Genomic DNA, 57,671 nt, shown 5'->3' with positions numbered 1-57,671 from the left:
CAGATCCGGCTGGGCGCCCAGGAAATCGGCCAGGCCTGCCGGGTCGAACCCGTCGGTGGTGGTGATCGCCGCCATCACCGCGTCGCCCACCTCCGCCCGCACCGCGTAGACCGCGGCCTCGCGGACGTGCGGGTGGCGCAGCAGGATTCGCTCGATCGGCGCCGTGCCCAGGTTCTCGCCGTCCACCCGCAGCCAGTCGCCCGACCGACCCGCGAAGTAGCAGAAGCCGTCGGCGTCCAGGTAGCCCAGATCCCCGCTCCAGTACATGCCGTCGCGCATCCGCTGCGCGTCGGCCTCCGGTGCGCCGTAGTAGCCGGCGAACCAGCCCGGGCCGGTGGTGTTGACCAGCTCGCCGATCGCCGCGTCGCCGTTGAGCAACCGGCCGGACTCGTCGAACTCCGCGGCGGGACAGGGCTTCCCGGTGTCCGGGTCGAGGACCGCGACGCCGTCGGTGGCCCTGCCGAGCGCGCCCGGCGGCGTGTCCGGCGTGCGCGTGACCGCGATCCCGCCCTCCGACGAACCGAACCCGTCCACCACGTGGCAGCCGAAGCGCTCGGCGAAGCGGGCGATGTCGCGCTGGTTGCCCTCGTTGCCGTAGACCACCCGCAGCGGGTTGTCGGCGTCGTCCGGCCGCTCGGGCGTGGCCAGCACGTAGGACAGCGGGGTGCCGACGTAGTTGGCGAAGGTCGCGCCGAAGCGGCGCACGTCCGGCAGGAAACCGGACGCGGAGAACCTCGGCCGCAGCGCCAGCGCGGCACCCGCGGCCAGGCCCACCGACCAGCCGGCCATCAGGGCGTTGGAGTGGAACATCGGCATCGAGATGTAGGTGACGTCCTCGCCGCCGAGGCCGAAGCGCTCGGCCAGCATCCGGCCCGGGAAGGCGATCTTGGCGTGCGTGCAGCGCACCGCCTTCGGATCGCCGCCGGTGCCCGAGGTGAACACCAGCGCCAGCAGGTCCTCGCCGCTCGCGGGCACCGGGTCGAGCGCGGCACCGGCGTGGCGGGTGAGCTCCTGCCGCCAGGAATCCAGCGCGAACACCCGGATCCCGTCCAGGTCCAGGCCGTCGAGCAGGGCAGCGTAGCGGCTGTCGGCGAGCACGATCCGGCAGTCGGCCAGCCGGATGTCGCGCTCCAGCGCGGCACCCCGCCGGGTCGGGTTGAGCCCGACCACCACCGACCCCGACAGCGCCGCGCCGCCCAGCAGGAACGAGAACTCCGGGACGTTGTCGAGCAGCACGCCGACGTGCGGCGGCGCGTCGCCGGGCAGGAGTTCGCGCAGCAGCGCGGCGTGCTCGGCGCTGTGCCGGACGTGCTCGGCCCAGGTCCACTCGCGGTCCTCGGTGCGCAGGCCCGGCGAGGTGTCGTCGGCGCGGGCCAGCAGCAGCTCGGTGACCGTCGGCATCACCTCGGGCCGCTGCAGCGGGGAGCTCATCGCGCCGCCAGGCTCGCGCCGATCCGGCGCAGCTGCGCCGTCGCGCCGCCCAGCGCGAACTCGCCGCGCTTGGCCGCCACGAAGTAGCGGTGCAGCTCGTGGTCGAGGTCGATGCCGACGCCGCCGTGCACGTGAACGGCGGTGTGCGCCAGGCGGTGCCCGGCCTCGGCGGCCCAGAACTTCGCGGTGGCGGCCTCGTCGGCGCAGGGCAGTCCCTCGGTGGCCCGCCACGCGGCCTGCCAGAGGGTCAGCTTCGCGGCCTCGACGTCGATGAAGCCGTCGGCCATCCGCTGCGCCACGGCCTGGAAGCTGCCGATCGGGCGGCCGAACTGGACCCGCTCGCCCGCGTAGGCGCTGGTGCGCTCCAGCGCGCCGGTGAGCACGCCGACCTGGTGCGCGCACACGCCGATGGTGGCGCGCACGATCAGCCGCCGCAGCGCGTCGGCGTCGAGGACGTCGGCGTCGGCCACGCGGGCGTTCGCGAGCTCCAGCCAGCCCTCGGCGTCGCCGTCGACGATCTCCTGGCGCTGCATCTCGGCCCCCGGTCGACCCGGCCGGACGAGGAAGAGCCGGGGGCCGTCGGGGGTGCTCGCCGGGACGAGCACGAGGTCGGCGACCGGTCCGGCGGGGATGTTCACCTTGGTGCCGGTGAGCAGCCAGTCCTGCCCGTCGCGCTCGGCGCGGGTGGCGGGGGAGTCGGGCTCGGCGCCGCCGTCCTCGGCCAGCGCGGCCGTGAGCACGACCTCGCCGCGCGCGGCGGGTTCGACCCAGGCGCGGCGGTGCTCGTCGGTGCCGGATTCGGCGAGCGCGGTGGCGCCCATCGTGATCGAGGGCAGGTAGGGCACCGGGGCCACGGCGCGGCCGATCTCGATGAGCACGCTGCACTGCTCCAACAGCCCGAAACCGCCCTCGGGCAGCGCGGCGGTGAGCACGTCGGCCTTGGCCAGCTCGGCCCACAGGTCGCGGTCGAAGCGGTCGTCCTGCCGGTCGATCTCGCGCAGTCGTTCGTTGGTGACCTTGTCACCGAGGATCCGCCCGACGAGCCCGGCCAGGTCCTCCTGGGCCTCGGTCGAGGTGAAGTCCATGTCGCCTCCTGGAGGTGGTGGGGAGCGGGGCAGTTTTTGCCACAACTGTCCGGACAAAAAGGACATTGATCATGGACGGTTATGGCTAAAACTGTCCCCGGGGTCAGCGCTTCGCGGGCGGGAGGCCGAGTCCGACGGCGGCGATGATGTCGCGCTGCACCTCGTTCGTGCCGCCGCCGAAGGTGAGGATCAGCGCCGAGCGGTGCATCCGCTCGATCCGTCCCGCCAGGGCCGCGCCCTTCGAACCGGAGCGGACGTAGGCCGCGGTGCCGAGCACCTCCATGAGCAACCGGTAGGCCTCGGTGGCGAACTCGGTGCCGAAGACCTTCGTCGCCGAGGCCGCGGCCGGCGTCGGGTGCTTCTCGGCCGTGGTGGCGATCTTCCAGTTCATCAGCTTGAGGAATTCCGCGCCGGTGTGCACCCGCGCGAGGTGTTGCTGCACCCACTCCTGGTCGATGACCCGGCGGCCGTCGGACAACCGCGTCTGCGCCGCCCACTCCCGGACCTCCGACAGCGCCAGCTGCAGCGGTGCGGCGGAGGTGAGCGCCACGCGCTCGTGGTTGAGCTGGTTGGTCACCAGCGGCCAGCCCTCGTTCTCGGTGCCCACCAGCGCCGAGGTCGGAACCCGCACGTCGGAGTAGTAGGTGGCGCTGGTCGTCGGCCCGGACACGGTGTGCACCGGGGTCCAGGAGAAGCCGGGGGAGGAGGTGGGCACGACGAGCACGCTCAGGCCGCGGTGCTTGCGCGCCTCCGGGTCGGTGCGGCAGGCCAGCCAGACGTAGTCGGCGTACTGGATCAGGCTCGTCCACATCTTCTGGCCGTTGATCACGTAGTCGTCGCCGTCGCGGACCGCGGTGGTGCGCAGCGAGGCCAGGTCGGTGCCGGCCTCGGGCTCGGAGTAGCCGATCGAGAAGTGGATCTCCCCGGCCGCGATCTTGGGCAGGAAGTGGGACTTCTGCTCGTCGGTGCCGAACCGCATGATGGTCGGCGCGACGCTGTTGAGCGTCAGGAACGGCACCGGGGCGCCGGCGATGGCCGCCTCGTCGGTGAAGATCAGCTGCTCGAGCATGGAGCGGTTCTGCCCGCCGTACTCCTCGGGCCAGCCCAGCGCCAGCCAGCCGTCGGCCCCCATCTGCCGGACCAGCTGCTTGTAGGCGCGGCCGTCGCCGTAGTCTCCCTGCGACAGCTCCTCGCGCAGCTCGGGTGTCATCAGGTCGGCGAAGTAGGCGCGCAGCTCCTCCCGCAGCTTCTCGTGCTCGGGCGTGTAGGCGATGCGCATGCATCCTCCCGGGGTCGGACGCCGTGTGAAACACGTTTCTAAAATCATAGACCGCCGGGCGCGATGAGGTCGAGACCGAGCGGTCACCGTAGATCCATCGAATGTGCAACGTGTTCTAGATTCGCGGACGGTGCGTCCGAATGGAGCAGTACCCGGCGCGGGTCCCGGATCGTTGAGCGAGCAGAGTCACCAGGCGGCGGACGACGTGACCGAAAGGTGACCGAAACGTCCGCATAAGTAGAACGCGTTTTTGTACGCATTCGTGACCTGTTCTTGCTGGGTGCGCTGCGCACTCGCCGGTTCTGAACGCGGCACTTGATACTGAGCGAGAACACATTCTACTGTGTGGTGGCTAACACCTCCCCGCGACGTGGCGGGGCTGACCACGACCCGAGGTGAGGCGCACGTGTCGAGTGTGGACGGAAAGGTCGCGATCGTCACCGGAGCCGGTGCCGGGCTGGGGCGAGCCGAGGCGCTCGCGCTGGCACGAGCCGGGGCGAACGTGGTGGTCAACGACGTGACCGACGCGGCGCACGCCGTGGTCGCCGAGATCGAGGAGATCGGCACCAAGGCGGTCGCGGTCGTCGGCGACGTCTCCGACTCCGAGGTCTCCGGCCGGATGATGGCCGCCGCGACCGAGCAGCTCGGTGGGCTGCACGTGGTGGTCAACAACGCGGGCCTGCTGCGCGACCGGATGCTGTTCAAGATGTCCGACCAGGAGTGGGACGACGTGCTGCGGGTGCACCTGCGCGGGCACTTCCTGCTCTCCCGCAACGCCACCGCGCACTGGCGCCAGGAGTACAAGGACTCCGGCGCCACCTACGGCAGCATCATCAACACCGCCTCCGAGGCGTTCCTGCTCGGCTCGGCCGGGCAGCCCAACTACGCCGCGGCCAAGGGCGGCATCGCCTCGCTGACCGTCTCCACCGCTCGCGCGATGTCGCGAATGGGCGTGCGCGCCAACGCGATCTGCCCGCGCGCCCGCACCGCGATGACCGCCGAGACCTTCGGCGACGCCCCGAGCGACGGCGTGGACCCGATGTCGGTCGAGCACGTGGCCCCGCTGGTGACCTACCTCGCCGGCCCGTCCGCCCAGGCCATCAGCGGTCAGGTGTTCGTGGTCCACAGCGGAACCGTGGCGCTGCTGGCGCCGCCCACCATCGAGCGCAAGTTCGCCGCGTCGGGCGAGCTCTGGACGCAGGACGAGCTGGAATCCGGTCTCGGCGCCTACTTCGCCGACCGCGACCCGGAGAAGTCCTTCGCCGCCAACGGAGTTCTCGACATCCCGTAGCCGATCGCGCGGGTACGCACCACTTCTCACGTCAACGAGGCCGGGAGGAAGCATGGGTATCGAGGAGTGGCGGGCATGAGCGCGCCGGTCGCCGGAGTCTCGACGGCCCTCGGCCACGTGGGCAAGATCGCCACGCTGGCCTGGGAGGTCGTGCGCTACACGCCGCGCAGGCCCTTCGCGGTCCGCGAGTGGATCCAGCAGGCGTGGTTCTTCGCCAGCGTCACGATCCTGCCGACCGCGATGGTCGCCATCCCGTTCGGCGCCGTGATCGCCATGCAGCTCGGCTCGCTGACCCAGCAGATCGGCGCCCAGTCGTTCACCGGCGCGGCCAGCGCCCTGGCGATCCTGCAGCAGGCCAGCCCGCTGATCACCGCGCTGCTGGTCGCCGGAGCCGGGGGATCGGCGGTGTGCGCCGACATCGGCGCGCGCTCCATCCGCGAGGAGATCGACGCGATGGAGGTGCTGGGCATCTCGCCCATCCACCGGCTGATCGTGCCCCGGGTGCTCGGCGCGGTGCTCATCTCGCTGCTGCTCAACGGCCTGGTCAGCGTGGTCGGCGTGCTCGGCGGCTACTTCTTCAACGTGGTGCTGCAGGGCGGCACGCCCGGCGCCTACCTGGCCAGCTTCAACGCGCTGGCGTCGCTGCCCGACATCTGGGTCAGCGAGATCAAGGCGGCCATCTACGGCTTCGTCGCCGGTGTGGTCGCCGCCTACCGCGGCCTGAACCCGTCCGGCGGCCCGAAGGGCGTGGGCGACGCGGTCAACCAGGCGGTGGTGATCACGTTCCTGCTGCTGTTCATGATCAACCTCCTGGTCACCGGCATCTACCTGCAACTCGTGCCGCCGAAGGGGTTGTGAGATGGCAGTCCTGGAGACGGCGCCCCCGCCGACGCCCACCCCGATGCAGCGACGCATCGCCAAGGCCGCGTCCCGGCCCGGCGACGTGCTGGCCAACCTCGGCTGGCAGCTGTCGTTCTACGTGCGCGCGCTGGCCCTGGTGCCGGTCACGCTCACCAAGTACCGCAAGGAAACCCTGCGGCTGCTCACCGAAGTCGTCTTCGGCAGCGGCGCGCTGGCCATCATCGGCGGCACCCTCGGCGTGATGGTCGGCATGACCATGGCCACCGGCGCGGTCGTCGGCCTGCAGGGCTACTCCTCGCTGAACCAGCTCGGCACCGCCGCGCTGACCGGCTTCATCGCCGCCTACTTCGACACCCGCGAGGTCGCGCCGCTGTCGGCGGGCCTGGCGCTGTCGGCCACCGTCGGCTGCGGGTTCACCGCGCAGCTGGGCGCCATGCGCATCTCCGACGAGATCGACGCGCTGGAGGTGATGGGGGTGCGCAGCGTGCCGTACCTGGTGACCAGCCGGGTGCTGGCCGGGGTCGCGGCCGTCATCCCGCTCTACGTCGTCGGGCTGCTCGGGTCCTACCTGGCCTCGCGGCAGATCACGGTGTGGGTCTACGGCCAGTCGGCCGGCACCTACGACCACTACTTCCACCTGTTCCTGCCGCCCGAGGACGTGCTGTGGTCCTTCGGGAAGGTGATGGTGTTCAGCATCGCGGTGATCCTCACCCACTGCTACTACGGCTACACCGCCAGCGGCGGCCCGGCCGGGGTGGGCGTGGCCGTCGGGCGCGCGGTGCGCACCTCGATCGTGCTGGTCACCGTCCTCGACTTCTTCTGCAGCCTGGCGATCTGGGGATCGACCACGACCGTGCGGATCGCAGGATGATCGAATCGCGCAGCAGACGCCGCTACCAAGCGATGGGCATCGCGTTCCTGGTCGTCGCCGGGCTGTTCCTGGCGGGCACGATCGGGATGTACAACAAGGTCTTCACCCGCTTCGTGCCGGTGACCGTGCGCGCCGACACGGCGGGCAACCAGATGATGCCGGGCGCCGACGTCAAGGTGCGCGGCGTGGTCGTCGGCGAGGTCCGCTCGATCGACGCGGGCAACGGGCACGCCGACCTGAGACTGGCGCTGCAGCCCGACAAGGCCGGGATGATCCCGGCCGACGCCTCGGCCCGGCTGCTGCCCAAGACCCTCTTCGGCGAGCGCTACGTCGCGCTGGACATCCCGAAGAAGTCCACATCGGACACGTTGCGCTCCGGCGACGTCATCCCGCAGGACCGCAGCGCCTCGGCGCTGGAGGTCGAGAAGGTCCTGTCCGACCTGATGCCGGTGCTGCAGGCGGTGCAGCCGCAGCAGGTCGCCACCACCCTCAACGCCGTCTCCCAGGCCCTGCAGGGCCGCGGCGACCAGCTCGGCCAGACGCTGGTGCAGCTGGACCGCTACCTGGAGGACTTCGACCCGTCGCTGCCGAAGATGGAGTCGGTGATCAGCCGCGTCGACGACGTCGCCCACAACTACGCCGACGCCGCGCCCGACCTGATGCAGGCGGTCAACGACCTGACGACCACCAGCCGCACCATCGTCGAGCAGCGCACCCAGCTGCAGCAGATGACCAGCACGGTGACCAGCGCCAGCGGTGAGATGGACCGGTTCCTGTCGGCCAACAGCTCCAACTTCATCCGGCTCGCGGGCACCTCGCGGTCCACGCTGGAGCTGCTGGCGCAGTACTCGCCCGAATACCCCTGCATGCTGCAGCAGTTCCAGGCAGGCACCAAGAACGCCGATCTCACCTTCGGCAAGGGCACCGACACCCCGAACATGGCGCGGATGACGCTGGAGATCACCGCCAGCCGCGGCAAGTACCTGCCGGGCGTGGACACCCCGAAGAACCTGGAGCAGCGCGGTCCTCGCTGCTACCCGTTCGTCGAGGCGCCCGACACCTTCCCGCAGTACCCGCCGGGCGGTCCGCTCGACGACGGCTCCACCAAGCCCGAACCGCCGCTGGACCGCGACGCGCTGTTCCCCTGGAAGAAGTCCACCGGCAGCGCCCCGGCGAGCACCTCGCCGCAGTCGGCGAGCTCCTCGGTCGCCAACTCCCGGCCCGAGCGCGACCTGCTGGCCGCGCTGCTGGCGCCGAAGTTGCAGGTCCAGCCCCGGTCCGTGCCCGACTGGACGAGCGTGCTGGTCGGACCGCTGTTCCGGAACGCGGAGGTGACCGTGCGATGAGGTCCATCACCGCACCGCTGATCAAGCTGATCGCCTTCGTGGCGGTCACGCTGACCCTGACCGGCATCCTGGTGTCCACAATCGCCGCGAACTCCTCCGGCGACGCCCGGGAGTACACCGCGCGCTTCGCCGACGCCTCCGGGCTCGGCGAGGGCGACGACGTGCGCATCGCCGGGGTCAAGGTCGGCCGGGTCACCGAGCTGGAGGTCGACGACGACCAGCACGCGCTGGTGCACTTCGACGTCGAGTCCGCCCGCTCGCTGCCGCGCGACGCGCAGGCCACCGTGAAGTTCCGCAACATCGCCGGCCAGCGCTACCTCTCGCTGGACGCGGCGCTGCGCGATCCGAAGGACGTGCTGCCGCCCGGTGGTGAGATCCCGCTGGAGCGCACCCACCCGGCGCTGAACCTCACCGCGCTGTTCAACGGCTTCCAGCCGCTGTTCCAGGCGCTCAACCCCGAGGACGTCAACCAGCTGTCCGGGGAACTCGTACAGGTGCTGCAGGGCGAAGGCGGCACCGTCGACAGCCTGCTGGCCCACACCGCCTCGCTCACCGGCACGCTCGCGCAGAAGGACGAGGTCATCGGTCAGGTCATCGACAACCTCAACGCGGTGCTGGGCAACGTCAACCAGCGCGGGCCGCAGCTGGCCGAGCTCATCGACGCGCTGCAGCGGCTCAGCAGCGGGCTCGCCGAGCAGCGCAAACCCGTCGGCGAGGCGATCGGCGCGCTCGACGAGCTCACCAACACCACCGCCGGGCTCGTCGAGCAGGCCAGACCGCCGCTGCAGCAGGACATCTCGGCGCTGCGGGACGTGACCGGGCTGCTCAACAACGACCTTCCGCTGCTGGACCACACCCTGCAGACGATGCCGCACCGGCTGGAGCGGCTCACCCGCACCGTCAGCTACGGCGGCTGGTTCAACTACTACTCGTGCCAGGTCACCGGCAACATCCGCATCGACCAGCTCAAGATCAACGTCCCGATCCTGCCCGTCCCGACGACCCAGTTGCCGGAGAGGTGCCGATGAAACCGCTGCGGGCGCGAAACCAGGTCGTGGTCGGCCTGGTCACGATCGCGCTGCTGGTGCTGGGAACGCTCACGGCGTTCTCGGCCAAGGACCTGCCGCTGATCGGCTCCGGCAACACCTACTCGGCCTACTTCGCCGAATCCGCCGGGCTGGAACCGGGGAACGAGGTGCAGATCGCCGGGGTCAAGGTCGGCGAGGTCGACGACGTCGCCCTCGACGGCAACCGCGTGCTGGTGAAGTTCACAGTGGACGGACGCGAGATCGGGGACCGCACCCGCGCCGACATCCAGATCAAGACGCTGCTCGGCGAGAAGTTCCTCGGCCTGCAACCGGCCGGGAACGAGGAGCTGTCCGAACCGATCCCGGTGCGCAGCACGACTTCTCCGTTCGACATCCCCGACGCCATCGACCAGCTGACCCGCACCACCGGGCAGCTCGACAGCGCCAAGCTCGCCGAGAGCTTCCGGGTCATGTCCGACACCATGCGCGGCGCCCCGCAGCACATGGACCAGGCGGTCAACGGTCTCTCGCAGCTGTCGCAGACCATCGCCTCCCGCGACCAGCAGCTCGCGGACCTGCTGCACAACGCCAGCAACGTCTCCGGCATCGTCGCCGATCGCGACCAGCAGGTCAGCAAGCTCGTCGGCGACGGCAACCGGCTGCTGTCCGAGGTCCAGGCGCGCAAGCAGGCCATCAGCGGGCTGCTGGTGGGAACCGAGAACCTGTCGAACCAGCTGCGCGGCCTGGTCGCCGACAACCAGCAGCAGATGAAGCCGGCCCTCGACCAGCTCGACCAGCTCACCGCGATGCTCAAGCGCAACCAGGACAACCTCGACCACGCCCTCGGCGCGCTGGCGCCCTACGTGCGCGGGTTCAACAACACCATCGGCAACGGCCGCTGGTTCGAGGGCTACTTCTGCGGCCTGCTGCCCCCGCCGATCCACGCCGGGCCGATCCAGACCAACACCCCCGAGTGCGACATCCCGGTTCCCGAAGGAGGTGGCCGATGAGCAGGATCGCCCGGATGATCGCCGTGCTGTGCGCGCTGGCGCTGGTCACCGCCGGAGCGCTGTGGTGGACGCTGTCCTCCAGCGGCACCACCATCACCGCCTACTTCGACAAGGCCGTCGGGCTCTACGCCGGATCCAGCGTGCGGGTGCTGGGCGTGAAGGTCGGCCAGATCGACACCGTCACGCCCGAAGGACCCGTGGTGCGGGTGGACATGCACGTCGACGGCGGGGTGCGCATCCCCGCCGACGCCAACGCCGTGGTCGTCGCGCCCAGCCTGGTCAGCGACCGGTACGTGCAGCTCACCCCCGCCTACACGCGCGGCGAGGTGATGGCCTCCGGTGCCGTGCTGGACCGCGAGCGCACCGCCACCCCGGCCGAGCTCGACGAGCTCTACAAGAGCGTCAACGCCCTGTCGACCGCGCTCGGGCCCGACGGGGCCAACCGCGACGGGGCGCTCAACGACGTCCTCAACACCACCGCGGCCACCCTCGACGGCAACGGCCAGGACCTCAACACCACGATCAAGCGCCTCGGCGAGCTGTCGGCGACCCTCTCGGAGAACCAGGACGACCTGTTCGCCACCGTGGACAACCTCAACCGGTTCACCGCCACGCTCGCCCAGAGCGACCAGCAGATCCGCGAGCTCTACGGCCGGATGGCCGACACCACCGGCTACCTGGCCTCCGAGCGCGAGCAGCTGGGCACCTCGCTGCACTCGCTGGCCCTCGCGCTCGACGACGTGCAGCGGTTCGTCCACGACAACCGCGACCACATGTCCTCCAACATCCGCAACCTCACCGGCGTCACCCAGGCGCTGGTCGACCAGCGGCAGGCGCTGGCCGAGGTGCTGGACCTGATGCCGCTGGCGTCCACGAACTTCATCAACGCCTACGACTCGGCGTCGGGCACCGTGGCCTCGCGGTGGAACCCGCAGGAGCTCGCGCAGCCGCCGATCCTGATGGTGTGCAGGCTGATCGCCAACGTCTCGCCGCTGCCCGAACCCATCCCGCAATCGCTGCGCGACACCTGCGAGAAGCTCAACCCGGTGGTCCAGGGCGTCGCGCCGCTGCCGTCGGTCGGCGACCTGCTCGGCAAGATCCAGACCGGGGCGGGCGACGTCACCGACCAGATCGGGAAGGGCCCCAACCCGGTTCCGCTGCCGCTGGTGGACGCGATGAGACGAGGGGCGGGGACGCCATGACCGCCAAGCGCTGCGCGCTGCTGGCCGGATCGCTGTCGGTGCTGCTGGTGTCCGGTTGCGGCACAGCGGGTTTCACCGGCCTCTACAACACGCCGCTGCCCGGCGGTGCCGAGCTCGGCGAGCACCCGTACTCGGTGACCGTGCACTTCCGCGACGTGCTCGACCTGGTCCCGCAGGCCAGCGTCAAGGTCAACGACGTCGCCGTCGGGCGCATCGACCGCATCGAGCTCAGCCCCGACAACAGCACCGCGCTGGTGGTGCTGCGGGTCAACGGCGACGTGCGGCTGCCCGCCAACGCCTACGCGCGACTGCGCCAGTCCAGCCTGCTGGGGGAGAAGTTCGTCGAGCTCACCCCGCCGCCGGAGAACGCCACCGGGCGGCTGGCCGACGGGGCGGTGATCCCCATCGAGCGCACCAACCGCAACCCGCAGATCGAGGAGGTCCTCGGCGCGGTGTCGCTGCTGCTCAACGGCGGTGGCATCGAGCAGCTGCAGACCATCGTGCAGGAGCTCAACAAGGCCTTCACCGGCAACGAGGAGGAGATCCGCTCGCTGCTGGGCAACGTCAACGACGTCGTCACCCGGCTGGACCGGCAGCGCGGCGAGATCACCAAGGCCCTCGACGGGCTCAACCGGCTGTCGGCGAACCTGCGCGAGCAGACCGGCAACATCAACACCGCGCTCGACGGGCTCTCGCCCGGGCTGCGCGAGATCGAGGCCCAGCGCGGGCAGCTCGTCGGCATGCTGCAGGCGCTGGACAAGCTCTCCGGCACCGCCACCCACACCGTCCAGGCCAGCCGCGAAGACCTGGTCGCCGACCTGGAGGCGCTGGCGCCGACGCTGCAGCAGCTGGCCAAGACCGGCACCGATCTGCCCAAGGCGATGGCGTTCCTGTCGACCTACCCGTTCCCGGAGTACGCGATGGTCCCGCTCAAGGGCGACTTCGTGAACACCAACGTGATGATCGACCTGGACCTGTCCGGGCTCTACGAGAACTTCGCGCGCTCCTCGGGCCCGCCGATCCCGATCCCGGGGCTGTCGGACACGGGCCAGTCGGGCGCCAACATCCCGCAGCCGCCCGGCACACCACCGCTGCCGCCGCTGCCGATCCCCGGGACGCAGCCGGACGGCGGGCTGCTGCCGGGACTGTCCGGAGGAGGCTCGTAGATGGTCGCCCGCAAGGTGAAGGTGCAACTGGCGCTGTTCCTGGTCATCGCCGTGGTCGGGGTCGGCTTCGTCGGCGGCCGCTACGCCGGGCTGGACCGGTTCTTCGGCTCCAACGGCTACCCGGTGACCGTGCAGCTGGCGGAGTCCGGCGGGTTGTTCACCAACTCCGAGGTCAGCTACCGCGGCGTGGCAATCGGCCGGGTCACCGCGCTGCGGCTGACCCACGACGGCATCAACGCCGAGCTGCACATCAACGACGACGCGCCGGAGATCCCCGCCGACGCGCGCGCCGTGGTCGCCAACCGCTCCGCGGTCGGCGAGCAGTACGTCGACCTGCAGCCGCAGCGCCGCGGCGAGCCCTACCTGCGCGCCGGTTCGGTCATCCCGGTCGAGCGCACCGCGATCCCGCCGGCGCCCGAATCGCTGCTGGTCAACGTCGACCGGCTGGTCGCAGGGGTGCCCACCGACCAGCTGCGCACCGTCGTCACCGAGGTCGGCACCGCCTTCGACGGCACCGGTCCGCACCTGCAGAAGCTGCTCGACACCACCAGCTCGTTCACCGCCGCCGCGCAGCAGAACCTCCCGCAGACCACCGGGCTGCTCGACCACAGCGACGTCGTGCTGCGCACCCAGCAGGAGCAGGCGCAGAACCTCACCGAGTTCAGCACCGGGCTGCGCCAGATCTCCGAGCAGCTCAAGCAGTCCGACCCCGACCTGCGCAAGGCCATCCAGGAGGCGCCGGGCGCGGCCACCGAGGCGCAGGAGCTGACGAAGTCGATGGGCACCGACTTCGGGATCGTGGCCGCCAACCTGCTCACCACGATGCAGCTGACCAGCGTCCGTCAACCCGCGCTGGAGCAGACGCTGGTGGCGCTGCCGATGATCTCGGCGTTCACCCACACCCTGTCGCCGGACGGCACGGGACGGCTCGGGCTGGTGCTCAACGTGTTCAACCCGCCCTCCTGCACGAAGGGCTACGAGGGCACGCCGCGCAAGTACGGCTCGGACACCTCCGAGGGCCCGACCAACAGCGATCTCCGCTGCGACGAGCCCGCGGGCAGTCCGACGGGCGTCCGCGGCTCGCAGAACGCGATCCGCTACCCGGTTCCCGCCCCAGTCGCCCCACCCGCACCGTGATGGATGTTCGCGTTTTGCGAGCCGCCGGGTCCGGCGAGGAAACTTGATGTCCACCGATCGTATGACCCGATCAAGGTGTGTCGTGCTTGCAGTCGACTGCGGGTAGTTGCTAAATGAGTTCGCCCGGCTTCAATCCACACGATGGAGCGTTCCTCGCGGTTCCGCGGCCCCGCGCTGGTCAACGGCGCTCCGGGAAATCCCCACGTCGTCGCGCTTGATCGTGTTGAGAACCCCGCTCGGCGCCCGGAGAGTTACTGACTACCAACGAGACGGTGCAGGGTTTGTGGGGAGGCCGGTATGCGGGGGGTTGTTGCGTGCCAACTAGCCATCGCGAGTCTGGTCGCGTGCGCGGTGACGGCGTGCGGCGGACCGGATCCATCCGAGGCGTCGGTGACGACCTCGATCCCGGACAAGACGGCGCAGCTGGCGCCCAGTGACCCGCTGGTGCTCACCGCGCACCGCGGAGTTCTGACCTCGGTCAACGTGACCGCCAACGGCGCCCCGGTGCCCGGCGAGATCGACCGCAGCGGGCACAAGTGGCAGATCAACGAGCCGCTGGCCTTCGGCACGACCTACCACGTGCAGGCCGTCGCCCACGATCAGGAGGGCCGCCCGTCGATCCCGCTGAACTCGACGTTCACCACCGCCACCCCGACCGACATCGTCAACGTCGACCGGACCCGCCCCAGCGACGGAGACACCGTCGGCATCGCGATGCCCGTCTCCATCTACTTCGACAAGCCCGTCCAGGACAAGGCCGCCGTCGAGCGCCGCCTGCAGATCGAGACCTCCGTGCCCACCGAGGGCTCGTTCAACTGGTACTCCGACGACCAGGTCAACTGGCGGCCCAAGGAGTACTGGAAGGCCGGCACCCAGGTGAAGGTCAAGGCCAACCTCTACGGCATCGACACCGGCGGCGGCGTCATGGGCGACAAGAACTTCGAGTCGAACTTCACCATCGGACGCGATCAGCGCTCCGTCGGCGACATCGACAACCACACCTTCACCGTCTACCAGGACGGCCAGGAGATCCGGAAGATGGACGCCTCCTACGGGCAGTCCGCCTACCCGACGCAGTACGGCATCCACGTCGCCACCGAGCGGCACGACTCGGTGCGGATGAACTCCTGGAGCTGGGGCGGCCCGGCCCGCGGCGCGCCCGGCTCCTACGACGAGGTGCTGCCCAACGCCGTGCGCATCTCCAACAACGGCGAGTACGTGCACACCAACACCGCGAGCACCGGCGCGCAGGGCAACAGCAACGTCACCCACGGCTGCGTCAACCTCTCCAGCACCGACGGCAGGTGGTTCCTGGAGTTCACCCAGATCGGAGACCCGGTGGAGATCATCGGCACCGAGAAGCCGCTGACCAAGGCCGACGGAGACATCTGGGACTGGACCGTGCCGTGGGAGGAGTACGTCAAGGGCAGCGCCCTGTACCACGCTCCCTGACACGCGGAAGTCCGCGAGGGCCCGGAACGCGCGCGGCGTTCCGGGCCCTCGCGCGTTCGGACCCTGTGCTTGGATCGGCGGTGTGGACCTGCTGCGCCATCTCCGGTTCTTCGTCGCGGTCGCCGAGGAAGGTCACTTCGGGCACGCCGCCGACCGGCTCGGCATGACCCAGCCGCCGCTGTCCCAAGGTGTCCAGCGGCTCGAGAACCGGCTCGGCGTCACCCTGCTCACCCGAGGTTCGCGCGGCGTGCGGCTCACCACCGCCGGAGCCGACCTGCTGCCGCGAGCGCGGGCGCTGCTGGACCAGGCCGAGGAGTTCACCGAGGCCGCGGCGCGGCAGCGGGAGAACAGGGGAGCGGTGCGCATCGGCGTCATCGCCGCCCTCGGGGACCGCCAGGTCGCCGGCCTGGTCGCGGCGCTGCGCGCACCCGATCCCCAGGCTCGCACCGTCATCGTCAGCACCACCGCCACCGTCGACCTCGTCGACGCCGTGGCCGGCGGACGGCTCGACTGCGCCGTCGTGCACCACCCGGCGCTGCTGGGCGAGCTCGAGGCCTCCCCGGTGATCAAGATCCCGCGCCGGTTGCTGGTACCCGCCGATCACCCCGCGGCGACCAAGCACGGCATCCGGGCGCTGCGCGGCCTGGCCTGCGCCACCGCCCCGCGCGCCCACGGCACCGCCGCCTTCGACCTGCTGGTGGACACGCTCCGGGAGCGCGGGCTCGATCCCGAGTTCCTGCCCGCGCCGGGCGACCGCGACGCGCTCGGCGCCGTCGCGGCCGGACGCGCCTTCGCGCTCAGCACCGACCCCGACCTGCGCGCACCGGGCGTGGTCGCCGTGCCCGCCGGGGACGAGTTCGCGCTGCGGGTGAGGGTGGTGTGGCCGGACCCGTCGCCGCAGTCCGCGGTGTGCGAGGCGCTCGAAACGGCGCTGCGGGAGCTGTCGTGAGCACCGAGCAGCGCATCCGGGAGGTGCTCGCCGATGCCGGTGCACAGGGCTGGGTGCACGCGGTGCGGCTCGGCGGTGGTGGGCACGAGCTCGGTTCCGGGGCGGACGACCTGGTGGTCACCGCCTCGGTCTACAAGCTGCCGCTGCTGGTCGCGCTCGCCCGCGCCTTCGACGCCGGAACCCTCGACCCGCGCGAGACGATCCGGCTGGACCCCACCGCGTGCACACCCGGACCGACGGGGGTGGCGATCTTCCAGGACCCGGTCCGGTTGTCCTGGCGCGACCTGGCGGCGTCGATGGTGTCGGTGTCCGACAACGCCGCCGCCGACGTCATCCTGGGCGCGATCGGCCTGGACGCGGTCACTGAGACGCTGGCCGACCTGGGGCTGGAGCGGACTCGGGTGGTCGGGGGCACCGCCGACGCGAACGCCGCGCTGGTCCGCGAGATGGGTGCGAGCAGCGCGGCCGAGGCGTTCGCGCTGCTCGCCGACAACGACGCGGCCCGCACCGTCCGCGCCTACGACCCGTCCTACGCCAGCGCCACCACGCCCCGCGAGATGACCCGGTTGATGGAGCTGATCTGGGCCGACGCGGTGGCCTCACCGCAGCAGTGCGCGTTCGTCCGCCGGTTGCTCGGGCAGCAGGCGTGGATGCACCGGGTGCGCGCGGGGTTCCCGTTCCGCGGGGTGCAGGTCTCGGGCAAGACCGGGACGATCGGCGCGGTCCGCAACGAGGTCTCGGTGGTGGAGTTCGACGGCGAGGCCCCGGTGGCGGTGGCGGTGTTCACCCTCGCCGCCCGGGCGGACCCGGCCCTGCCCCGCGTGGACGAGGCCATCGCCGAGTGCGCCCGCCTCGCGGTCACGGATCTGCGTTCCGGGCGGCTGTGACCTCACCAGGGGACAGTTTTTCCTCGAATCACCCATGATCAATGCCTGAAATGTCGGGACAATTTGGACTAAAACTGTCCCCCTCCCGGAACCCGACGTCCCGGAACGGAGCCTCCGGAGGAGTTTTTTCGTGAGGGGAGTCGGGCTGGGGCGCGGTGCGGAGCTGGGGTGATAGGGAACGGATATCAGGAGTGGGGTGCGTTCTTATTGGTGCTATCGGAGCGGGGGTGGTTGGTTGGGGGCGTTGGCACTACTGGAGGGAAAGCAGTTGCAGCACACTGAATTTCGCTTGGCGCGTCGTGCGGTTCTGGGGGCGCTGCTGGCCGCGCCGATCGCCGCGTGCGCGCCGCGGACACCCGCGGCTCCCGCGCCCGCCCAGGGGCCGGACCCGGCGCTGGTGGAGCTGGAGCGGCGCTACGACGCGCGCCTCGGGTTGTTCGCGCGCAACGCCGCCACCGGGCGCACCCTCGCCCACCGGGCCGACGAGCGGGCCGCGCTGTGCTCGACGTTCAAGGTCTACGCCTCGGCCGCGCTGCTGCGAGCCCACGGCCTGGCCGGCGGCTACTTCGATCGCGTCATCCGCTACGACGCCGGGCAGCTCGTCGAGTACTCCCCGATCACCGAGACGCGCGTGGGCACCGGCATGACCGTCGGCGAGCTGTGCGCGGCGGCGCTGCAGCACTCCGACAACACCGCCGGCAACCTGCTGCTGCGCGAGCTCGGCGGTCCGCGGGCCATCACCGACTTCGCCCGCTCCATCGGCGACCCGGTGACCCGGCTGGACCGCTGGGAGACCGAGCTCAACACCGCCGTCCCCGGCGACGAGCGCGACACCTCCAGCCCGAAGGCGCTGGCCGACGGGCTGCAGGCGCTCCTGCTCGGCGACGTGCTCGGCGCCCCGGAGCGGGACCTGCTGACCCGCTGGATGCTCGGCAACACCACCGGCGACGCCCGGATCCGCGCCGGGGTGCCCGGCGACTGGCGCACGGCCGACAAGACCGGCGGCGGCAGCGCCTACGGCGTCGCCAACGACTTCGCCGTGACCTGGACCGGCACCGGAACGCCGATCGTCATCTCGCTGCTGACCGGCCGTCCCCGGGCGGAGGACGCGGCGAACAACGCGCTGCTGGCCGAGGCCACCCGCCTCGTGGTCGAGCGGGTGGCCTGATTCGCCCAGCACGAACCGGGAGCGCTCCGCGCTGGGCGGAACGCTCCCGGTTCGTGGCCGGTGAGGCCGGCGCTATCGGTCGAAGCGACCCGTCTTGATCGCTCTGACGAAGTAGTGCCACTGCGCCGAGTTGGCCGTTAAGTGGCCCCCGGCGCGGTCCTTGGTGTCGCGCACGGCGGCACCTCCGATGACGCGGCCGACCTCGACGCAGTTGGTCTCCTGGCTGCTCCGGCTGGACTTGCGCCAACCGACCGGCGACTGCAGCAACGTCACGGTGTTGTCTCCTCTCGGTGGATGATCTCGTCGACGAGGCGAACCGAGTCGTCGCTGCTCATCGCGAATTGCCCCAGGTCCTTCCCGGCCTTGACGAATGCCGTCACGTCGCCGGGATCCCGCAGGAATGCGCTGGACCGGTGGTGTTCGAGGTGCACGACGGGCGAGGCCTTGGCGAACTCCAGGAGCACGAAGGGCCCGGCGTGCGCGGGCGTCCACCCCGCCGACAGCGGGATGATGCGGATGTCGATGTTGTCCCGGTTGCTCATCTCGCGGACGTGGCGCAGCTGGTCGAGCAGCACGGCGCGCCCGCCGATGGGCTGGTGCAACACGGATTCGAGCAGGAAAGCCGTGTAGCGCACGGGTTCCTGGCTGCGCGTGATCACCTCACGCCGGCCGAGCCGGACCGCCACCCGCGTGGCGACCTCGTGCTCCGGGATTCCGGTGCCCATGATCGCGCGCGCGTAGTCGGTGGTCTGCAACAAGCCGGGGATGAGGATGGGGGAGACGTCGGTGATCGCCGTGGCGATCCGCTCGAACTCCAGCAGCGCGGTGAGCTGATCGGCTTCGCCGACCGATCCCACCGACACCGAGTTGGGAGGCTCGGCCTGCGCCTCGCGGGTGAGTCGCAGCAGCCGGTCGCGAGCCGGGCTGGATAAGCCCAGCACGGCGCACACGGCGGACACGGACTCGGTGGAGGGCACCCGTTCGCCGCGTTCCCAGCGGACCACGACGGAGTGCGACACGTCGAGACGTCCTGCCAATTGGCGCAGCCCGAGACCGGTGCGCGATCGCGCATCCCGGATTTCCGCACCGAGAACGTATGCCCGCGGCGCCGGAGTGGTCTCGCTCATGCACCACAGCTTATTTCAGGTGCGCAGTGGACCAGAACAGTGGGTCAAGAAGTGGGAAAGCGGGCGATCACGCACAGATGTGCCCGCCGAATGGCGTCATCCGTTCGGGGAATTGCCGCAGTGGTCCCGAGACCATGACCATTGGTCCCGGTTTGATCGAGACCGCGACCGGTTCGGGAGGGATCCGGCCGCGGTCCTCGGTCCGGGGTGCGACCGCGCGCCCCGGGCACGACAAGAGGGGGCTGTGGATCGCGATGTATCCGTTTCACTGGGTGCCGGCGGATGGACGGCGGCACGCGAGTCTCGACAAGCGCCCGTGGGGCAACGCCTACCCGAGCGGCATGCTCGTCAGCACCCTGTGCAGCCAGGAGGTCGTCGCCGACGCGACCCAGGAGGCCTGGCTGTGGCGGACGTGCGACGACTGCCACTCCGAGGCCCGCAGGGTCGCCGAAGCGGTGCTCAAGGTGCCGCGCATGTCGGTCTAGCGAAATCAGGTGCAAGGCAGGGGTTCTCGGTCAGTCGCGCTTCGCTCTGCTGGGTGCCACCCGGGGCGGCTCGTTGGGCTGCTTCGGGTACACCGGCGGCCACGGCGCGTCCTGCATCCCGCCCTCGATGTCCCGGTCGTAGCGTTCCAGCAGCGGCACGATCGTCTGCGGCCGGGCATCGGCCCACGGGTCGCCGCGCTCGGCGAGCCTGCCGGGCACGGTGGCGATGGTGAGCTGATCGGGGGCGACGTCGTCCAGCTCGTCCCAGCCGATCGGCGTCGAAACCTGCCCGCCCACCTTCGGCCGCGCGCACCAGGCGCCGAAAACCGTCTTGTGCGGGGCGTTCTGGTTGAAGTCGACGAACACCCGCCTGCCGCGCTGCTCCTTCCACCACTGCGCGGTGATGAGATCGGGGTGGCGGCGTTCGAGCTCGCGCGCCAGCGCCACGGCCGCGGCCCGCACCCGGTAGCTGTCCCACTCCGGGGCCAGCGCGACGTAGAGGTGCAGGCCGCGCGAACCGGAGGTCTTGACCCGCACGTCGATGCCGTCCTCGGCCAGGAACTCGCGGGTCCGCGCGGCGGCCTCGCGGACCTCGGCGTACCCGACGCCCGGTGAGGGGTCGAGGTCGATGCGCAGCTCGTCGATGATCTCGGGGTGCCCGGCCTGGTAGGGCCACACGTGGAAGCCCAGGCAGCCCATGTTCACCGCCCACACGACGTGCGCGAGATCGGCGGCGACCAGGGCGTGGCTCGTGGTCCCGTTGGGCGTCTCGACCACGGTCGTGCGCAGCCACTCCGGCGCCGAGGCGGGCACCCGCTTCTGGAAGAAGGACTTGCCGCTCGCCCCGTCGGGGTGGCGCTCCATCAGCAGCGGACGGCCGCCGAGCGTGCGCAGCAGCGGCTCGGCCACCGCCTGGTAGTAGCGCACGAGATCCAGCTTGGTCTCGCCGCGCGCCGGGAAGAACACCTTGTCCGGGTGCGACACCGGCACCGCGGTGCCCCCGACGTCCAACGTCACGGCCTCGCCCACGACGACCTCCGGTGCTCGCCCTCCGAAGGCCAGACTAGGCCCGCCCCCCGACCCCCGCAGCCACGCCACCACACGCCTCCTACACCCACTTACCGCAGAAGTGGAAGTAATCTCCGGACGCACGCCCCAAATCGCAAGGGGATTTGTGGAGACCGACGCCGTTCGCGAGATCGCAGACCTCGATCTCCTGCTGCCGACGTCGATCGTCGCGCTAGTCATCGAGGCAGCCTCCGAGATTGCCCGATTCGACGGGGAGGCGGGCCTGGGGATCGTCCCGTTCGAGGCCGTGCTGCCACGCATCGAAGCTGCGGCCTCGGTGAAGCTCGAAGAGCTCAGCGCAGTGGCGAAGAGCGCGGCGCCGGCCGAGGTCAACGACGGCGGTAAGCGGAACCCCACCGGGAACGCCCGGGCCATGAACGCTGCGATCGAAGACCTGGTCAGGTTCATGGACCGCGACGACGTTCCGGTGCTGTGCCACGCGGCCGTCGCGCACGCGCAGTTCGAGACCATCCACCCGTTCGGCGACGGCAACGGGCGCACGGGCCGGGCGCTGGTCCACGCGATGCTGCGGGGGAAAGGGCTGACCAAGAACATCACCGTTCCGGTCTCGGCGGGGCTGCTGACGCACCCGGACCGGTACTTCGAGGCGCTGACCGCCTACCGCGCCGGCGACATCGAGCCCATCGCGCGTTCGTTCGCCGAGTCGTCGTTCCGGGCGATCGCCAACGGGCGCGAACTGGTCGAGGAGCTGCGCGCGATCCGCGCCGAGTGGCAGGAGAAGCTGCGGCTCCGCCGTGACTCGGCGGGGCACCGCATCCTCGACGTGCTCGCCAGGCAGCCGGTCATGGACGCCGCCTTCGCCCAGCGCGAGTTGGACATCAGCGCGTCGGCGGCGCGGCGGGCGTTCGCCGAGTTGGAGGGGGTGGGGATCGTGACCGAGTTCAGCGGGATGAAGCGGAACCGGTGCTGGCGCAGCGATGAGGTGCTGCTGGCGTTGGACTCGTTCGCGGGGAAGGCGGGGCGCCGGGGGCGGCCGGCCTGATCGGCTCGGCCGCCCCGCGCCGGGTCACCAGCCTCGTTCGCGCCATTCCGGGAGCTTGGGGCGCTCGGCGCCGAGGGTGGAGTCGTCGCCGTGGCCCGGGTAGAACCAGGTGTCGTCGGGCAGCTCGGCGAAGATCCGGTTCTCGACGTCGTCGACCAGCGACCGGAAGTCCTCCGGGGAGGTCGTGCGGCCGACGCCGCCCGGGAACAGCGAGTCGCCGGTGAACAGGTGCGGGTGGCCCGCCGGGTCGCGGTAGACCAGGGCGATCGAGCCCGGGGTGTGCCCGCGCAGGTGGATCACCGACAGCTCCGAGTCGCCGACCGCAACGGTGTCGCCGTGCTCCACCAGGCGGTCCGGGGGCACCGGCAGCTCCTCGGCGTCGGCCGGGTGCGCGACGGTGAAGCAGCCGGTCGCGCCGGCCACCGCGCCCAGCGCCTGCCAGTGGTCGCCGTGCTGGTGGGTGGTGACGATGGTGCGCAGCCGCGGCCTGCGCTCGTCGTGACCGAGCAGGTCGCTCAGCCGGTCGGGGTCGTTGGCCGCGTCGATCAGCAGCGCGTCGCCGGTGCTCTTGCACACCAGCAGGTAGGCGTTGTTGTCCATCGGGCCGACGGAGATCTTGGTGATCGTCAGCGCGTCCAGCTCCCGGCGGGCGGCCGCGCCGCCGGGCTCCACGTGTCCGGTGTACTCAGCTTGAAGCTCCACGCGGCCGAGCCTACGAGGAGGCCCCCACTACATCCAGGGCGGGAGCTCCGGTGCGTCGCCGCTGAGCTCGTCGGGGCCGGTGCGGCCGAGCAGCCAGCCCAGCACCGCGGCCGGTTCGCCCTCGATCCTGGCCGGTTCCGAAGTGGTGCCGCGCAGGTCCCAGGACCGGCGGTGGGTGCCGAAGTCGACCTCCAGCGACACCGCCGGGACGTCGGCGCGGCCGCCGAAGAACTGGACCACGTCCTCCAGCAGGCGCTCGAGGTCGTCGCGCGGGATGTCGTCGAAGTCGACGTCGTGGTCCAGGTCGACCAGGTGCACCCACAGCTCCAGCAGCCGCATCCGCAGCACGTGCGCCGCCGGGATGACGTCGCCGCCGGACAGCGACACCTCGGCGGTCCAGTCCGAGTCGGGCATGGCGCGGGTCGCCGCGCGGAACCGGTCGCCGGAGGCCGTCAGGTCCTCCAGCAGCAGCTGGTGGCTGCGCGAGGCGCCCTGGTGGATGGCCTGGTCCCGGTCGTCGCGGCTGGCGTACATCGGGTGCTCGATGCCGGTGCGCGCCCACAGCAGCAGGTTCGAGCAGGCGTCGGCGTTGCGCGCCAGGTGGGTGAGCACGTGCGCGCGGCTCCAGCCGGGCAGCAGGCTGGGCTGCCGGACCGAGAGCTCGTCGAGGCCGGACGCCGAGCGCGCCAGGATCTCGCTCGCGTGGTCGATGGCGGCCAGGTGGTCGGCGACCTCGTCGGTCAGGGCGGCTGCGGACCACCGGCCGGTGCCGAGAGCGCTGTCAGCCATGGCTCTACCTCGCGTGGGGAGAAGGGGAGCGATTTCGCCGAACGTGAAGCTCCGAGCGTAAACGCGCAGGCCATGCCGGGGACAGTGCTCGATCCGGGGGACATTGCGTATCGTCGTGAGGGGGCAGCCACCTCTGGACCGCGCCGCATCTCACACGTTGGGGTGACACGCCGCGCCGGGAACCGGCCGCGGACGCCACCGGTCCGGGACTGTCGGACCCCCGGAATAGCATGGACGTCGCAACGTCGCGACCCGATGCCGCGCCGGCGGTCCCGCTGCCCGCAGCGGGCGGCCGCTCGCAGCCGGCGCGTTCGCGCAACACCAGAACTTTTTCCGAAGGGATCACCGTGGCTGACCGCCTCGTCGTTCGCGGCGCCCGTGAGCACAACCTGCGCGGGATCGACCTCGACCTGCCCCGCGACAGCCTGATCGTGTTCACCGGGCTCTCCGGCTCGGGCAAGTCGAGCCTGGCCTTCGACACCATCTTCGCGGAGGGGCAGCGCCGCTACGTCGAGTCGCTGTCCGCCTACGCACGGCAGTTCCTCGGCCAGATGGACAAGCCCGACGTGGACTTCATCGAAGGCCTGTCCCCGGCGGTGTCGATCGACCAGAAGTCCACCAGCCGCAACCCGCGGTCCACGGTCGGCACCATCACCGAGGTCTACGACTACCTGCGTCTGCTCTACGCCCGCGCGGGCAAGCCGCACTGCCCCACCTGCGGCGAGGCGATCAGCAAGCAGACCCCGCAGCAGATCGTCGACCAGGTGCTGGAGATGCCCGAGCGGGCCAAGTTCCAGGTCCTGGCCCCGGTCGTGCGCGGCCGCAAGGGCGAGTACGTCGACCTGTTCGAGCAGCTGCGCTCCTCGGGCTACGCGCGCGCCCGCGTCGACGGCGTCGTGCACTCGCTCGACGACCCGCCCAAGCTCAAGAAGCAGGAGAAGCACGACATCGCGGTCGTCGTCGACCGGCTCACCGTCAAGTCCGGCGCCAAGCAGCGGCTCACCGACTCGGTGGAGACCGCGCTGCGGCTGGCCGACGGGCTGGTGCTGGTCGAGTTCATCGACCTGGAGGAGTCCGACCCGGGCCGCGAGCGCAAGTTCTCCGAGAACCTGGCCTGCCCGAACGGGCACCCGCTGGGCGTCGACGAGCTCGAACCCCGCTCGTTCTCGTTCAACTCGCCCTACGGCGCCTGCCCGGAGTGCGCGGGCCTGGGCATCCGCAAGGAGGTCGACCCCGAGCTGGTCGTGCCCGACGAGGACCTGTCGCTGGGCGACGGCGCCATCGCGCCCTGGGCCGGGGGACACACCGCCGAGTACTTCACCCGGCTGCTGACCTCGCTGTCGGAGGCCATCGGGTTCCGGATGGACACCCCGTGGCGGCAGCTGCCCACCAAGGTCAAGAAGGCGGTGCTGCACGGCACCGACGACCAGGTGCACGTGCGCTACCGCAACCGCTACGGCCGCACCCGCTCCTACTACGCCAGCTACGAGGGCGTCATCCCGTTCCTGGAGCGGCGCCTGGAGCAGACCGAGTCGGACTACGCGCGCGAGAAGTACGAGGGCTACATGCGCGACGTGCCGTGCCCGGCCTGCGACGGCACCCGCCTCAAGCCCGAGATCCTCGCCGTGACCATGGAGAACGAGGACGACGAGCTGTCCATCGCCGAGGTCAGCGCGCTGAGCGTGCGGGAGTGCGCCGAGTTCCTCAACGCCCTGGTCCTGGGCCCGCGCGAGCAGATGATCGCCGGTGCGGTGCTCAAGGAGATCCAGGCCCGGCTGGGCTTCCTGCTCGACGTCGGCCTCGACTACCTGTCGCTGGACCGCGCCGCGGGCACGCTCTCCGGTGGCGAGGCGCAGCGCATCCGGCTGGCCACCCAGATCGGCTCCGGCCTGGTCGGCGTGCTCTACGTGCTCGACGAGCCCTCGATCGGGCTGCACCAGCGCGACAACCACCGGCTGCTGGAGACGCTGAGCCGGCTGCGCGACCTGGGCAACACGCTGATCGTCGTCGAGCACGACGAGGACACCGTGCGCGCCGCCGACTGGGTCGTCGACATCGGCCCCGGCGCCGGCGAGCACGGCGGTGAGGTCGTGCACAGCGGCCCGTACAAGGAGCTGCTGAAGAACAAGCAGTCGCTGACCGGCGCGTACCTGGCGCGGCGCAAGGAGATCCCGGTGCCCACCGAGCGCCGGGTGCCCGACCGCAAGCGGCAGCTGACCGTGGTCGGCGCGCGCGAGCACAACCTCCGCAAGATTGACGTGTCGTTCCCGCTGGGCCTGCTCACGGCGGTCACCGGCGTGTCCGGCTCGGGCAAGTCGACGCTGGTCAACGACATCCTCGCGTCGGTGCTGGCGAACAAGCTCAACGGCGCCCGCCAGGTGCCCGGGCGGCACACCCGGGTCAAGGGCCTGGAGCACGTCGACAAGCTGGTGCAGGTCGACCAGTCGCCGATCGGCCGCACGCCGCGGTCCAACCCGGCCACCTACACCGGCGTGTTCGACCACATCCGCAAGCTGTTCGCGGCCACCACCGAGGCGAAGGTGCGCGGCTACCAGCCGGGCCGGTTCTCGTTCAACATCAAGGGCGGCCGGTGCGAGGCGTGCGCCGGTGACGGCACGCTGAAGATCGAGATGAACTTCCTGCCCGACGTCTACGTCCCGTGCGAGGTGTGCAAGGGCGCCCGGTACAACCGGGAGACCCTGGAGGTGCACTACAAGGGCAAGACGATCGCCGAGGTCCTCGACATGCCGATCGAGGAGGCCGCCGAGTTCTTCGAGCCGATCAACGCGATCCACCGGCACCTCAAGACCCTGGTGGACGTCGGCCTCGGCTACGTGCGGCTCGGCCAGCCAGCCCCGACGCTGTCCGGTGGTGAGGCGCAGCGGGTGAAGCTGGCCAGCGAACTGCAGAAGCGCTCCACCGGCAAGACCGTCTACATCCTCGACGAGCCGACCACGGGCCTGCACTTCGAGGACATCCGCAAGCTGCTCGGCGTGATCAACGGCCTGGTCGACAAGGGCAACACGGTGATCGTCATCGAGCACAACCTCGACGTCATCAAGACCGCCGACTGGATCCTGGACCTGGGTCCGGAAGGCGGCAACGGTGGGGGTCTGCTGCTCGCGGAGGGCATGCCGGAGGACATCGCCGAGGTCGAGGAGAGCCACACCGGCCGCTTCCTCGCCGAAGTGCTGGACTGATCGGGAGAGATCGGAAACCCCGGTCAGATGGGAAATTCTGGGTCGAAACGGAGCAACGACCCGAACCGCGACGATGGTCCGAACGCCATTCCGGCACCCCCTGACCGGTTGTTTTCACCCCGTTTGTAGCCTTTCCGCCGATGCGCGGGCCGCCACCACCTCTGGCGGCCCGCGCTGAGTACGTACGCGGTGAAGTCACCGGGCGTCGCACCTGCGCTGCCCGGTGACCGAGATTCCCCGCGCCACATGCGGAAAGGGAGTGCCGGTGGAAGCGCTCAACGACGCGATCGTCGCGTTGAACGACACGTTCTGGCTGTACCTGATCATCCCCGTGCTCGCCGTGCTGAGCCTGTACTTCACGGTGCGGTCGAAAGCCGTGCAGATCCGGATGATCCCGGAGATGGTCCGCGCGATGGTCGGCAAGGCCGAGGTCGCCGAGGACGGCGGGAAGGCGATCTCGTCGTTCCAGGCGTTCGCGATCTCCGCCGCCGCCCGCATCGGCACCGGCAACATCGCCGGCGTGGCCACGGCCATCGCGCTCGGCGGTCCGGGCGCGGTGTTCTGGATGTGGACGATGGGCCTGGTCGTGGGTGCGGCCAGCTTCGTCGAGTCGACGCTGGCGCAGCTGTACAAGGTGCGCGACAAGGCGGGATTCCGCGGCGGTCCGGCCTACTACATGCTGCACGGCCTGCGGGCGCGCTGGATGGGCGTGCTGTTCGCCGTGGTCATCACCGTGACCTTCGGCTTCGTGTTCACCGCGGTGCAGGCCAACACGATCGTCGACGCGATCGTCACCTCCGCCGAGGCCACCGGGGTCAGCGGCGACGGCTGGCTGGCGCCGGTGCTGGGCGTGGCGCTGGTCGCGCTGACCGCCCTGATCATCTTCGGCGGGGTGCGCCGGATCGCGCACGTCGCCGAGCTGCTGGTGCCGTTCATGGCGGGCCTGTACATGCTGCTCGGCCTGGTCATCGTGGTGCTCAACATCGACGCGCTGCCCGGCGTCATCAGCCAGATCTTCGCGCACGCCTTTGGTTTCGAGGCGATCGCCGGTGGCGGCATCGGCGCGGCGATCGTGCAGGGCGTCCGGCGCGGCATGTTCTCCAACGAGGCCGGTCTGGGTTCGGCCCCGAACGCCGGTGCCACCGCGTCGGTGAGCCACCCGGTCAAGCAGGGCCTGGTGCAGACCCTCGGCGTCTACGTCGACACGCTGCTGGTGTGCTCGACCACCGCGTTCATCGTGCTGCTGTCCAACCCGGCCTACGGCGACGGGGACCGGGGCGCTTCGCTGACCCAGGAGGCGCTGCAGGCCAACCTGGGCAACTGGTCGCTGCACCTGATGACGCTGATCATCCTGCTGGTCGCGTTCACCTCGGTGCTGGGCAACTACTACTACGGCGAGTCCAACGTCGGCTTCCTGACCCGCAAGCCCGGGCTGCTGACCGGCTACAAGTGGGGCGTGCTCGTCGTGGTGTTCCTGGGCGCGATCGGCTCCTCGGACCTGATCTGGAACCTCGCCGACACCACCATGGGCGTGATGGCGCTGGTCAACCTCGCGGCGATCGCGCCGCTGAGCGCCGTCGCCTTCAAGCTGCTGCGCGACTACAACGACCAGCGGCGCCAGGGCCTGGACCCGGTCTTCACCCGCGACCGGCTCCCGGAGCTCACCGGCGTCGAGTGCTGGGACCCGAAGGAGAAGACCACAACCGACGCCTGACGGGCGACGACCACGAGGGCGGGGATCCGATCGGATCCCCGCCCTCGTCGTATCAACGGGGGCGGCCTGGGATGCCGGGGCGGAGTTGCCAGGGGTAGGGGCCGTCGAGGGGGCGGTAGTCGACGCCGAAGGCGTCCAGCCGCGGCAGGTGGTGCTGGGTGAGGCGGTGGTGGAACTCGCCCGGGTCGCGGTCGCGGCTCCAGGCGAGTTCGGCGAAGGCGCACAGCCGGGGGAAGGCCGCGTAGTCGATGCGGGCGGTGGAGTCGAGGTGCTCGGTCCACACCTGCGCCTGCACGCCGAGAACCCGCTCGGTGGGCGGGGTGTAGTCGTAGACGTTCTCCAGGGTGTTGAGGAACCCGACCGGGATCGGCTCGTCGGGGTGGTCGGACTGCCGGTGGTCGAGGTAGAAGTGCGTCTCCGGGCACAGCAGCACGTCGTTGCCCGCCTCGGCGGCGCGGGTGATCGATTCCGCGTCGTCCCAGGCCATCACGATGGTGCCCGAGGGCAGCGTCGTCATCTGCATCGCGTCGTCCCAGGCGGAGGTGCGCCTGCCTCGGGCGTGCACGTGCTCGATGAGGCGCCGCAGCAGCGCGCCGTGCGCGGGGGTGGCGCCGGGGACCTCGTCGCCGCCGAGGCAGATCACCGGGGACGGGAACACCGCCATCACGTGGTCGAGCACGTCGCGGTAGAAGTCCACGGTCGTCCTGCGCGGCACCAGGATCCGGTCGCTGACGCCCCACGAGTCCCACACCGCGACGGGCTCGCCGCTGCCCAGCTCGGGGTAGGCCGCGATGGCGGCCTGGCTGTGACCGGGCACGTCGATCTCCGGCACGACGGTGACGTGGTGCTCGCCGGCGTAGGAGACGATCTCCAGCAGGTCCTCGGTGGTGTAGAAGCCGCCGTGCGGCTGCTCGTCGTACTCGGGCACCTCGCCGCGACCGATCATGGAGCGCTCGCGCCACGACCCGATGCGGGTCAGCTCCGGGTACTGCGGCACCTCGACGCGCCAGCCCTGGTCGTCGGTGAGGTGCAGGTGCAGCACGTTGAGCTTGTGCATGGCCAGCAGGTCGATGAACCGCAGCACGTCCCGCTTGGGCACGAAGTGCCGCGCCACGTCGAGGTGGCAGCCGCGCCACCCGAACCGCGGGTGGTCCTCGATCACCCCGCACGGCAGCGACAGCGGCTCGTCGTGGACGGGCGCCCGGCGGAACGCGTCCGGTGGCAGCAGCTGCCGCAGCGTCTGCGCCGCGTGGTGAGCGGCGGCGCTGTGCTGCGCGGTCACCAGCGCCTGCTCGGGCCCGATCTCGATGCGGTGCCCGCTGACCTCGGGGTCGATGCGGAACTCGATGGTCGGCTTGGCCGCCAGCGGCAGCGGAAGTCCCGTCGCGGCACCGACGTGCCTGCGGAACCAGCGAGCCACGCGCGGCTCACCGCCCACGCTGGTGCGGATGTCGAGGACCAGCCGGCCCTCGGCGTACTCGACCCGCCGCGGTCGCGGCAGCAGCGAGTGGAAGCTCATCCCTTCACCGCGCCGGACACTCCCGACACCAGATTCCGCTGGACGAGCACGAAGAAGATCAGAACCGGAATGGTCATCAGCGTGGAGCCTGCCATGATCGCGCCCCAGTCGTTGCCCTGCGGGCTGAAGAATACCAGGACCGCCATCGGCAGCGTCTGGTTCTCGGTCGCGGAGATGATGAAGGTCTTGGCGAACAAAAAGTCGTTCCACGCGTGGATAAACGAAAGCACGCTCGTGGCAACGAGTCCCGGCGCCACCAGCGGGAACAGCACCTGCCAGGTGAAGCGGGTGCGGCTCGCGCCGTCGAGCGTGGCCGCCTCCTCCAGCTCGACCGGGACGGCGGCGACGAAACCGCGCAGCATCCAGATCGCCAGCGGCAGGCTGAACGCCAGGTGCACCAGCACCAGCGACCCCAGGTGGTTGAGACCGAAAGCCGGTGCGGCCGAACCCACTTGGCGCATCAGGAAGAACAGCGGGATCGTCAGCGCCTCGACCGGGACCATCTGCGCCACCAGCAGCATCAGCAGCAGCACCGCCCGGCCCCTGATCCGGAACCGGGTCAGCGCCACGGCCGCCAGGAACGACATCAGCAGCGACAGCAGCACCACCGCCCCCGCGACGAGCAGGCTGTTGAGGAAGTAACCGCCCAGACCGTCCACTGTGAACACGCGGCGGAAGCTCTCCAGCGTCGGCGCGGTGGTCCACGGACGGGGATCGCCGGACAGCAGCTCGGTTTCGGGCTTGAACGCCGAGAGCACCATCCAGTACAGCGGGAACGCGATCACCGCGGCGAGCACGACCGCGGTGGTGTTCGCGGCGAAGCGGGCGCGCGTCATGCCTGCGCCTCCCCGTCGGCCCGGCGCTGCACCCGCAGGTAGACCAGCGTGATCACCAGCAGCAGCGCGGTCATCACCACTCCGATCGCCGACCCCATGCCGTAGCGGGAAGCGGCGAAGGCCTCCTGGTAGGCGTAGACGTTGAGCACCATGTTCTGCCCGGCGACCCCGCCGCCGTTGGTCATCACGTAGATCTGCGTGAACACCTTGAAGTCCCAGATGATCGATTGCACGGTGGCGATGAGCAGCACCGGGCGCAGCATCGGCAGCAGCACGCTGCGCGCGGTCCGCCAGGCCGACGCCCCGTCCAGCGCCGCGGCCTCGACGACCTCGCCGGGAATGCCGGTCAGGCCCGCGTAGGTGGTGACCAGCACGAACGGGAACGAGCACCAGATCACCTCGGCGGCGACCAGACCGAACGCCAGGTACTTGTCGTAGGTCCAGGACAGGCCCTCGGCGGCGCTGATGCCGACGCCGGTCAGCACCTCGTTGACCATCCCGAAGTCCTGGTCGAACAGGAACAGCCACACCGTCGATCCGGCCACCGCCGGGGTCGCCCACGCGCCGATCGCCGCGAGGAACAGCAGGATGCGCGGCAGCGGCGCGATCCGGGTCGCCAGCACCGCCAGCCCGATGCCCACCGCCAGGCTGCCCAGCACGCAGACCGCGGCGAACGCGCAGGTCTGCAGCAGCACCACCCAGAACCGCTCGTCGCCCAGCAGCTCCAGGTAGTTGCCCGCGCCGAGGAACTCCAGCGGCGCGCCGCCGGAGGCCTGCGCCTGGCCGTACTCGTACAGCGAGATCTGCACCAGCTGGTACAGCGGATAGCCCATCATGGCGACGAGCAGCAGCGCCGCCGGCGCCAGGTAGAGCAGCGCCATCATCGGCCCTCGAAGGCGGCGTTCATGCTCGCCGCCGCCTGCCCGGCTGCCTCGGGAACCGGTGTGCCGCCGACGATCCGCTGCACCATCGTGGGCAGCACGCCCTGCGCGTCGATCGTCGACCAGGCCGCGGTGGCGGGCACGAAGTGCGTCCCGCCGCGCAGGGTCCGCACGAACGGCGCGGCGGCCGGATCGCGGTCGGCGACCTCGCTCTGCACGTCGAGGAACGTGGGCAGGTTGCCCATCGCGTCGTACATCCGGCGCTGGTACTCCTTGCCCGCCAGCAGCTGCACGAACTCGCGCGCCAACGTCGCGCGCTGCGAGGACTTCAGCACCGACAGCAGGTTGCCGCCCGCGAAAGCCGGTGCGGTGGAACCGGGTTGGTCACCCGGGAGCGGCACGACGCCGTACTTGCCGGGCACCCCGGCGTCGACGGCCTTGCGGTTGAAGTCGCCGCCGATGGTCATCGCGGCCTTGCCGGAGGCGAACGCCTGCACGCTCTGGCTGCCGGTCATGTCGGCGCACTGCTCGGGCGGGCACGCCCCGCTGGAGATCAACCGGGCGTAGGTGGCGATGCCGCGCTGCGCCTCCGGGCTGTCGATGGCCGACACCCAGCGCCGCCCCTCCTGGCGGGCCAGGTCACCGCCCGCGGCCCAGATGAACGGCATCAGCGCGTAGTGGTACTTGCCGCCGGTGGCGATGCCGTAGAGGTCGGGGCGCTGCTCGTGGATCCGCTGCGCGGTCGCCAGCAGCTCGCCGGTGGTGCGCGGCGGCTGCAGGCCGAGCTCGGCGAACACGTCGGTGCGGTAGTACAGCGCCCGCACGCCGGTGTACCAGGGCACGCCGAAGACCTTGCCGTCCACCCGCGCGGTGTCCAGCGCGGAGGGCGACAGGTCGGCGGATTCGGGCCACTGCGGCAGCTTCTCGGTCAGGTCGGCCAGACCGCCGGCGGCGACGTAGCCCGCGAGGTCGGTGTTGCCGACCTCGGCGACGTCGGGTGCGCTGGCGGGATCGTTGAACGCGCCGGTGAACCGCTCCGACCGGGTCTCGACGGCGATGTACTGCACGTCGACGTCCACGCCCGGGTGCTCGTGCTCGAAGCGGCTCACCGCCTCGTCCACGGTGGCCTGCTTGGGGCCGCGGTTGGCCTCGTCGAACAGCCACACGCGCAGGGTTCCGGTGCGCTCGTCGACGGCCGGCCCCGCCTGCTGGACCTGCGGGGGTCCGCAGGCCGCGAGCAGCGCGGCGACGGCGGCGATGATGACGGCTCTTCCTGTGCGCATGACTGGTCTCCGGGTTCGAAGGGACCGCTGTGGACGGATCAGCCGTGGAAGGTGATGGCCGCGACCGACGGGCAGGCGTAGCTGTCCGGGGTGGGCGTGAGCGCCCCGGTCTCGGGGTCGCGGGCCAGCCGGGTGATGGTGCCGGCGCGCTGGTTGGCCACGAACAGCGAGGTCTCCTCGGGATCCAGCGCGCAGTGCCGCGGCCAGTTCCCGCCGCTGGGTGCCGCGGAGTGGAAGGTGAGCTGCCCGTCGTTCACGGCGAAGACGGCGACGGTGTCGTCGCCGCGGTTGGTGGCGTAGACGAACTTGCCGTCGCGGCTGATCACGATCTCGGCGGGGAAGTTCTCCCCGGCGGCCTCGGGCGCGCGGCTGCTGATGACCTGCCCGGCGGTGAGGTTGCCCGCCTCCGGGTCCCAGCCGAGCACGGTGATCGTCGAGTTCAGCTCGGCCACCAGGTAGGCGGTGGTGCCCTTGAACACCAGGTGGCGCGGGCCGGTCCCGGCGGGCAGCGCCAGCTGCTGGTGCTGGGTGAGCTTGCCCGCGTCGAAGGCGTGGACGAACACCGAGTCCGCGCCGAGGTCCACGGACACGACCCACTTGCCGCTGGGGTCGACGAGGACCTGGTGGGCGTGCGGTTCGGCGCCGGGGTGCCGGACCAGCGCGGTGTTCTCGCCGATGCCGCCGTCCGGGTTGCGGCGGTGGACCGCCACGGTCCCGTCGCCGTAGTGCGCGGTGAGCACGTACTCGCCGTCGGGGTGCACCGACAGGTGGGTGGGCGCGTTGCCGCCGCTGGGCGCGGTGTTGATGATCCGCGGTTCGTGCGTGCTGACGTCGATCGCCGTGATCGAGCCCTGCGGCTGCTCGTTGGTGACGTAGAGGAACTTGTGGTCCGGGGACCAGGCGAAGAACGACGCGTCGGCGACCCCGTCGAGGGTCCCGGACGGCGCGAGAACCCCGTTCATGTCCCGCATCGCGACGTCCACGCCCCGGCCCGCGGGCTGCGAGCTGGTGTAGCTGCCGATGAAGGTCATCAGACCTTCGTGCGCGGGGGCGTGCGCGTGCACCGCGGCCGCGCCCGACCGCCCGGCGGCCGACGCGCACCCCACGGTCGCCCCGGCGACCCCCAGGGCGCCGACCGCGCTCAAGAACCCACGACGCGAAAACGAACCAGCCACGACGTTCTCCCAGCTAGAGGACAGAGCAGAAGCGAAGTCTGTCGCAGCCCCACCACGTGGACTAGACCAAAACGGCCTAACCGGCCCACCCCCGATGGCTCTAACCCCGAAAAAGTTCACCCCGCAGCGGATTTGCGCGAAATCGCCACCCGCACCGCGCATCCGGCCCGTCCTCGGGTCAAATCCTGCGGTATTCGACCGGTCAAAAACCGCAGGATTCGACCCGACGAATACCGCAGGATTTGACCCGGGGACGTCAGGGGAGGAGGGGGGAGAGGGTGGCGGCGATGGCGAAGGCGGTGAGGGAGAGGAGGGTTTCCAGGACCGTCCAGGTCTTGAGCATGTCGGAGACCGGGATGCCGAAGTAGCGGGAGATGATCCAGAAACCGCCGTCGTTGACGTGCGAGGCGATGATCGACCCGGCGGCGATGGCCACCGCGATGAGCGCGAGCTGCGGCTGGGACAGGCCCGCCGTGGCCACCAGCGGGGCGACGATGCCGCCGGTGGTCACGATCGCCACCGTCGCCGAGCCCTGGGCGATCCGCAGCCCGCTGCTGATCACGTACGCCGAGACCAGCACCGGCAGGCCGATGCCCTGCAGCGACCCGGCCAGGGCGTCGCCGACGCCGGTCTCGGCCAGCACCTTGCCGAAGAAACCGCCCGCGCCGACCACCAGCAGCAGCATCCCCAGCGGGCGCAGCGCCCCGGCGGTCAGCTCGGACAGGTCGCGGCCGGTCATCCCGCGCCGGGTCCCCAGCAGCCAGAACGACAGCAGCACCGCGATCGTCAGCGCCACCGTCGGGTTCCCCAGGAACGTCAGCACCGCCAGCGGCCCGCTGCCCTCCGGCAGCGTGATGCTGCCGAACGTCGCCCCGAGGATCAGCACCATCGGCAACCCGATGATCAGCGCGACCACGCCCAGCGACGGATCGCGCTGCCCCTCGCGCCGGGCGGCGAGCTCGTCGGCGGTGGCCAGCATGTCGGCGGGCACCGGCAGGACGATCCGCTTGCCGATCCACACCGGGTACAGCAGGCCCGCCACCGCGAACGCCGGCAGCCCGCAGGCCAGTCCCATCAGGATGATCCAGCCGAGGTCCACGCCGAGCAGCCCGGCCGCCACCACCGGACCGGGGTGCGGCGGCAGGAACGCGTGCGTCATCGACAGGCCCGCCACCAGCGGCAGGCAGTACAGCAGGATCGAGCGCTTGCCCTGCCGCGCCACCACGTACACCAGCGGCGCCAGCACGAAGATGCCGATGTCGAAGAACACCGGGATGCCGAAGATCAGCCCCGACAGGCCCATCGCCAGCGGAGCCCGGTTCTCCCCGAACGCGGCGAGCAGCGTGCGGGTCAGCAGCTGCGCCCCGCCCGAGGCCTCCAGCATCGAGCCGAGGATCGTGCCGAGCCCGATGATCGCGGTGATGTGCCCGAGGATGCTCGCGAAACCGCCCTCCAGCAGCGAATCGCTGCTCTTCTGCGCGGTGCCCACGATGTCCTCCACCGGCAGCCCGGCGGCCAGCGCGATCAGCAGGCCGCTGACCAGCAGCGCGATGAACGGCTCGATGCGGAACCGGATGATCATCACCAGCAGCACCGCGATCCCGGCCGCGCACAGCGCGAGCAGTCCGGACGTCGAGTGCTGCAGCCAGTCGAGGAACACGGGAACTCCTAGCGGGTCTTGCGCAGCGCGCGTCCGGGAAGAGCGTCGGTCCGATGTCCGTCGTCGATCACCGGCACGCCGTTGACCAGCACGTGCGGGATGCCGACGGCCTGCTGCCGGGGTTGGTCGAAGGTCGCGGTGTCGCGCACGGTCTCGGGATCGAACAGCACCAGGTCGGCCACGTGCCCCACCCGGACCCGGCCGCGATCGGTGAGCCCGAGCCGGTCGGCCGGGCGCGAGGTCATGTTCCGCACGCACTCCTCCAGCCCGAGGACGCCGAGCTCCCGCACGTAGTGGCCCAGGTAGCGGGGGAACGTGCCCCACGCGCGCGGGTGCGGGCGAGCGCCGACCAGCAGCCCGTCGCTGCCCGCCGTGTGCGTGCGGTGCCGCATGATCGCCCGCACGTTGTCCTCGTGCCCCACGTGCATCAGGCACGACGCGCCCAGCCGCTCGCTGACCAGCACGTCGAAGTAGAACTCGGTCGGCTGCGCGCCCACGGCCAGCGCCGAGTCGGCCACGCTGCGGCCCACCAGGTGCGCGTTGCCCGGCTCGCGGACGCCGTTGATCTCGATGGTGTTCCAGTCCACCGGGACCCCGTGGCAGCCGTCGGAGCCCTCGACCTCCAGCACGTCGCGAATCCGCTGCCGCTGCGCGGGATCCCGCAACCGGTCCACCGTGGCCGCCACGCCACCGGCCATCGCCCAGCTCGGCAGCAGCGCGTGCAGCGAGGTGCTGCCCGGCAGGTACGGGTAGCTGTCGAGGGTGATGTCGCAGCCGTCGTCCAGCGCCGCGTCGAGCATCGCCAGCAGCTCGCCGGCGCGCCCGGCGTTGACGCCGAAGTTCATGGTCGCGTGCGCCAGGTGCAGGGCGCAGCCGGCGGAGCGGCAGACCTCGATCATCTCCCGGTAGGCGGCCAGCGCCCCGGCGCCGTAGCTGCGGTGGTGCGGGGAGTAGTAGCCGCCGCGCGCGGCCACGACCTCGCACAACGCCGTCAGCTCCGCGGTGTCGGCGTACATCCCGGGCGTGTAGGTCAGGCCCGAGGACATCCCGAACGCGCCCTGGGCGAGGGAGTCGTCCAGGACCTCGCGCATCCGGTCCAGCTCGGCCTCGGTCACCGGCCGGTCCTCGTAGCCCGCGCACAGCAGTCGCAGCGTGCCCTGCGGGACGAGGTAGGCGGCGTTGGTGGCGATGCCGTCGTCGAGCCGGTCGAGGTACTCGGCGACGCTGCGCCAGTTCCAGTCGAAACCCGGCGGGTCGTCGTTCCACCCGGCCAGCTGCGCGCGCAGCGTCTCCAGGGTGGCGTCGTCGACGGGGGCATAGGACAGCCCGTCCTGGCCGATGACCTCCAGGGTCACGCCCTGGGAGACCTTCGCGGTGTGGTCCGGTTCGGCCAGCAGCCGCAGGTCCGAATGCGCGTGCATGTCCACGAATCCGGGAGCGAGCACGAGCCCGTCGGCGTCGACGCGGCGGCGTCCGCTCAGCGTTCCCGCGTCGGCGATCTCGGCGATGCGCCCGCCGGTGACGCCGACGTCGGCGAGGAACCCGGGACCGCCGTCGCCGTCGACCACTCGCGCGCCGCGATAGACGATGTCCACAGTGGATCTGTTCCTCCGGTCACACGCCGGGCGCTTGGTCTGCACCGGGTGGTCGAATGGTAAGTACCATTCCGGGGGAAAGCAATGGAGATCGGTTCCGGCCGAATTTCCGCTGCACGACGCCGAAAACCCGGAAGGACACCGACATGAGCAGGACCGTGGTGAGCACCGACGCCGCCCCCAGGCCGCCGGCGACCATCCCGCTGTCGCAGGGCGTGCGCAAGGGCAACATCCTGCAGGTCTCCGGCCAGACCGCGGTCGACCCGGCGACCGGGAAGGTCGTCGAGGGCGGTGTCGCCGAGCAGACCGAGCAGTGCCTGCGCAACGTCCTCGCCATCATCGAGGCCGAGGGCGGTTCGTGGGAGGACGTGCTGATGCTGCGCGTCTACCTCACCGACACCGCGCAGTTCGCCGAGATGAACGAGGTCTACGCCCGTGTCGTCGGCGAGCCCTTCCCGGCCCGCACCACCGTCTACGTCGGCCTCCCGGCCGGTCTCCTCTGCGAGATCGACGCCCTCGCCGTCCTGGACTGATGTTGGGTGGGGACAGTTTTCATGAAAACTGTCCCCACCACCTCAGAAGTACGTCCGGATGAGGTCGGTGACCTGGTCGCCGTCGACGACCGGGATCAGCGTCCACTTGTCCAGGACCGTGCAGGGGTGCGAGAGGCCGAAGCCGATCCAGTCGCCCACCCGGACCTCGGCCCCGGTCAGCTTCAGGAACGCGTGCTGGTCGGCCAGGCCCGAGACGTGGCAGGAATCGGCTGCGAGGTCCCGGATCTCGCCGTCGTCGCCGCGGATCACCTGGGGTTCCGGCAGTCCCTGGTCGAACGAGACGTCGCGGCGGCCCATCGTCAGCAGCGCCAGATCCGGTTCCGGCTTCGACATCACCTGCGCCCAGATCCGCATCGCCGGGCGGAACGGCGACTCCGAGCCCGCCAGCCGGTGCTCGCGGCCGAACGGCGAGCGCACCCGGTAGAAACCGTCGTCGTGCAGCAGGTATCCGCCGCTGCGCAGCACCGGCACCACCGGCAGGCCCTCCGGCCACGGCCGGGTCAGCGCCTCGGCGACCTGGTCGAAGTAGGCGCTGCCGCCCGCGCTGACGATCACCTCGTCCAGCCCGTCGAAGTACCCGGCCCCGGCGAACTCGGCGACCAGTCCCCGGAACTCCTCCAAGTAGTCGTCGATGGCCGACAGCGAGGACTCCGCGATGTCGTGCGCCACCTCGCCCTCGTAGCCCGACAGCCCGACCAGCCGCAGCCGCGGTTCGGCCGCTACCGCCGCGGCCACCTCGCGGGCCTGCTCGGCGGTGCGCGCACCGGTCCGGCCGCCGCGCACGCCGAACTCCACCAGCACGTCCACCGGCCGCCGCCCGCCGCGTTCGGCGAGCGCGGCGGCCATCAGCTCGACCCCGCGCGGCGAGTCGGCGTAGCAGCAGAACGAGAAGTCCGGGTCGGCGTCGAGCTCGTCGGACACCCAGGCCAGTCCGTGCGGGTCGACCAGCTCGTTGGCGAACAGCACCCGCCGCACCCCGAACGCCCGGTACACCCGCAGCTGGCTGACGTTGGCGGCGGTGATGCCCCACGCCCCGTGCTCCAGCTGCCGCTCGAACAGCCGCGGCGCCATCGTGGTCTTGCCGTGCGGCGCGATCCGCAGCCCGTGCTCGTCGCACCACGCGGCCATCGTCCGGAGGTTGTGCTCCATCGCGGCGTCGTCGAAGGTCAGCAGCGGGCCGACGAAACCGGCCTCGAACAGCCGCGGACGCCGAGCCAGGAACTCGCCCGCCGTCGAGCCGAACGCCTCGGCAGGCATGCCCTTGAACCGCCAGTCGATGGTCTCGTCGCGCAGCGCGCGGACCGCTCCGGTGTTGATCCTCTCGGGCACGCCCGGCCTCCTATTGCGTATGTCGCAACGATTGTTGCGCGACGAACGACTCCGGTGTGTAGCATTGCCCGCTTCGTCGAGTCAACGATGATCGGAGACGCCGGTGAGTCAGAGCCTGGAACGCGGACTGGCCGCGCTCACCGCGCTGGCCGAGGGCCCGCAGACGCTCGACGGGCTCGCGCAGCGGCTCGGCGTGCACAAGACCACCGCGATGCGCCTGCTGCGCACGCTGGAGTCGGGCCGCTTCGTCCGCCGCGAGGACGCCCACCGGTACCGGCTCGGCAGCGCCGTGTTCGCGCTGGCCCACCAGGCGCTGGACGACCTCGACGCACGCGAGGTCGCGCGCTCGTTCCTGACCGGGCTGGGGGAGCGCAGCGGGCACACCGTCCACCTGGCGATGCTCGACGACGACCAGGTCGTCTACATCGACAAGGTCGACAGCATCCACCCGGTCCGGATGTACTCCCGGATCGGCCGCCGCGCCCCGCTGCACTGCACGGCGGTCGGCAAGGCGCTGGTCGCCGAACTCCCGCAGCAGGAGCGGGAGCGGCTTGTCCGGCGCATCGGCTACCCGAAGCTCACGCCGGGGACGATCGACTCACCCGAGCGCTTCCTGGCCGAGCTCGACCGGGTCCGCGCCCGGGGGTACGCGACCGACCGCAGCGAGCACGAGGAGTTCACCCACTGCATCGCCGCCCCGGTGCACAACCACCGGGGCGAGACGGTCGCGGCGATGTCGATCTCGGTGCCGAAGGTCCTGCTGTCCTGGGAGGACCTGCTCGGCTGGCTCCCGGATCTCCGCCGGACCGCGGCGGAGATCTCCCGGGAGCTCGGCAACCGCCAGTAGATCAGTAGACGGGACCGGTGTACTTCTCACCCGGGCCCTGGCCGGGCGCGTCGGGGTGGGTCGAGGACTCGCGGAAGGCGCGCTGCAGCGACTGCAAGCCCTCGCGCAGCGGGCCCGCGTGCGGGCCGAGGTACTCCACCGAGGCGGTGATCAGCCCGGCCAGGCCGGTGATCAGGCGGCGGGCCTCGTCGAGGTCGCGCTCCGGGGCGGAGTCGGGGTCGTCGCCGGCGAGCCCGAGCTTCTCCGCCGCGGCGGACATCAGCATCACCGCAGCACGGCTGATCACCTCGACGCTGGGAACATCCGAGAGGTCGCGTACGTTGAGGTCGACATCCGCGTCGTGTGCCGGCTCACCGGCACCGGTCGTGGCGTTCGGGGGAGTGGTTGGCTGCGGTTCGCTCACGCCTGCTACCCTGACACGCACGACCAGCCCCTGCTGCGGCGGGGGCGGCAAAGTGGAGCCCCGCTCCCACCCGAGCAGCCGCCGAGGCCGCCGGGTTCCGGTCCTGTCGACGCCCGTGCGGCGTCGGTGGTGCGAACGGTATCGGCTGATACCGGTTCGATCGGTTTGGAGTCAGGGTCCCGCGGTGTCCGCGCAATGCGGAATCATCGGCGGGACCTTTGCATTCCGGGGTGAGCTCTACACGCCGTGGTGTGCAGTAACACAGCCATCGAACCGAGGAGGCCCCATCAGCTCCGAGACGCGCATCAATGACCGCATCCGGGTTCCGGAAGTCCGTCTCGTCGGACCCAACGGTGAGCAGGTCGGGATCGTCCGCATCGAGGACGCCCTGCGCCTGGCCCAGGAAGCGGATCTGGACCTTGTCGAGGTCGCCCCGCAGGCGCGCCCGCCGGTCTGCAAGCTCATGGACTACGGCAAGTTCAAGTACGAGAGCGCGCAGAAGGCTCGCGAATCGCGTCGCAATCAGCAGCAGACCGTCATCAAGGAGCAGAAGCTCCGGCCGAAGATCGACCCGCACGACTACGAGACGAAGAAGGGCCACGTGTCCCGCTTCCTCGGTCAGGGTCACAAGGTCAAGGTGACGATCATGTTCCGCGGGCGCGAGCAGTCGCGGCCCGAGTTGGGCTTCCGCCTGTTGCAGCGACTGGCCGATGACGTGTCCGAACTCGGGTTCATCGAGGCGAACCCGAAGCAGGACGGTCGGAACATGATCATGGTTCTAGCGCCGCACAAGACCAACAAGACCAAGCCCAAGGCCAACGCGTAAGCGCGGACAGCCAGGGCTCGTGATGTGAGGCCGGGTCGGGACGCCGGCAGCGCCCCCTCCCGGCTCCAGTACGAAACGAGGACGGAAGATGCCGAAGAACAAGACCCACAAGGGCACCTCGAAGCGCTTCAAGGTGACCGGTTCGGGCAAGCTGCGGCGCGAGCAGGCCGGTCGCCGGCACATCCTGGAGAAGAAGTCCAGCCGCGTCACCCGCCGCCTCGAGGGCACCGAGGCCGTCGCCAAGGCCGACGTCAAGCGCATCAACAAGCTGCTGGGTCGCTGACGCCGACTTCCCCGCTGCACCCGTGAGGGAGCAGTTCGGCATCGCATCAACCAGCCACCCGAACCGGGCGGACATCCGCCGCCCCCGATGAGATAACAGGACGGACCCCGTGGCACGCGTCAAGCGAGCGGTCAACGCCCAGAAGAAGCGCCGCACAGTTCTCGAGTCGGCCCGCGGTTACCGCGGTCAGCGTTCTCGGCTGTACCGCAAGGCCAAGGAGCAGATGCTCCACTCGATGACCTACTCCTACCGGGACCGCCGCGCCCGCAAGGGCGAGTTCCGGAAGCTGTGGATCACCCGCATCAACGCCGCGACCCGGCAGCACGGCCTCAGCTACAACAAGTTCGTGCAGGGCCTGAAGGCCGCCGAGGTCGAGGTCGACCGCAAGATCCTGGCGGAGCTCGCCGTCAACGACCCGCAGGCCTTCGAGGCGCTGGTCGACGTGGCGCGCAAGAACCTGCCGGAGAGTGCGGCCTGATCGCCGAACGCACTTCCGATCCGCGACCCGGGACCCCGCTCACCGAGCGATCGTCCCGGGTCGCGGTCGCTCGTAAGCTCACCCGCCGCGCGGGCCGCGACAAGGCGGGCGCGTTCCTCGCCGAGGGCGCTCAGGCCGTGGGCGAGGCGCTGACCGCGCACGCCGACGACCGGCTGCGGGTGCGCGAGCTGTTCGTCACCGAGCAGCCGCGACACGCCGAGCTCGCCGAGCGCGCGGTGCTGGCCGGCATCCCGGTGCGCGAGGTCACCGACAAGGCGGCCGCGTCGCTGTCGGAGACGGTCACCCCGCAGGGCGTCGTCGCCGTCTGCGACCTGCCCCGCACCGATCCGGTGAGCGCCCTGGCGCAGCGCCCGGCGCTGGTCGCGGTGCTGGTCGGCATCGCCGACCCGGGCAACGCCGGAACCGTGGTGCGCGTGTCCGACGCCGCCGGGGCGGGTGCGGTGCTGTTCGCCGGGGACACCGTCGACGCCTACAACGGCAAGGCGGTGCGGGCCTCCACCGGGAGCCTGTTCCACCTGCCGGTGGCCCGGGACCGCGACGTCAGCGCCGTGCTGGCCGCCTGCCGGGACGCCGGGCTGCGGCTGGTCGGCGCCGACGGCTACGCCACCGGCGACCTCGACACCGCCGACCGGGCGGGCGAGCTCGCCGAACCCACCGCGTGGGTGTTCGGCAGCGAGGCGCACGGGCTGTCCGACGAGGTCAAGGCCCAGTTGGACACCACGCTGCGGGTGCCGCTCTACGGTCGGGCCGAGAGCCTGAACCTGGCCACCGCCGCGGCCGTCTGCCTCTACGCCTCGGCGCGTGCCCAGCACCGCTGAGCTCGGGCGGAGGCGGATCACCGCGAAACGCCGTGGACGCCGTCGCCTAGAATCGCCCATGTCAGCTTGCGGCTTCGCACCGAAGAGTCGTATGCAACCTCAGCAGGTTCGCAGGCCCAGCCACCTGGCAGAACAGGGACCTGGCCGATGATGCCTGTGGGATCAACGGGAGTCACGCACTAACGATGTCTGGAGCCAACGACTCGTACGACCCGAAAGAGGTCGCCGCGCTGTCGCCGGAGACGCTGGACGCCGCGGTCGAGGAGGCCAAGAAGGCCTTCGTCGCCGCCGCAGACCTGGACGAGCTGGCCGCGGTCAAGCCCGCCCACCTCGGCGACCGCTCGCCGCTGCTGACCGCGCGCCGCGAGATCGGAGCCCTGCCGCCCAAGGCGCGCTCCGAGGCCGGCAAGCGCGTCAACCAGGCCCGCGAGGCCATCCAGGGCGCCTTCGACGAGCGCCGCGCCACGCTGCAGGCCGAGCGCGACGAGCGCGTTCTGCGCGAGGAGTCGGTCGACGTCACGCTGCCCTGGGACCGCGTGCCCACCGGTGCCCGGCACCCGATCACCCAGCTCGCCGAGCAGATCGAGGACACCTTCGTGGCCATGGGCTGGGAGGTCGCCGAGGGCCCCGAGCTGGAGGCCGAGTGGTTCAACTTCGACGCGTTGAACTTCGGCAAGGACCACCCGGCGCGCACCATGCAGGACACCTTCTACGTGGCGCCCGAGGACTCCGGGCTGGTGCTGCGCACGCACACCTCGCCGTCGCAGGTCCGCGCGCTGCTCAACCGCGACCTGCCGGTGTACGTGGTCTGCCCGGGCCGCACCTTCCGCACCGACGAGCTCGACGCCACCCACACCCCGGTGTTCCACCAGGTGGAGGGGCTGGCGGTCGACAAGGGCCTGACCATGGCGCACCTCAAGGGCACCCTGGACGCCTTCGCCCGGTCGATGTTCGGGCCGGAGTCCAAGACCCGGCTGCGCCCGTCGTACTTCCCGTTCACCGAGCCGTCCGCCGAGATGGACATCTGGTTCCCCGAGAAGAAGGGCGGCGCCGGCTGGGTCGAGTGGGGCGGCTGCGGCATGGTCAACCCCAACGTGCTGCGCGCCTGCGGCGTCGACCCGGACGTCTACACCGGTTTCGCCTTCGGCATGGGCCTGGAGCGCACCCTGATGTTCCGCAACGGCATCCCCGACATGCGCGACATGGTCGAGGGCGACGTGCGCTTCACCCAGCCCTACGGCATCTGACCCCACCTACCTGAACGAGAGAAGGGCCTGACCAAGTGCGGATTCCGGTTTCCTGGTTGGCCGAGCACCTCGAGCTGCCCGAGGGGACGACCGCGGAGACGCTGGCAGAGGCGTTCATCCGGATCGGGTTGGAGGTCGAGGAGGTCGAGCACCTGACGCAGGTGCGCGGCCCGCTCGTGGCCGGCCGCGTCGCCGAGATCGAGGAACTCACCGAGTTCAAGAAGCCGATCCGGTACTGCAAGGTCGAGATCGGCGCCTCCGAGGACGGCGAGCAGAAGCTGCAGAACATCATCTGCGGTGCCCGCAACTTCGCCGAGGGCGACCTGGTCGTCGTCGCGCTGCCCGGCACGGTGCTGCCCGGCGAGTTCGAGATCAGCTCGCGCAAGACCTACGGCAAGCTCAGCGAGGGCATGATCTGCTCCGCCAAGGAGCTGGGTCTCGGCGAGGACCACGACGGCATCCTGGTGCTGCCGCCCGGTTCGGCCGACCCGGGCGACGACGCGGTGGAGCTGGTCGGGCTCGACGACTCGATCATCGAGCTGGCGATCACCCCCGACCGCGGCTACTGCTTCTCGGTGCGCGGCCTGGCGCGCGAGCTGTCCAACGCGCTCGACGTGCCCTTCGGCGACCCGGGCACCCGCCCGGTTCCGGAGGACGACAAGCCCTCGCGCGGCGTGGAGCTGCGCGACGAGCGGGCGTGCTCGCGGTTCGTGCTGCGCCGGGTCACCGGCGTGGACCCGTCGGCGCCGAGCCCGTGGTGGATGCGCCGCCGCCTGGCGCTGGCCGGTATCCGCTCCATCTCGCTGTCGGTGGACGTCACCAACTACGTGATGCTGGAGCTGGGCCAGCCGCTGCACGCCTTCGACGCGACGAAGGTGTCCGGTGACCTGGTCGTCCGGCACGCCGAGAGCGGCGAGAAGCTGACCACCCTCGACGGGCAGGTCCGCGCGCTCGACACCGACGACATCGTCATCGCCGACGACTCCGGCGTGGTGTCGCTGGCCGGTGTCATGGGCGGCGAGAGCACCGAGATCGGCGACGGCACGCACGACGTGCTCATCGAGGCGGCGAACTGGGACCCGGCGAACATCGCCCGCACCATCCGCCGCCACAAGCTGCCCAGCGAGGCGGGCAAGCGCTTCGAGCGCACGGTGGACCCGGCGGTCGCGCCGGTGGCCGCCGAGCTGGCCGCGCAGCTGCTGGTCCGCTACGGCGACGGCACCATTGCGCCGGGCCGCACCGACGTCGGCGAGCCGACGACCCCGGCCCCGGTGACGATGCCGCTGGCGCTGCCGGACAAGGTCGCCGGCGTCTCCTACGAGCGCGGGGTGACCGCGCGCCGGCTGACCCAGATCGGCTGCAAGATCGACCTGAGCACCTCCGACGACGGCGTGGGCCTGATCACCGCGACCCCGCCGTCCTGGCGCCCGGACCTGACGCAGCCGTTCGACCTGGTCGAGGAGGTGCTGCGGCTGGAGGGCTACCACACGATCCCGTCGGTGCTGCCCGCCGCGCCGCCCGGTCACGGCCTGTCGGCCACCCAGCGCCGCAAGCGCGCCGTGTCCCGCGCCCTGGCCGGCGCCGGGTACGTCGAGGTGCTGCCGTTCCCGTTCACCGGTGAGGAGACGCTGGACGCGTTCGGCCTGGCCGCCGACGACGAGCGCCGCCGCACGGTGAAGGTGCTCAACGCGCTGGAGAGCGACAAGTCGCAGCTGACCACGACGCTGCTGACGGGACTGCTGGACATCCTGCAGCGCAACGTCTCCCGCGGTCACCGCGACGTCGCGCTGTTCCACATCGGACAGATCAGCCAGCCGTCGGCGGGCCAGCCCGCGGTGCCGGAGGTCGGCGTCGACGGTCGTCCCAGCGACGAGCAGCTCGCCGGGCTGCTGGCGGCCCTGCCCGCCCAGCCCACGCGGGTGGCGACGGTGCTGGCCGGTCAGCGCGAGCAGGCCGGCTGGTGGGGCAAGGGCCGCGCCGCCGACTGGGCGGACGCGATCCAGGCGGCGCGCGTGGTGGCCTCGGCCGCCGGTGCCGAGCTGACGGTCCGCAAGGCCGAGCACGCCCCGTGGCACCCGGGTCGCTGCGCCGAGCTGCTGGTGGGCGAGACGGTCGTCGGCCACGCCGGTGAGCTGCACCCGAAGGTCGTCGAGGCGCTGGGCCTGCCCAAGCGCACCAGCGCGATGGAGCTCGACCTCGACGCCCTGCCGCTGGTGGAGCGCCGCACGGCCCCGGACATCTCGGCCTACCCGCCGGTGCTGATGGACGTGGCCCTGGTCGTGGACTCCTCGGTCGCGGCCTCGGACGTGGTCGACGCGGTCCGCGCCGGTGGCGGCGAGCTGCTGGAGGACGTCCGGCTCTTCGACGTCTACTCCGGCGAGCAGCTGGACGAGGGCAAGAAGTCGCTGGCCCTGGCCCTGCGCTTCCGCGCCCCGGACCGCACCCTCAAGCAGGAGGAGGCCACCGAGGCCCGCGACGCCGCGGTCAAGTCCGCAGCCGACCGCCTCGGAGCCACCCTCCGAGCCTGACCGCACGACGCAGAACGGCCCCGTTCCCGGAAATTCCGCGGGACGGGGCCGTTCTGCGTCGGTGTCAGTGGTTGCGGGGGAGGTGCCGGGCGGTGAAGTCCTCGGCGGAGAGGCCCATGATGACCAGGTGGAGCGTGCGGTCGGAGAGCGAGTCGGGTTCGCTGGCGCGGCCTTCCTCGCGGAAGCCGAGCTTGGTGTGCAGCGCGATCGAGGCGACGTTCTCCTGGTAGATCCCGACCTGGCAGTGCCGGAAGCGGCGGCGGCCGAACATGACCGCCAGCAGCGTGATGATCGCGTCGTCGGCGTAGCCGTGGCGGCGGTGCATCGGGCCGATGCCGACGCCGTAGCTGAACACGTCCGGGTCGTCGGCCTTGCTGATGCACATCGAGCCGACGAGCACCTGGTCCCGGCGGGTTTCGATGGCCAGCTGGAAGTCGTCGGGGGAGTCGACGTGGTTGGCGCGGTGCGCGGCCCAGTGCCGGTAGCCGTCAGTCTGCGCGTACGGGGCGCGGGTGGGGTCCTGGTCGAAACCGGCGAGGATGCGCCGATCGGCGGCGGCCACCCGGCGTAACAGCACCTGCCGACCGACCCAGGACGACGTCGTGATCGGCGCCGCGCCGTGGCGGGCCCCCAGGTTCGGGTGCGGCGGGATCATCGTCATCGATCTCGATGATGCCTTCCGGGACGGACCGAATCCACAGCGGGGTCCACGTGCTGTGACCTCGTGCAAGCGGTGTGAAACCTGGATGGCCGCGGTGTTACCGCCCGTCAACGGCGGCGCCCGAAATGCCGCTATTGCGGGTGAATCCGCGACGGCATCGGCGCCGGATGATCGCGAGCGGTGAGAATCCCGCTCACGCGCGATGTTCCGGAGCCCATCGCGCCGCGACAGCGACGAGAGCGCCACCCGGCGTCGGTGGCGCGATTTCAGTGGAAGTCGGGTTCCTGATTTCCCTCGAAATCCGGTCGGCCCCGGGTGGTGAGGCGGGTCGGATCACAGGTTCGGCGAGGGGGTGACGTGGGAGGATGGTGACCTGGCGCAAAGTCGTTTGATTGATTTTGCATGACAGTGCATAATCATCCGTATGACGGTGAGGGTAGCTGTAGCGGGTGCCAGCGGCTACGCGGGCGGAGAACTGCTCCGCCTGCTGCTGACGCACCCCGAGGTCGAGATCGGTGCGCTGACGGCGGGGGGCAACGCGGGCAGCAGGCTCGGCCAGCACCACCCCAACCTGCTGCCGCTGGCCGACCGCGAGCTGACCGAGACCACCGCCGAGCAGCTGCGCGGCCACGACGTCGTCTTCCTCGCGCTGCCGCACGGCCACTCCGCGGCCATCGCCGCCGAGCTCGGTGATGAGGTCGTGGTCGTCGACTGCGGCGCCGACCACCGGCTCAACGACGCCGAGGACTGGACCCGCTGGTACGGCGGCGACCACCCCGGCACCTGGCCCTACGGCGTGCCCGAGCTGCCCGGCGCCCGCGAGCGGTTGCGCGGCACCAAGCGCGTCGCCGTGGCCGGCTGCTTCCCGACCGTGTCGTCGCTGGCCGTCGTGCCCGCGCTGGCCGCGGGGCTCGTCGAGCCCGAGGTCGTGGTCACCGCGGTCACCGGCACCTCCGGCGCGGGCCGCGCGCTCAAGCCGCACCTGCTGTCGGCCGAGGTCATGGGCTCGGCCAGCGTCTACGGCGTCGGCGGCGCGCACCGGCACACCCCGGAGATGATCCAGAACCTCAGCGCCGCCGCGGGGGAGAAGGTCAAGGTCTCCTTCACCCCCGTCCTCGCGCCGATGGCGCGCGGCATCCTCGCCACCTGCTCGGCTCCGCTGCGCGGCGACGTCGACACCGCCGCGGCCCGCAAGGTCTACCTCGACGCCTACGGCGACGAGCCGTTCGTGCACGTGCTGCCCGAGGGCACCTGGCCGCAGACCTCCTCGACGCTGGGCGCCAACACCGTCCACCTGCAGGTCACCGTCGACCCCGACGCCGGTCGGCTGGTCGTGGTCGGCGCCGAGGACAACCTCACCAAGGGCACCGCGGGCGGAGCCGTGCAGTGCATGAACCTCGCGCTCGGCCTGCCCGAGACCACCGGGCTGCCCACCGCCGGCATCGCCCCGTGAACCCGCGCCACCAGAACGCCAGCCAGAACCGAGGAGAAGACATGAGCGTGACCGGTCCCGCCGGTTTCCGGGCGGCCGGGGTCGCCGCGGGCATCAAGGCAGCGGGGGCGCGCGATCTCGCACTCGTGGTCAACGACGGCCCGCAGCAATCGGCGGCCGGCGTGTTCACCACCAACAAGGTCAAGGCGGCACCGGTGCTGTGGTCCCAGCAGGTGCTGCAGGAGCGCAAGCTGCGGGCGATCGTGCTCAACTCCGGGTGCGCCAACGCCTGCACCGGCCCCGGCGGATTCCAGGACACCCACGCCACCGCGGAGAAGGTCGCCGACGTCCTGGGCGTCGGAGCCATCGAGATCGCGGTCTGCTCGACCGGGCTGATCGGCGAGCGCCTGCCGATGGACGCGCTGCTGCCGGGCGTCGACTCCGCCGCGAAGGCCCTCGACACCGGTGAGCAGGCCGCGCTCGACGCCGCGACCGCCGTGCTCACCACCGACAGCAAGGCCAAGCAGGCCCACCGGGCGCACGACGGCGGCTGGTCGATCGGCGGCTTCGCCAAGGGCGCGGGAATGCTCGCGCCGAACATGGCGACCATGCTCAGCGTGATCACCACCGACGTGGCGATCAGCGGCGCCGACCTCGACGAGGCGCTGCGCGCGGCCACCCGGGTCACCTTCGACCGGCTCGACGTCGACGGCGGCACCTCCACCAACGACACCGTGCTGGTCATGGCCTCCGGCGCCTCGGGCGTGGAGGCCTCGAAGGACGAGTTCACGGCGCTGCTCACCGAGGTCTGCCACGACCTGGTGCGCCAGCTGCAGGACGACGCCGAAGGCGCGACCAAGACCATCGACATCACCGTGCGCGGCGCGGTCAGCGAGGCCGACGCGGTCACCATCGGCCGCATCGTCGCCGAGGACAACCTGGTCAAGACCGCGATGTTCGGCTCCGACCCGAACTGGGGCCGGATCGCGATGGCGCTGGGCCGCGCGCAGGCCGAGATCGACGTCGACAAGGTCGAGATCGCCACCAACGGCGTCACGCTCTACGCCGACGGCGCCACCGCCCGCGACCGCAGCGAGGCCGACCTGTCCGGCCGCCAGATCGAGATCGTCATCGACCTGCACCTCGGCGAGCACACCGCCACGATCCTGTCCACCGACCTCTCCCATGACTACGTCGAAGAGAACAGCGCGTACTCCTCATGACCAGTGACACCAGCGATCGGCTGGCCACCGCGGCCGAGAAGGCCAGCGTCCTCGTCGAAGCACTCCCGTGGCTGCAGCGGTTCAACGGCGCCACCGTCGTGATCAAGTACGGCGGCAACGCCATGATCGACGACGAGCTCAAGGCCGCGTTCGCCCAGGACATGGTGTTCCTGCGGCTCGCGGGTCTGCGCCCGGTCGTCGTGCACGGCGGCGGGCCGCAGATCACCTCGATGCTCGACCGGCTCGGCATGGAGGGCGAGTTCCGCGGCGGACTGCGGGTGACCTCGCCGGAGACCATGGACGTGGTCCGGATGGTGCTGGTCGGGCAGGTCGGGCGCGAGCTCGTCGGCCTGATCAACCAGAACGGGCCCTACGCCGTCGGCATGTCCGGTGAGGACGCCCGGCTGTTCACCGCGGCCCGCCGCACCGCCACCGTCGACGGCGAAGCGGTCGACGTCGGCCTGGTCGGCGACGTCGTCGACGTCAACGCCGACGCCGTGCTCGACCTGATCAACGCGGGACGCATCCCGGTGGTCTCCACCGTCGCGCCCGACGCCGACGGCGTCGTGCACAACGTCAACGCCGACACCGCCGCCGGGGCGCTGGCGGTCGCGCTCGGCGCGGAGAAGCTCGTGGTGCTCACCGACGTCGAAGGCCTCTACACCGACTGGCCGGACAAGTCGTCGCTGGTCGACCGGCTCGACGTGGACCAGCTCGCCGAGCTGTTGCCGAACCTGGCGTCCGGGATGGTGCCCAAGATGGAGGCCTGCCTGCGCGCCGTGCGCGGGGGAGTGCCGCGGGCCCACGTCATCGACGGGCGGCTGGCGCACTCCGTGCTGCTCGAGGTCTTCACCAGTGCCGGAGTGGGAACGATGGTGTTCCCGGTCGAGACGGAGGACGCATGACCACCAATGCCACCGGCGCGCAGCGCTGGCAGGCGTCCATGATGGACAACTACGGCACCCCGAAGCTGACCTTCGTCAGCGGTTCCGGTGCCGAGCTGACCGACGCCGACGGCAAGACCTACCTGGACTTCGTCAGCGGCATCGCCGTCAACGCCCTCGGGCACGCCCACCCGGCCATCGTGCGGGCGGTGTCCGACCAGGTCGCCAAGCTGGGGCACGTCTCGAACCTCTACGTGCACGAGCTCGGCCTGACGCTGGCCGAGCGGCTGCTGGACCTGGCCGGGGCGACCGGGCAGGGGCGCGTGCTGTTCTGCAACTCCGGCGCCGAGGCCAACGAGGCCGCGTTCAAGATCGCGCGGCTGACCGGGCGCCCGAAGATCGTCTCCACCCAGGGCGGGTTCCACGGCCGGACGATGGGCGCGCTGGCGCTCACCGGTCAGCCCGCCAAGCAGGAGCCGTTCGCGCCGATGCCCGCCGGCGTCGTCCACGTGCCCTACGGCGACGTGGCCGCGCTGGAGTCCGAAGTGGACGACAACACCGCCGCGGTGTTCCTGGAGCCGATCCAGGGCGAGAACGGCGTCGTCGTCCCGCCCGAGGGATACCTGCGGGCCGCCCGCGAGATCGCCTCGCGCAACGGCGCGCTGCTGGTCCTCGACGAGGTGCAGACCGGCATCGGCCGCACCGGATCGTGGTTCGCCTTCCAGCGCGAGGGCGTCACGCCGGACGTGATCACCCTGGCCAAGGGGCTGGGCGGCGGGCTGCCGATCGGCGCCTGCATCGGCATCGGAGCCGCGGCCGACCTGCTGCACCCCGGTCAGCACGGCACGACCTTCGGCGGAAACCCGATCGTGTGCGCCGCGGCGCTGGCGGTGCTCGACACCATCGTCGACGACGGCCTGCTCGACCACGTCCAGAAGGTCGGCGAGGAGCTCGTCACCGGTGTCCGGGGCCTCGGCCACCCGCTGGTCCGCGAGGTGCGCGGCGCCGGGCTGCTCGTCGCCATCGGACTCACCGAACCCGTGGCGGCCAAGGTCGCCGCCGCCGCGCAGGAGCGCGGTTACCTGGTCAACCCCATCCAGCCGGACGCCATCCGGCTGTGCCCGCCGCTGGTCGTGCGCGGCGAGCAGGTGCAGCGGCTGCTCACCGACCTCCCCGAACTGCTGTCCGCTGGCAAGGAGAACTGAATGACCCGGCACTTCCTCCGCGACGACGACCTCACGCCCGAGGAGCAGGCGGAGGTCCTCGACCTCGCCGACGAGCTCAAGGCCGACCCGCTCGGGTCCGACGCGCTCAAGGGCAAGTCCATCGCGGTGCTCTTCGAGAAGAACTCCACCCGCACCCGGCTGTCCTTCGAGGTCGGCATTCACCAGCTCGGCGGACAACCCATCGTGGTCGACGGGCGGATGATGCAGCTCGGCCGCGAGGAGACCATCGAGGACACCTCGCGCGTGCTGTCCCGCTACGTCGACGCCGTGGTGTGGCGGACCTTCGCCCAGGCGCGCATCGACGCGATGGCCTCGGTCTCGCGCGGCCCGGTGGTCAACGCGCTCACCGACGAGTTCCACCCCTGCCAGGTCCTCGCCGACCTGCAGACCATCCGCGAGCGGCACGGCAAGCTCGCCGGGCTGACCCTGACCTACCTCGGCGACGGCGCCAACAACATGGCCCACTCGCTGCTCATCGGCGGCGTCACCGCCGGGATGCACGTGCGCATCGGGGCGCCCGAGGGTTTCCGCCCGGTCGAGTGGGTGCTGGAGGCGGCGCGTCAGCGCGCGGCCGAGACCGGCGGCTCCGTCGAGCTGCACAACACCCCGCTCAGCTCCGTCGACGGCGCCGACGTCCTGGTCACCGACGCGTGGACGTCGATGGGGCAGGAGAACGACGGCAAGGACCGGGTCAGCCCGTTCCGGCCGTACCAGGTCAACGCCGAACTGCTGGCCGCCACCGGCAAGACCGACACCAGCGTGCTGCACTGCCTGCCCGCGCACCGCGGCCTGGAGATCACCGACGAGGTGATCGACGGACCCGCCAGCGCGGTGTTCGACGAGGCCGAGAACCGGCTGCACGCGCAGAAGGCCCTGCTCGCCTGGCTGGTGCGACGATCGTGAGCACGACCCGGGTCGCGCGGCAGGCGCGCATCGTCGAACTCGTGTCCTCGATGGACATCCGCAGTCAGACCGAACTGGCCAAGCTGCTCGGCGACGCCGGCATCGAGGTCACCCAGGCGACGCTGTCCCGGGACCTCGACGAGCTCGGCGCGGTCAAGCTGCGCGGCCCGGACGGCGGGGCGGCCGTCTACGTCATCCCGGAGGACGGCAGCCCCGTGCGCGGCGTCCAGGGCGGCACCTCGCGGCTGAGCAGGCTGCTCGGCGAGCTGCTGGCCAGTGCCGACGGCGCGGGCAACCTCACGGTGCTGCGCACACCGCCCGGAGCGGCGCAGTTCCTGGCCAGCGCCATCGACCGCGCCGCCCTGCACGAGGTCGTGGGTTCCATAGCGGGCGACGATACGGTCATGATCGTGGCCCGCGAGCCGCTCACGGGCCACGAGCTCGCGGACCGCTTCACCGCGATGGCAGCCGGCGAGGTGGACCACGAGGATGAGGGCTGAACTCCTGGGCACCGTGACAACGTCCGTTGGCAGCTGACGGTTTTAGCCATAATTGACCGGACATAACGGACATCGATCATGGGCAGTTATGGCTAAAACTGTCCTGACCACCTACCGAGAGAGCACCGAGGAACCGAACGTGACGCAGCAAGGCAGTGAGCCCACCAAGCTCTGGGGCGGCCGCTTCGCCTCCGGCCCCGCCGAGGCGATGGCCGCGCTGAGCCTGTCGACGCACTTCGACTGGCGACTGGCCCCCTACGACATCGCGGGATCGCGCGCCCACGCCCGCGTCCTGCACCAGGCCGGGCTGCTGACCAGCGAAGAGCTCGACGCGATGCTCGCCGGGCTCGACACCCTCGCGGCCGACGTCGAATCGGGTGCCTTCACCCCGGTCATCGACGACGAGGACGTGCACACCGCCCTCGAACGCGGCCTCCTGGAGCGCGTCGGCGCCGACCTGGGCGGCAAGCTGCGCGCCGGCCGCTCCCGCAACGACCAGGTCGCCACCCTGTTCCGGATGTGGCTGCGCGACGCCAACCGGCGCGTCGCCGCCGGTGTCCTCGACGTCGTCGACGCGCTGGTCGCCCAGGCCGCCGCGCACCCGGACGCGGTGCTGCCCGGCCGCACTCACCTGCAGCACGCCCAGCCGGTGCTGCTCGGCCACCACCTGCTGGCGCACTGCCAGGCGCTGCTGCGCGACGTCTCCCGGATCCGCGACTGGGACGCCCGCACCGCCTACTCGCCCTACGGCTCCGGTGCGCTGGCCGGTTCCTCGCTGAGCCTGGACCCGCAGGCCATCGCCGCCGAACTGGGTTTCCGGGGCGCGACCGACAACTCCATCGACGGCACCGCCGCCCGCGACTTCGCCGCCGAGGCCGCGTTCTGCCTGGCCATGCTCGGCGTCAACCTCTCCCGGATCGCCGAGGAGGTGATCATCTGGAACACCGCCGAGTTCGGCTACATCACCCTCGACGACGCGTGGGCCACCGGCAGCTCGATCATGCCGCAGAAGAAGAACCCCGACGTCGCCGAACTCGCCCGCGGCAAGTCCGGCCGCCTCATCGGCAACCTCTCCGGTCTGCTGAGCACGCTGAAGGCGCTGCCGCTGGCCTACAACCGCGACCTGCAGGAGGACAAGGAGCCGGTCATCGACTCCGTCGAGCAGCTCGACCTCCTGCTGCCGGCCATGAGCGGGATGCTCGGCACCCTCACCTTCCACACCGAGCGGATGGCCGAGCTCGCCCCCGCCGGGTTCACCCTCGCCACCGACATCGCCGAATGGCTGGTGCGCCAGGGCGTCCCGTTCCGGGTGGCCCACGAGGCGTCGGGCGAGTGCGTGCGCACCGCCGAGGCGCGCGGCGTGGGGCTGGACGAGCTCACCGACGAGGAGCTGGCCGCCGCCCACCCGGCGCTGACCCCGCAGGTCCGCGAGGTGCTCACGGTCGCCGGGTCCATCGAGTCCCGCGACTCGCACGGCGGCACCGCCCCGTCCCGGGTCGACGAGCAGCGCAAGCAGGTCGTGGCCGCCGTCGACGAGCACCGCGGGTGGCTCGCGGATTGATCGACATGCCGGTGGTCCCGGTAGGGTGCTGAGCGTGGACCTGATGACGCGCGAGGAGCTGGCGCGCGACCCGCTGTGGGTCGCGCGCCGGTTGCTGGGCTGCGAGCTGCGGTCCAGCAGCCCGGAGGGCGAGGTCGGCGTGCGCCTGGTCGAGGTGGAGGCCTACCGGGGCACCGACGACCCGGCCTCGCACTGCTACCGGGGCCGGACCGAGCGGAACTCGGTCATGTTCGGCCCGGCGGGCCACCTCTACGTCTACTTCGTCTACGGGATGCACTTCTGCATCAACGTGGTGAGCCTGACCGACGGCGTCCCGGGGGCGGTGCTGCTGCGCGCCGGGGAGATCACCACCGGCCGCGACCTGGCCCGCAGCCGCAGGCCCGCCGCGCGCAAGGACGTCCAGCTCGCCAGCGGACCGGCCCGGCTCGCCGGGGTTCTGGGCATCACCCGCGAGCACAACGGCATCGACCTGACCGACCCGGACTCGCCGGTGCGCCTCTACGACGGCGACCAGGTCGCCGAGGACGACATCCGCAGCGGGCCCCGGGTCGGCGTGGCCGCCGCGATGGACCTGCCGTGGCGGTCCTGGGTCGACGGTTCCGAGGCCGTCAGCGCCTACCGGCGTGGTGGGCGTCGCCGCATCCGAGCCCGGGCGTAAACCGGGTTGCGGGGATGCGCGAAACTGAACCCCGTGAGTGAGCACATCCTTGACGAGCTGGCCTGGCGCGGACTGATCGCGCAATCCACCGACCTCGACGCGCTGCGCCGAGACCTCGACGCGGGCCCGCTCACTCTCTATGCCGGCTTCGACCCGACGGCCGCCAGCCTGCACGCGGGCAACCTCGTGCAGCTGCTCACGCTCGCGCGGTTCCAGCGCGCCGGGCACCGGCCGATCGTGCTGGCCGGTGGTGCCACCGGCCAGATCGGCGACCCGCGCGACGTGGGGGAGCGGACGCTGGTGACGCGGGAGGTCATCGAGGAGCGGCTGGAGTCGCTGGGCGGTCAGCTCGCGAAGTTCGTGAGCTTCGACGACTCGCCGACCGGCGCGATCGCGGAGAACAACCTGAACTGGTTCGACGACGTCTCGGCGCTGGACTTCCTGCGCGACGTCGGCAAGCACTTCTCGATCAACACGATGGTCGGCCGGGAGACCGTGAAGCGCCGGCTCGCCGGTGACGGGATCTCCTACACCGAGTTCAGCTACATGCTCCTGCAGTCGTACGACTACCTGCAGCTGCACCGCAAGTACGGGGCCAAGCTGCAGACCGGCGGCTCCGATCAGTGGGGCAACATCATCGGCGGCGTCGACTACGTCCGCAAGGTCGACGGGTCGACCGTGCACGCCCTGACGACCCCGCTGGTCACCGACGCCGAAGGCCGCAAGTTCGGCAAGTCCACCGGTGGCGGCAACGTGTGGCTCGACCCGACGCTGACCACGCCCTACGCCTGGTACCAGTACTTCGTGAACGCCGCGGACGCCGACGTGCCCCACTACCTGCGGCTGCTCACCTTCCTCGACCGGGAGGAGATCGAGGAGCTGGAGAAGACCACCGCCGAGCGCCCGCAGCTGCGCGCCGGGCAGAAGCGCCTCGCCGAGGAGCTGACCACGCTCGTGCACGGGGAGGACCAGACCCGCAAGGTGATCGCCGCCAGCCAGGCGCTGTTCGGGCGCGGTGAGATCGGTGAGCTCGACGAGGCGACCCTGGACTCGGCGATGGCCGCGGTGCCGAACGCCGAGCTGCGCCTGGGGGACCAGCCGACGATCGTCGACCTGCTCGTCGAGACGGGCTTGGTCAACGGCAAGGGCGCGGCGCGTCGCACCATCAAGGAGGGCGGCGCCTACGTCAACAACGTCAAGATCTCCGACGAGGAGTGGGCCCCGAGCCGGGACGACCTGCTGCACGGCCGCTGGCTCGTCGTCCGCCGCGGCAAGCGCAACACGGCGGGTGCTCGGGTCCTGAGCTGACGCAGACCGCGAGACGGGGCGCTGACCTGCGGGTTCGCGCCCCGTTTCGCGTTAAGGACCCCCCGGTTCAAGGGCCTGAGAACGGGTCGTGTAACTTATTCCAAGTCAGCGCGACACGGACTGGGAACACCGGGCCGGGCCTGACACGGGGTTGCGAACCAAGCTCCTGTCTCCGGATGGTAGAGTGGGCGCCCCGAACGGGAAACCAAGAAAAGCAGAGGCGAGCTTCGCTGCTCGCGGACGTGGACGCGGTTTTCCACCCAGAATTTGATTGAAAATAGCGCTTGGTACGCTGCCGGGCAGAATAGTGAGCCGAGATTTCGGCGGCCACCGGATAAGGGATACCCCCCGGTGAGACCGAAAAATCGACCTGCTAGTCTTCACTGCAGCGAAAGCGCGAACGAAAAGAAATGACTCCCCGGAGTTGGCGGGCTTGAGGGCCTGTGGCGATGGTGTGGGTGTGTTCTTTGAGAACTCAACAGTGGACTGTTTTGGTTAGTGTTCTTTTATGCCCCTAACCAACTGGGCGCGGGTTTTCCGTGTCTTGGTGGTTGGTGGTTTCTTTGAGTATCACGCTCCGACCTTTGGGTTGTTGAGTGTGTGCTGGGATTGTTTCAACAAGGCATTGTTGGAGAGTTTGATCCTGGCTCAGGACGAACGCTGGCGGCGTGCTTAACACATGCAAGTCGAACGATGAAGCCGCTTCGGTGGTGGATTAGTGGCGAACGGGTGAGTAACACGTGGGTAATCTGCCCTGCACTCTGGGATAAGCCTTGGAAAC

52 protein-coding genes and 1 rRNA gene (1 of these 53 running past the window's edge) are annotated in these 57,671 nt (G+C 70.8%); 35 read left to right on the top strand and 18 right to left on the bottom strand.

Annotated features, from left to right (window positions below):
• The 3 genes from BM424_RS10660 to BM424_RS10650 form a co-directional block, all read right to left on the bottom strand.
• A protein-coding gene (locus tag BM424_RS10660) for a long-chain-fatty-acid--CoA ligase (protein ID WP_093415855.1) crosses the window boundary here: on the bottom strand, window positions 1-1,431 show its 5' portion. It extends 153 nt beyond the left edge of the window; only the first 1,431 of its 1,584 coding nucleotides appear in the window; its start codon is at window positions 1,429-1,431; the stop codon falls past the left edge of the window.
• Window positions 1,428-2,516 (bottom strand): acyl-CoA dehydrogenase family protein, encoded by a 1,089-nt coding sequence (locus BM424_RS10655; RefSeq protein ID WP_093415854.1) that lies wholly within the window; start codon window positions 2,514-2,516, stop codon window positions 1,428-1,430. Before BM424_RS10655 ends, BM424_RS10660 begins: the two co-directional genes overlap by 4 nt.
• A 103-nt stretch (window positions 2,517-2,619) precedes the next feature.
• Window positions 2,620-3,795 (bottom strand): acyl-CoA dehydrogenase family protein, encoded by a 1,176-nt coding sequence (locus BM424_RS10650; protein ID WP_093415852.1) that lies wholly within the window; start codon window positions 3,793-3,795, stop codon window positions 2,620-2,622.
• Between the two features lie 406 nt (window positions 3,796-4,201).
• Between BM424_RS10650 and BM424_RS10645 the strand changes: the two genes are divergently transcribed.
• The 13 genes from BM424_RS10645 to bla all read left to right on the top strand — a co-directional run bounded on the left by BM424_RS10645 (window position 4,202) and on the right by bla (window position 18,163).
• Window positions 4,202-5,086: a 3-oxoacyl-ACP reductase gene (locus BM424_RS10645; RefSeq protein WP_093416900.1), complete on the top strand. Its 885-nt coding sequence runs from the start codon at window positions 4,202-4,204 to the stop codon at window positions 5,084-5,086.
• Between the two features lie 75 nt (window positions 5,087-5,161).
• Window positions 5,162-5,944, top strand: a complete 783-nt coding sequence (locus BM424_RS10640; protein ID WP_175548032.1) for an MlaE family ABC transporter permease — start codon at window positions 5,162-5,164, stop codon at window positions 5,942-5,944.
• Between the two features lie 43 nt (window positions 5,945-5,987).
• Window positions 5,988-6,818, top strand: a complete 831-nt coding sequence (locus BM424_RS10635) for an MlaE family ABC transporter permease (protein WP_093416898.1) — start codon at window positions 5,988-5,990, stop codon at window positions 6,816-6,818.
• Window positions 6,815-8,164, top strand: a complete 1,350-nt coding sequence (locus BM424_RS10630) for an MCE family protein (protein WP_093415849.1) — start codon at window positions 6,815-6,817, stop codon at window positions 8,162-8,164. The genes BM424_RS10635 and BM424_RS10630 overlap by 4 nt, the downstream gene beginning before the upstream one ends.
• Entirely contained in the window at window positions 8,161-9,192 is a 1,032-nt protein-coding gene (locus BM424_RS10625) for an MCE family protein (protein ID WP_093415848.1), read from the top strand. The genes BM424_RS10630 and BM424_RS10625 overlap by 4 nt, the downstream gene beginning before the upstream one ends.
• Window positions 9,189-10,202 (top strand): MCE family protein, encoded by a 1,014-nt coding sequence (locus BM424_RS10620; protein ID WP_093415846.1) that lies wholly within the window; start codon window positions 9,189-9,191, stop codon window positions 10,200-10,202. Before BM424_RS10625 ends, BM424_RS10620 begins: the two co-directional genes overlap by 4 nt.
• Window positions 10,199-11,404: an MCE family protein gene (locus BM424_RS10615; RefSeq protein ID WP_093415845.1), complete on the top strand. Its 1,206-nt coding sequence runs from the start codon at window positions 10,199-10,201 to the stop codon at window positions 11,402-11,404. The genes BM424_RS10620 and BM424_RS10615 overlap by 4 nt, the downstream gene beginning before the upstream one ends.
• Window positions 11,401-12,570, top strand: a complete 1,170-nt coding sequence (locus BM424_RS10610) for an MCE family protein (protein WP_093415843.1) — start codon at window positions 11,401-11,403, stop codon at window positions 12,568-12,570. The genes BM424_RS10615 and BM424_RS10610 overlap by 4 nt, the downstream gene beginning before the upstream one ends.
• Window positions 12,571-13,707 carry an MCE family protein gene (locus BM424_RS10605; protein ID WP_093415841.1) on the top strand — a complete coding sequence of 379 codons (1,137 nt, stop codon included), beginning with the start codon at window positions 12,571-12,573 and terminating at the stop codon, window positions 13,705-13,707.
• Between the two features lie 390 nt (window positions 13,708-14,097).
• On the top strand, window positions 14,098-15,159 hold the full coding sequence (locus BM424_RS10600) for a L,D-transpeptidase (RefSeq protein WP_245775762.1): 1,062 nt from the start codon (window positions 14,098-14,100) through the stop codon (window positions 15,157-15,159).
• 82 nt (window positions 15,160-15,241) lie between these two features.
• The gene (locus BM424_RS10595) at window positions 15,242-16,108 is read left to right on the top strand and encodes a LysR family transcriptional regulator (RefSeq protein WP_093415838.1); all 867 of its coding nucleotides are present in this window, start codon (window positions 15,242-15,244) and stop codon (window positions 16,106-16,108) included.
• Window positions 16,105-16,995 (top strand): serine hydrolase, encoded by an 891-nt coding sequence (locus tag BM424_RS10590; RefSeq protein ID WP_093415837.1) that lies wholly within the window; start codon window positions 16,105-16,107, stop codon window positions 16,993-16,995. Before BM424_RS10595 ends, BM424_RS10590 begins: the two co-directional genes overlap by 4 nt.
• Before the next feature lie 289 nt (window positions 16,996-17,284).
• A complete protein-coding gene (bla, locus tag BM424_RS10585; protein WP_245775761.1) occupies window positions 17,285-18,163 on the top strand; it encodes a class A beta-lactamase in 879 nt (292 codons plus the stop codon).
• Between the two features lie 72 nt (window positions 18,164-18,235).
• Here the strand turns inward: bla and BM424_RS10580 are convergent, their stop codons facing one another.
• Window positions 18,236-18,430, bottom strand: coding sequence for a DUF397 domain-containing protein (locus tag BM424_RS10580; protein ID WP_093416895.1), 195 nt, complete (start codon window positions 18,428-18,430; stop codon window positions 18,236-18,238).
• 2 nt (window positions 18,431-18,432) lie between these two features.
• A complete protein-coding gene (locus BM424_RS10575; protein ID WP_093415834.1) occupies window positions 18,433-19,290 on the bottom strand; it encodes a helix-turn-helix domain-containing protein in 858 nt (285 codons plus the stop codon).
• A gap of 272 nt (window positions 19,291-19,562) precedes the next feature.
• Here BM424_RS10575 and BM424_RS10570 point away from each other — a divergent pair, with 272 nt between their 5' ends.
• Window positions 19,563-19,775, top strand: a complete 213-nt coding sequence (locus tag BM424_RS10570) for an HC3 family zinc finger protein (protein ID WP_245775760.1) — start codon at window positions 19,563-19,565, stop codon at window positions 19,773-19,775.
• 30 nt (window positions 19,776-19,805) lie between these two features.
• Here the strand turns inward: BM424_RS10570 and ligD are convergent, their stop codons facing one another.
• Window positions 19,806-20,804 (bottom strand): non-homologous end-joining DNA ligase, encoded by a 999-nt coding sequence (ligD, locus tag BM424_RS10565; RefSeq protein ID WP_093415832.1) that lies wholly within the window; start codon window positions 20,802-20,804, stop codon window positions 19,806-19,808.
• Between the two features lie 145 nt (window positions 20,805-20,949).
• Between ligD and BM424_RS10560 the strand changes: the two genes are divergently transcribed.
• The gene (locus tag BM424_RS10560) at window positions 20,950-21,846 is read left to right on the top strand and encodes a Fic family protein (protein WP_281248739.1); all 897 of its coding nucleotides are present in this window, start codon (window positions 20,950-20,952) and stop codon (window positions 21,844-21,846) included.
• 24 nt (window positions 21,847-21,870) lie between these two features.
• On the opposite strand, the gene BM424_RS10555 is transcribed toward BM424_RS10560, so the two are convergent.
• Together BM424_RS10555 and BM424_RS10550 are read right to left on the bottom strand one after the other, a co-directional pair.
• Window positions 21,871-22,548 (bottom strand): MBL fold metallo-hydrolase, encoded by a 678-nt coding sequence (locus BM424_RS10555; RefSeq protein ID WP_093415831.1) that lies wholly within the window; start codon window positions 22,546-22,548, stop codon window positions 21,871-21,873.
• A gap of 27 nt (window positions 22,549-22,575) precedes the next feature.
• Window positions 22,576-23,337, bottom strand: coding sequence for a maleylpyruvate isomerase family mycothiol-dependent enzyme (locus tag BM424_RS10550; protein WP_093415829.1), 762 nt, complete (start codon window positions 23,335-23,337; stop codon window positions 22,576-22,578).
• A 347-nt stretch (window positions 23,338-23,684) separates the two neighbouring features.
• Between BM424_RS10550 and uvrA the strand changes: the two genes are divergently transcribed.
• The gene (uvrA, locus tag BM424_RS10545) at window positions 23,685-26,537 is read left to right on the top strand and encodes an excinuclease ABC subunit UvrA (protein WP_093415828.1); all 2,853 of its coding nucleotides are present in this window, start codon (window positions 23,685-23,687) and stop codon (window positions 26,535-26,537) included.
• A gap of 265 nt (window positions 26,538-26,802) precedes the next feature.
• Window positions 26,803-28,251 carry an alanine/glycine:cation symporter family protein gene (locus tag BM424_RS10540; RefSeq protein WP_093416888.1) on the top strand — a complete coding sequence of 483 codons (1,449 nt, stop codon included), beginning with the start codon at window positions 26,803-26,805 and terminating at the stop codon, window positions 28,249-28,251.
• A 52-nt stretch (window positions 28,252-28,303) separates the two neighbouring features.
• Here the strand turns inward: BM424_RS10540 and BM424_RS10535 are convergent, their stop codons facing one another.
• The 7 genes from BM424_RS10535 to BM424_RS10505 form a co-directional block, all read right to left on the bottom strand.
• Window positions 28,304-29,770, bottom strand: a complete 1,467-nt coding sequence (locus BM424_RS10535; protein WP_093415826.1) for a beta-N-acetylhexosaminidase — start codon at window positions 29,768-29,770, stop codon at window positions 28,304-28,306.
• The gene (locus BM424_RS10530; protein WP_093415825.1) at window positions 29,767-30,606 is read right to left on the bottom strand and encodes a carbohydrate ABC transporter permease; all 840 of its coding nucleotides are present in this window, start codon (window positions 30,604-30,606) and stop codon (window positions 29,767-29,769) included. The genes BM424_RS10535 and BM424_RS10530 overlap by 4 nt, the downstream gene beginning before the upstream one ends.
• Complete coding sequence (locus BM424_RS10525; protein ID WP_093415823.1) at window positions 30,603-31,490, bottom strand: carbohydrate ABC transporter permease; 888 nt, start codon at window positions 31,488-31,490, stop codon at window positions 30,603-30,605. The genes BM424_RS10530 and BM424_RS10525 overlap by 4 nt, the downstream gene beginning before the upstream one ends.
• Window positions 31,487-32,770, bottom strand: a complete 1,284-nt coding sequence (locus BM424_RS10520) for an extracellular solute-binding protein (RefSeq protein ID WP_093415822.1) — start codon at window positions 32,768-32,770, stop codon at window positions 31,487-31,489. Before BM424_RS10520 ends, BM424_RS10525 begins: the two co-directional genes overlap by 4 nt.
• A gap of 38 nt (window positions 32,771-32,808) precedes the next feature.
• Complete coding sequence (locus BM424_RS10515) at window positions 32,809-33,945, bottom strand: lactonase family protein (RefSeq protein WP_093415821.1); 1,137 nt, start codon at window positions 33,943-33,945, stop codon at window positions 32,809-32,811.
• A 256-nt stretch (window positions 33,946-34,201) separates the two neighbouring features.
• Complete coding sequence (locus tag BM424_RS10510) at window positions 34,202-35,605, bottom strand: GntP family permease (protein ID WP_093415819.1); 1,404 nt, start codon at window positions 35,603-35,605, stop codon at window positions 34,202-34,204.
• A gap of 8 nt (window positions 35,606-35,613) precedes the next feature.
• Window positions 35,614-37,200, bottom strand: coding sequence for an N-acyl-D-amino-acid deacylase family protein (locus BM424_RS10505; protein ID WP_093415818.1), 1,587 nt, complete (start codon window positions 37,198-37,200; stop codon window positions 35,614-35,616).
• 146 nt (window positions 37,201-37,346) lie between these two features.
• Between BM424_RS10505 and BM424_RS10500 the strand changes: the two genes are divergently transcribed.
• Window positions 37,347-37,733 (top strand): RidA family protein, encoded by a 387-nt coding sequence (locus BM424_RS10500; RefSeq protein WP_093415816.1) that lies wholly within the window; start codon window positions 37,347-37,349, stop codon window positions 37,731-37,733.
• Window positions 37,734-37,775: 42 nt separating this feature from the next.
• Here the strand turns inward: BM424_RS10500 and BM424_RS10495 are convergent, their stop codons facing one another.
• Window positions 37,776-39,011 (bottom strand): amino acid deaminase, encoded by a 1,236-nt coding sequence (locus BM424_RS10495; RefSeq protein WP_093416885.1) that lies wholly within the window; start codon window positions 39,009-39,011, stop codon window positions 37,776-37,778.
• A gap of 175 nt (window positions 39,012-39,186) precedes the next feature.
• On the opposite strand from BM424_RS10495, the gene BM424_RS10490 reads away from it, so the two are divergent.
• Window positions 39,187-39,930 (top strand): IclR family transcriptional regulator, encoded by a 744-nt coding sequence (locus BM424_RS10490; protein ID WP_093415815.1) that lies wholly within the window; start codon window positions 39,187-39,189, stop codon window positions 39,928-39,930.
• A 1-nt stretch (window position 39,931) separates the two neighbouring features.
• Here the strand turns inward: BM424_RS10490 and BM424_RS10485 are convergent, their stop codons facing one another.
• The gene (locus tag BM424_RS10485; RefSeq protein WP_175548031.1) at window positions 39,932-40,333 is read right to left on the bottom strand and encodes a DUF1844 domain-containing protein; all 402 of its coding nucleotides are present in this window, start codon (window positions 40,331-40,333) and stop codon (window positions 39,932-39,934) included.
• Window positions 40,334-40,619: 286 nt separating this feature from the next.
• Here BM424_RS10485 and infC point away from each other — a divergent pair, with 286 nt between their 5' ends.
• The 6 genes from infC to pheT all read left to right on the top strand — a co-directional run bounded on the left by infC (window position 40,620) and on the right by pheT (window position 46,534).
• Window positions 40,620-41,159 (top strand): translation initiation factor IF-3, encoded by a 540-nt coding sequence (infC, locus tag BM424_RS10480; RefSeq protein ID WP_093416880.1) that lies wholly within the window; start codon window positions 40,620-40,622, stop codon window positions 41,157-41,159.
• An 88-nt stretch (window positions 41,160-41,247) separates the two neighbouring features.
• A complete protein-coding gene (gene rpmI / locus BM424_RS10475; RefSeq protein ID WP_093415814.1) occupies window positions 41,248-41,442 on the top strand; it encodes a 50S ribosomal protein L35 in 195 nt (64 codons plus the stop codon).
• 109 nt (window positions 41,443-41,551) lie between these two features.
• Complete coding sequence (gene rplT / locus BM424_RS10470; protein ID WP_093415812.1) at window positions 41,552-41,920, top strand: 50S ribosomal protein L20; 369 nt, start codon at window positions 41,552-41,554, stop codon at window positions 41,918-41,920.
• Complete coding sequence (locus BM424_RS10465; protein WP_093416877.1) at window positions 41,920-42,759, top strand: TrmH family RNA methyltransferase; 840 nt, start codon at window positions 41,920-41,922, stop codon at window positions 42,757-42,759. Before rplT ends, BM424_RS10465 begins: the two co-directional genes overlap by 1 nt.
• 185 nt (window positions 42,760-42,944) lie before the next feature.
• A complete protein-coding gene (gene pheS / locus BM424_RS10460; protein WP_093415811.1) occupies window positions 42,945-44,006 on the top strand; it encodes a phenylalanine--tRNA ligase subunit alpha in 1,062 nt (353 codons plus the stop codon).
• A gap of 35 nt (window positions 44,007-44,041) precedes the next feature.
• On the top strand, window positions 44,042-46,534 hold the full coding sequence (pheT, locus tag BM424_RS10455; RefSeq protein ID WP_093415809.1) for a phenylalanine--tRNA ligase subunit beta: 2,493 nt from the start codon (window positions 44,042-44,044) through the stop codon (window positions 46,532-46,534).
• Between the two features lie 64 nt (window positions 46,535-46,598).
• Here the strand turns inward: pheT and BM424_RS10450 are convergent, their stop codons facing one another.
• A complete protein-coding gene (locus BM424_RS10450; RefSeq protein WP_245775758.1) occupies window positions 46,599-47,195 on the bottom strand; it encodes a GNAT family N-acetyltransferase in 597 nt (198 codons plus the stop codon).
• A 424-nt stretch (window positions 47,196-47,619) separates the two neighbouring features.
• Here BM424_RS10450 and argC point away from each other — a divergent pair, with 424 nt between their 5' ends.
• From argC to BM424_RS10400, 10 genes are all read left to right on the top strand, one after another.
• Complete coding sequence (gene argC, locus BM424_RS10445; protein WP_093415808.1) at window positions 47,620-48,648, top strand: N-acetyl-gamma-glutamyl-phosphate reductase; 1,029 nt, start codon at window positions 47,620-47,622, stop codon at window positions 48,646-48,648.
• A 41-nt stretch (window positions 48,649-48,689) separates the two neighbouring features.
• Entirely contained in the window at window positions 48,690-49,850 is a 1,161-nt protein-coding gene (gene argJ / locus BM424_RS10440; protein WP_093415806.1) for a bifunctional glutamate N-acetyltransferase/amino-acid acetyltransferase ArgJ, read from the top strand.
• Complete coding sequence (gene argB, locus BM424_RS10435) at window positions 49,847-50,755, top strand: acetylglutamate kinase (RefSeq protein WP_093415805.1); 909 nt, start codon at window positions 49,847-49,849, stop codon at window positions 50,753-50,755. The genes argJ and argB overlap by 4 nt, the downstream gene beginning before the upstream one ends.
• The gene (locus BM424_RS10430) at window positions 50,752-51,939 is read left to right on the top strand and encodes an acetylornithine transaminase (protein ID WP_093415803.1); all 1,188 of its coding nucleotides are present in this window, start codon (window positions 50,752-50,754) and stop codon (window positions 51,937-51,939) included. The genes argB and BM424_RS10430 overlap by 4 nt, the downstream gene beginning before the upstream one ends.
• Complete coding sequence (gene argF / locus BM424_RS10425; RefSeq protein ID WP_093415802.1) at window positions 51,940-52,863, top strand: ornithine carbamoyltransferase; 924 nt, start codon at window positions 51,940-51,942, stop codon at window positions 52,861-52,863.
• The gene (locus BM424_RS10420) at window positions 52,860-53,363 is read left to right on the top strand and encodes an arginine repressor (RefSeq protein ID WP_093415800.1); all 504 of its coding nucleotides are present in this window, start codon (window positions 52,860-52,862) and stop codon (window positions 53,361-53,363) included. The genes argF and BM424_RS10420 overlap by 4 nt, the downstream gene beginning before the upstream one ends.
• Window positions 53,364-53,502: 139 nt before the next feature.
• Window positions 53,503-54,924: an argininosuccinate lyase gene (gene argH, locus BM424_RS10415; protein ID WP_281248730.1), complete on the top strand. Its 1,422-nt coding sequence runs from the start codon at window positions 53,503-53,505 to the stop codon at window positions 54,922-54,924.
• Between the two features lie 43 nt (window positions 54,925-54,967).
• Entirely contained in the window at window positions 54,968-55,582 is a 615-nt protein-coding gene (locus BM424_RS10410) for a DNA-3-methyladenine glycosylase (protein WP_175548065.1), read from the top strand.
• A gap of 33 nt (window positions 55,583-55,615) precedes the next feature.
• Window positions 55,616-56,890 carry a tyrosine--tRNA ligase gene (gene tyrS / locus BM424_RS10405; protein WP_093415796.1) on the top strand — a complete coding sequence of 425 codons (1,275 nt, stop codon included), beginning with the start codon at window positions 55,616-55,618 and terminating at the stop codon, window positions 56,888-56,890.
• Window positions 56,891-57,515: 625 nt separating this feature from the next.
• Window positions 57,516-57,671, top strand: a 16S ribosomal RNA gene (locus BM424_RS10400); the annotation flags it as partial.

This window comes from Saccharopolyspora flava (assembly GCF_900116135.1).
Lineage (GTDB): Bacteria > Actinomycetota > Actinomycetes > Mycobacteriales > Pseudonocardiaceae > Saccharopolyspora > Saccharopolyspora flava.
This window is presented reverse-complemented; position numbering and strand designations above follow the sequence as displayed.

Coding starts and splice junctions, on each gene's coding strand:
- BM424_RS10655 (WP_093415854.1), bottom strand. CDS start 2,516: ATGGACTTCACCTCGACCGAGGCCCAGGAGGACCTGGCCGGGCTCGTC.
- BM424_RS10650 (WP_093415852.1), bottom strand. CDS start 3,795: ATGCGCATCGCCTACACGCCCGAGCACGAGAAGCTGCGGGAGGAGCTG.
- BM424_RS10640 (WP_175548032.1), top strand. CDS start 5,162: ATGAGCGCGCCGGTCGCCGGAGTCTCGACGGCCCTCGGCCACGTGGGC.
- BM424_RS10635 (WP_093416898.1), top strand. CDS start 5,988: ATGCAGCGACGCATCGCCAAGGCCGCGTCCCGGCCCGGCGACGTGCTG.
- BM424_RS10630 (WP_093415849.1), top strand. CDS start 6,815: ATGATCGAATCGCGCAGCAGACGCCGCTACCAAGCGATGGGCATCGCG.
- BM424_RS10625 (WP_093415848.1), top strand. CDS start 8,161: ATGAGGTCCATCACCGCACCGCTGATCAAGCTGATCGCCTTCGTGGCG.
- BM424_RS10620 (WP_093415846.1), top strand. CDS start 9,189: ATGAAACCGCTGCGGGCGCGAAACCAGGTCGTGGTCGGCCTGGTCACG.
- BM424_RS10615 (WP_093415845.1), top strand. CDS start 10,199: ATGAGCAGGATCGCCCGGATGATCGCCGTGCTGTGCGCGCTGGCGCTG.
- BM424_RS10610 (WP_093415843.1), top strand. CDS start 11,401: ATGACCGCCAAGCGCTGCGCGCTGCTGGCCGGATCGCTGTCGGTGCTG.
- BM424_RS10605 (WP_093415841.1), top strand. CDS start 12,571: ATGGTCGCCCGCAAGGTGAAGGTGCAACTGGCGCTGTTCCTGGTCATC.
- BM424_RS10575 (WP_093415834.1), bottom strand. CDS start 19,290: ATGAGCGAGACCACTCCGGCGCCGCGGGCATACGTTCTCGGTGCGGAA.
- BM424_RS10550 (WP_093415829.1), bottom strand. CDS start 23,337: ATGGCTGACAGCGCTCTCGGCACCGGCCGGTGGTCCGCAGCCGCCCTG.
- BM424_RS10535 (WP_093415826.1), bottom strand. CDS start 29,770: ATGAGCTTCCACTCGCTGCTGCCGCGACCGCGGCGGGTCGAGTACGCC.
- BM424_RS10530 (WP_093415825.1), bottom strand. CDS start 30,606: ATGACGCGCGCCCGCTTCGCCGCGAACACCACCGCGGTCGTGCTCGCC.
- BM424_RS10525 (WP_093415823.1), bottom strand. CDS start 31,490: ATGATGGCGCTGCTCTACCTGGCGCCGGCGGCGCTGCTGCTCGTCGCC.
- BM424_RS10520 (WP_093415822.1), bottom strand. CDS start 32,770: ATGCGCACAGGAAGAGCCGTCATCATCGCCGCCGTCGCCGCGCTGCTC.
- BM424_RS10500 (WP_093415816.1), top strand. CDS start 37,347: ATGAGCAGGACCGTGGTGAGCACCGACGCCGCCCCCAGGCCGCCGGCG.
- BM424_RS10495 (WP_093416885.1), bottom strand. CDS start 39,011: ATGCCTGCCGAGGCGTTCGGCTCGACGGCGGGCGAGTTCCTGGCTCGG.
- rpmI (WP_093415814.1), top strand. CDS start 41,248: ATGCCGAAGAACAAGACCCACAAGGGCACCTCGAAGCGCTTCAAGGTG.
- pheS (WP_093415811.1), top strand. CDS start 42,945: ATGTCTGGAGCCAACGACTCGTACGACCCGAAAGAGGTCGCCGCGCTG.
- BM424_RS10450 (WP_245775758.1), bottom strand. CDS start 47,195: ATGACGATGATCCCGCCGCACCCGAACCTGGGGGCCCGCCACGGCGCG.
- argC (WP_093415808.1), top strand. CDS start 47,620: ATGACGGTGAGGGTAGCTGTAGCGGGTGCCAGCGGCTACGCGGGCGGA.
- argJ (WP_093415806.1), top strand. CDS start 48,690: ATGAGCGTGACCGGTCCCGCCGGTTTCCGGGCGGCCGGGGTCGCCGCG.
- argB (WP_093415805.1), top strand. CDS start 49,847: ATGACCAGTGACACCAGCGATCGGCTGGCCACCGCGGCCGAGAAGGCC.
- BM424_RS10430 (WP_093415803.1), top strand. CDS start 50,752: ATGACCACCAATGCCACCGGCGCGCAGCGCTGGCAGGCGTCCATGATG.
- argF (WP_093415802.1), top strand. CDS start 51,940: ATGACCCGGCACTTCCTCCGCGACGACGACCTCACGCCCGAGGAGCAG.
- BM424_RS10410 (WP_175548065.1), top strand. CDS start 54,968: ATGACGCGCGAGGAGCTGGCGCGCGACCCGCTGTGGGTCGCGCGCCGG.